Source organism: Blautia stercoris, from assembly GCF_054657695.1.
The window spans coordinates 57,672-115,342 of the sequence record NZ_BAAHYF010000003.1; the positions used below are offsets into that span (position 1 = coordinate 57,672).

46 protein-coding genes and 1 pseudogene (1 of these 47 only partly in view) are annotated in these 57,671 nt (G+C 38.3%); 39 read left to right on the plus strand and 8 right to left on the minus strand.

Going from position 1 to position 57,671, the window contains the following annotated elements; translation table 11 throughout:
• From ACYQ2D_RS16270 to ACYQ2D_RS16315, 10 genes and pseudogenes are all read left to right on the plus strand, one after another.
• A protein-coding gene (locus tag ACYQ2D_RS16270; protein ID WP_117456054.1) for an efflux RND transporter permease subunit crosses the window boundary here: on the plus strand, positions 1 to 2,998 show its 3' portion. The gene continues 1,013 nt to the left of window position 1, outside the view; only the last 2,998 of its 4,011 coding nucleotides appear in the window; its start codon lies off the left edge, out of view; its stop codon occupies positions 2,996 to 2,998.
• A complete protein-coding gene (locus ACYQ2D_RS16275; protein ID WP_117456052.1) occupies positions 2,976 to 3,599 on the plus strand; it encodes a TetR/AcrR family transcriptional regulator in 624 nt (207 codons plus the stop codon). The genes ACYQ2D_RS16270 and ACYQ2D_RS16275 overlap by 23 nt, the downstream gene beginning before the upstream one ends.
• A gap of 52 nt (positions 3,600 to 3,651) precedes the next feature.
• On the plus strand, positions 3,652 to 4,884 hold the full coding sequence (locus ACYQ2D_RS16280) for a 6-phosphofructokinase (protein ID WP_117456050.1): 1,233 nt from the start codon (positions 3,652 to 3,654) through the stop codon (positions 4,882 to 4,884).
• Positions 4,885 to 5,010: 126 nt separating this feature from the next.
• Positions 5,011 to 5,880, plus strand: a complete 870-nt coding sequence (gene fba, locus ACYQ2D_RS16285; protein ID WP_117456048.1) for a class II fructose-1,6-bisphosphate aldolase — start codon at positions 5,011 to 5,013, stop codon at positions 5,878 to 5,880.
• 136 nt (positions 5,881 to 6,016) lie between these two features.
• Positions 6,017 to 7,375, plus strand: a complete 1,359-nt coding sequence (locus tag ACYQ2D_RS16290; RefSeq protein ID WP_459786246.1) for an alanine/glycine:cation symporter family protein — start codon at positions 6,017 to 6,019, stop codon at positions 7,373 to 7,375.
• Positions 7,376 to 7,596: 221 nt separating this feature from the next.
• Positions 7,597 to 8,331: a tRNA pseudouridine(38-40) synthase TruA gene (gene truA, locus ACYQ2D_RS16295; RefSeq protein ID WP_459786248.1), complete on the plus strand. Its 735-nt coding sequence runs from the start codon at positions 7,597 to 7,599 to the stop codon at positions 8,329 to 8,331.
• A gap of 40 nt (positions 8,332 to 8,371) precedes the next feature.
• The gene (locus ACYQ2D_RS16300) at positions 8,372 to 8,830 is read left to right on the plus strand and encodes a PaaI family thioesterase (protein WP_187558361.1); all 459 of its coding nucleotides are present in this window, start codon (positions 8,372 to 8,374) and stop codon (positions 8,828 to 8,830) included.
• 80 nt (positions 8,831 to 8,910) lie between these two features.
• The gene (locus tag ACYQ2D_RS16305; RefSeq protein WP_459786249.1) at positions 8,911 to 10,608 is read left to right on the plus strand and encodes a glutamine--tRNA ligase/YqeY domain fusion protein; all 1,698 of its coding nucleotides are present in this window, start codon (positions 8,911 to 8,913) and stop codon (positions 10,606 to 10,608) included.
• An 11-nt stretch (positions 10,609 to 10,619) separates the two neighbouring features.
• Positions 10,620 to 12,041 carry a MocR-like pyridoxine biosynthesis transcription factor PdxR gene (gene pdxR / locus ACYQ2D_RS16310; RefSeq protein WP_117456042.1) on the plus strand — a complete coding sequence of 474 codons (1,422 nt, stop codon included), beginning with the start codon at positions 10,620 to 10,622 and terminating at the stop codon, positions 12,039 to 12,041.
• A gap of 160 nt (positions 12,042 to 12,201) precedes the next feature.
• Positions 12,202 to 12,291 (plus strand): annotated as a pseudogene (locus tag ACYQ2D_RS16315) (ABC transporter substrate-binding protein); the annotation flags it as partial.
• A gap of 34 nt (positions 12,292 to 12,325) precedes the next feature.
• Here the strand turns inward: ACYQ2D_RS16315 and ACYQ2D_RS16320 are convergent.
• The 3 genes from ACYQ2D_RS16320 to ACYQ2D_RS16330 all read right to left on the minus strand — a co-directional run bounded on the left by ACYQ2D_RS16320 (position 12,326) and on the right by ACYQ2D_RS16330 (position 15,308).
• Positions 12,326 to 13,600, minus strand: coding sequence for a dicarboxylate/amino acid:cation symporter (locus ACYQ2D_RS16320; protein ID WP_117456040.1), 1,275 nt, complete (start codon positions 13,598 to 13,600; stop codon positions 12,326 to 12,328).
• Complete coding sequence (rfbD, locus tag ACYQ2D_RS16325; RefSeq protein WP_459786251.1) at positions 13,600 to 14,445, minus strand: dTDP-4-dehydrorhamnose reductase; 846 nt, start codon at positions 14,443 to 14,445, stop codon at positions 13,600 to 13,602. The genes ACYQ2D_RS16320 and rfbD overlap by 1 nt, the downstream gene beginning before the upstream one ends.
• A 350-nt stretch (positions 14,446 to 14,795) precedes the next feature.
• Entirely contained in the window at positions 14,796 to 15,308 is a 513-nt protein-coding gene (locus ACYQ2D_RS16330) for a hypothetical protein (protein ID WP_187558365.1), read from the minus strand.
• Positions 15,309 to 15,498: 190 nt separating this feature from the next.
• On the opposite strand from ACYQ2D_RS16330, the gene ACYQ2D_RS16335 reads away from it, so the two are divergent.
• The 5 genes from ACYQ2D_RS16335 (at position 15,499) to htpG (ending at position 20,891) form a co-directional block, all read left to right on the plus strand.
• Positions 15,499 to 16,095: a Maf family protein gene (locus ACYQ2D_RS16335; RefSeq protein ID WP_187558366.1), complete on the plus strand. Its 597-nt coding sequence runs from the start codon at positions 15,499 to 15,501 to the stop codon at positions 16,093 to 16,095.
• Positions 16,092 to 16,760 carry an HAD family hydrolase gene (locus ACYQ2D_RS16340; protein WP_459786253.1) on the plus strand — a complete coding sequence of 223 codons (669 nt, stop codon included), beginning with the start codon at positions 16,092 to 16,094 and terminating at the stop codon, positions 16,758 to 16,760. The genes ACYQ2D_RS16335 and ACYQ2D_RS16340 overlap by 4 nt, the downstream gene beginning before the upstream one ends.
• 111 nt (positions 16,761 to 16,871) lie before the next feature.
• Positions 16,872 to 17,135: a hypothetical protein gene (locus ACYQ2D_RS16345; protein ID WP_022303005.1), complete on the plus strand. Its 264-nt coding sequence runs from the start codon at positions 16,872 to 16,874 to the stop codon at positions 17,133 to 17,135.
• A 66-nt stretch (positions 17,136 to 17,201) separates the two neighbouring features.
• Positions 17,202 to 18,599 (plus strand): aldehyde dehydrogenase, encoded by a 1,398-nt coding sequence (locus tag ACYQ2D_RS16350; RefSeq protein WP_459786340.1) that lies wholly within the window; start codon positions 17,202 to 17,204, stop codon positions 18,597 to 18,599.
• 207 nt (positions 18,600 to 18,806) lie between these two features.
• Positions 18,807 to 20,891 carry a molecular chaperone HtpG gene (htpG, locus tag ACYQ2D_RS16355; protein WP_117456032.1) on the plus strand — a complete coding sequence of 695 codons (2,085 nt, stop codon included), beginning with the start codon at positions 18,807 to 18,809 and terminating at the stop codon, positions 20,889 to 20,891.
• A 71-nt stretch (positions 20,892 to 20,962) separates the two neighbouring features.
• Here the strand turns inward: htpG and nudC are convergent, their stop codons facing one another.
• Positions 20,963 to 21,811 carry an NAD(+) diphosphatase gene (nudC, locus tag ACYQ2D_RS16360; protein WP_459786255.1) on the minus strand — a complete coding sequence of 283 codons (849 nt, stop codon included), beginning with the start codon at positions 21,809 to 21,811 and terminating at the stop codon, positions 20,963 to 20,965.
• Positions 21,812 to 21,896: 85 nt separating this feature from the next.
• Positions 21,897 to 22,400, minus strand: coding sequence for a DUF5721 family protein (locus ACYQ2D_RS16365; RefSeq protein WP_459786257.1), 504 nt, complete (start codon positions 22,398 to 22,400; stop codon positions 21,897 to 21,899).
• 152 nt (positions 22,401 to 22,552) lie between these two features.
• Here ACYQ2D_RS16365 and ACYQ2D_RS16370 point away from each other — a divergent pair, with 152 nt between their 5' ends.
• Both ACYQ2D_RS16370 and ACYQ2D_RS16375 read left to right on the plus strand, forming a co-directional pair.
• Positions 22,553 to 23,392, plus strand: coding sequence for a DegV family protein (locus ACYQ2D_RS16370; RefSeq protein WP_022303000.1), 840 nt, complete (start codon positions 22,553 to 22,555; stop codon positions 23,390 to 23,392).
• A gap of 97 nt (positions 23,393 to 23,489) precedes the next feature.
• Positions 23,490 to 24,101, plus strand: coding sequence for a YdcF family protein (locus ACYQ2D_RS16375; RefSeq protein WP_187558372.1), 612 nt, complete (start codon positions 23,490 to 23,492; stop codon positions 24,099 to 24,101).
• A 53-nt stretch (positions 24,102 to 24,154) separates the two neighbouring features.
• Here the strand turns inward: ACYQ2D_RS16375 and ACYQ2D_RS16380 are convergent, their stop codons facing one another.
• Both ACYQ2D_RS16380 and ACYQ2D_RS16385 read right to left on the minus strand, forming a co-directional pair.
• Positions 24,155 to 24,844 (minus strand): YesL family protein, encoded by a 690-nt coding sequence (locus ACYQ2D_RS16380; protein WP_459786259.1) that lies wholly within the window; start codon positions 24,842 to 24,844, stop codon positions 24,155 to 24,157.
• Between the two features lie 27 nt (positions 24,845 to 24,871).
• Positions 24,872 to 26,185, minus strand: a complete 1,314-nt coding sequence (locus ACYQ2D_RS16385; RefSeq protein WP_459786260.1) for an HlyC/CorC family transporter — start codon at positions 26,183 to 26,185, stop codon at positions 24,872 to 24,874.
• A 182-nt stretch (positions 26,186 to 26,367) separates the two neighbouring features.
• Between ACYQ2D_RS16385 and ACYQ2D_RS16390 the strand changes: the two genes are divergently transcribed.
• From ACYQ2D_RS16390 to aspS, 13 genes are all read left to right on the plus strand, one after another.
• Entirely contained in the window at positions 26,368 to 28,530 is a 2,163-nt protein-coding gene (locus tag ACYQ2D_RS16390) for a hypothetical protein (protein WP_459786261.1), read from the plus strand.
• Between the two features lie 76 nt (positions 28,531 to 28,606).
• Positions 28,607 to 28,981, plus strand: coding sequence for a TIGR04086 family membrane protein (locus ACYQ2D_RS16395; protein WP_022302995.1), 375 nt, complete (start codon positions 28,607 to 28,609; stop codon positions 28,979 to 28,981).
• A 91-nt stretch (positions 28,982 to 29,072) separates the two neighbouring features.
• Complete coding sequence (gene scfA / locus ACYQ2D_RS16400; RefSeq protein ID WP_022302994.1) at positions 29,073 to 29,213, plus strand: six-cysteine ranthipeptide SCIFF; 141 nt, start codon at positions 29,073 to 29,075, stop codon at positions 29,211 to 29,213.
• 93 nt (positions 29,214 to 29,306) lie between these two features.
• Positions 29,307 to 30,668, plus strand: a complete 1,362-nt coding sequence (scfB, locus tag ACYQ2D_RS16405; RefSeq protein WP_117456018.1) for a thioether cross-link-forming SCIFF peptide maturase — start codon at positions 29,307 to 29,309, stop codon at positions 30,666 to 30,668.
• A gap of 46 nt (positions 30,669 to 30,714) precedes the next feature.
• A complete protein-coding gene (gene secD / locus ACYQ2D_RS16410) occupies positions 30,715 to 32,946 on the plus strand; it encodes a protein translocase subunit SecD (protein WP_459786264.1) in 2,232 nt (743 codons plus the stop codon).
• A gap of 271 nt (positions 32,947 to 33,217) precedes the next feature.
• Positions 33,218 to 34,933, plus strand: coding sequence for a single-stranded-DNA-specific exonuclease RecJ (recJ, locus tag ACYQ2D_RS16415; RefSeq protein ID WP_459786265.1), 1,716 nt, complete (start codon positions 33,218 to 33,220; stop codon positions 34,931 to 34,933).
• A gap of 100 nt (positions 34,934 to 35,033) precedes the next feature.
• Complete coding sequence (locus ACYQ2D_RS16420) at positions 35,034 to 35,558, plus strand: adenine phosphoribosyltransferase (RefSeq protein ID WP_022302990.1); 525 nt, start codon at positions 35,034 to 35,036, stop codon at positions 35,556 to 35,558.
• A gap of 19 nt (positions 35,559 to 35,577) precedes the next feature.
• The gene (locus tag ACYQ2D_RS16425; protein ID WP_187558378.1) at positions 35,578 to 37,896 is read left to right on the plus strand and encodes a RelA/SpoT family protein; all 2,319 of its coding nucleotides are present in this window, start codon (positions 35,578 to 35,580) and stop codon (positions 37,894 to 37,896) included.
• 90 nt (positions 37,897 to 37,986) lie between these two features.
• The gene (locus tag ACYQ2D_RS16430) at positions 37,987 to 38,619 is read left to right on the plus strand and encodes an MBL fold metallo-hydrolase (RefSeq protein WP_117456012.1); all 633 of its coding nucleotides are present in this window, start codon (positions 37,987 to 37,989) and stop codon (positions 38,617 to 38,619) included.
• A 23-nt stretch (positions 38,620 to 38,642) separates the two neighbouring features.
• Entirely contained in the window at positions 38,643 to 40,145 is a 1,503-nt protein-coding gene (hemZ, locus tag ACYQ2D_RS16435) for a coproporphyrinogen dehydrogenase HemZ (RefSeq protein ID WP_459786267.1), read from the plus strand.
• The gene (locus tag ACYQ2D_RS16440; protein WP_022302986.1) at positions 40,138 to 40,731 is read left to right on the plus strand and encodes an HD-GYP domain-containing protein; all 594 of its coding nucleotides are present in this window, start codon (positions 40,138 to 40,140) and stop codon (positions 40,729 to 40,731) included. The genes hemZ and ACYQ2D_RS16440 overlap by 8 nt, the downstream gene beginning before the upstream one ends.
• Entirely contained in the window at positions 40,722 to 41,972 is a 1,251-nt protein-coding gene (gene hisS, locus ACYQ2D_RS16445; protein WP_022302985.1) for a histidine--tRNA ligase, read from the plus strand. The genes ACYQ2D_RS16440 and hisS overlap by 10 nt, the downstream gene beginning before the upstream one ends.
• Positions 41,973 to 42,040: 68 nt before the next feature.
• Entirely contained in the window at positions 42,041 to 43,846 is a 1,806-nt protein-coding gene (gene aspS, locus ACYQ2D_RS16450) for an aspartate--tRNA ligase (protein ID WP_117456006.1), read from the plus strand.
• A gap of 52 nt (positions 43,847 to 43,898) precedes the next feature.
• Here aspS and ACYQ2D_RS16455 read toward each other — a convergent pair whose 3' ends face one another.
• Positions 43,899 to 45,011, minus strand: a complete 1,113-nt coding sequence (locus tag ACYQ2D_RS16455) for a hypothetical protein (RefSeq protein WP_118700969.1) — start codon at positions 45,009 to 45,011, stop codon at positions 43,899 to 43,901.
• Between the two features lie 178 nt (positions 45,012 to 45,189).
• Between ACYQ2D_RS16455 and ACYQ2D_RS16460 the strand changes: the two genes are divergently transcribed.
• The 9 genes from ACYQ2D_RS16460 to tsf all read left to right on the plus strand — a co-directional run bounded on the left by ACYQ2D_RS16460 (position 45,190) and on the right by tsf (position 57,415).
• A complete protein-coding gene (locus tag ACYQ2D_RS16460; protein ID WP_117456002.1) occupies positions 45,190 to 46,431 on the plus strand; it encodes an efflux RND transporter periplasmic adaptor subunit in 1,242 nt (413 codons plus the stop codon).
• A gap of 12 nt (positions 46,432 to 46,443) precedes the next feature.
• On the plus strand, positions 46,444 to 48,405 hold the full coding sequence (locus tag ACYQ2D_RS16465; protein WP_187558381.1) for a hypothetical protein: 1,962 nt from the start codon (positions 46,444 to 46,446) through the stop codon (positions 48,403 to 48,405).
• Positions 48,402 to 49,658 (plus strand): ABC transporter permease, encoded by a 1,257-nt coding sequence (locus ACYQ2D_RS16470; protein WP_117456000.1) that lies wholly within the window; start codon positions 48,402 to 48,404, stop codon positions 49,656 to 49,658. The genes ACYQ2D_RS16465 and ACYQ2D_RS16470 overlap by 4 nt, the downstream gene beginning before the upstream one ends.
• A 147-nt stretch (positions 49,659 to 49,805) precedes the next feature.
• Positions 49,806 to 50,684, plus strand: coding sequence for a DegV family protein (locus tag ACYQ2D_RS16475; RefSeq protein ID WP_117455998.1), 879 nt, complete (start codon positions 49,806 to 49,808; stop codon positions 50,682 to 50,684).
• A gap of 6 nt (positions 50,685 to 50,690) precedes the next feature.
• Positions 50,691 to 52,457, plus strand: a complete 1,767-nt coding sequence (gene argS / locus ACYQ2D_RS16480) for an arginine--tRNA ligase (RefSeq protein WP_117455995.1) — start codon at positions 50,691 to 50,693, stop codon at positions 52,455 to 52,457.
• Positions 52,458 to 52,585: 128 nt separating this feature from the next.
• A complete protein-coding gene (locus ACYQ2D_RS16485) occupies positions 52,586 to 54,538 on the plus strand; it encodes a fructose-1,6-bisphosphatase (RefSeq protein ID WP_459786269.1) in 1,953 nt (650 codons plus the stop codon).
• A 100-nt stretch (positions 54,539 to 54,638) separates the two neighbouring features.
• The gene (locus ACYQ2D_RS16490) at positions 54,639 to 55,478 is read left to right on the plus strand and encodes an alpha/beta hydrolase (RefSeq protein ID WP_459786271.1); all 840 of its coding nucleotides are present in this window, start codon (positions 54,639 to 54,641) and stop codon (positions 55,476 to 55,478) included.
• A 143-nt stretch (positions 55,479 to 55,621) separates the two neighbouring features.
• Entirely contained in the window at positions 55,622 to 56,356 is a 735-nt protein-coding gene (rpsB, locus tag ACYQ2D_RS16495) for a 30S ribosomal protein S2 (RefSeq protein ID WP_117455989.1), read from the plus strand.
• Positions 56,357 to 56,476: 120 nt separating this feature from the next.
• Positions 56,477 to 57,415: a translation elongation factor Ts gene (gene tsf / locus ACYQ2D_RS16500; RefSeq protein ID WP_459786273.1), complete on the plus strand. Its 939-nt coding sequence runs from the start codon at positions 56,477 to 56,479 to the stop codon at positions 57,413 to 57,415.
• The last annotated feature ends 256 nt before the right edge of the window (positions 57,416 to 57,671 follow it).

Sequence of the window (57,671 nt, forward strand, 5' to 3'; positions counted from 1 at the left end):
TGCACTAGAAAAAAAGCCGGATGGAATGACCGAAGAACAGTGGAAGAAGTCTATTGAAACCGTGCAGAATGGCTTAGAAACCGCACAGGCACAAAAAGAGCAGCTGACTGCTCAGTTAGAACAGTTAAATGCACAGATGGAAAACCTTCAACCGGAAAGTATTGATACTGGAATTGAGGCGGCAAATCAGGGATTAAAAGAAATTGCCGAAGCAAAGGTACAGTTGGCTTCTGGTCAGGAACAGTTAGATGCCGGAAAAGAAATGCTAACAAGTGCGAAGGAACAGATTGAAGCGGGAAAATCTCAGATGACTTCTGCGCAGATTGAACTTGAGGCACAGAAAATTTTAGGTTCGGTACAGTTAAGTACTGCTGCAAATAAAATTGAGATGGGTTCTGTTCAACTTGAAACAGCGCAGGCTCAGCTTGATTCTGGAAAAGAACAACTTTCTGAAGCGAAAGAACAGGCGCAGGAAAAATCCGATTTGAATCAGATTTTAACCTCTGATATGATAAAAGGAATCTTAACAGCAGAGAATTTTTCGATGCCGGCAGGTTATGTGACAGAAGATGGAAGTGATTATCTGATACGTGTAGGCGACAAACTTCAGGACGTAGATTCTCTTGGAGATTTGGTTATCATGGATTTGGGGATTGATGGTCTGAAATCCATTACACTTTCTGATGTGGCAGATATTAATGTGGAAGATGATTCTTCTGAAGTGTATGCAAAAATCAATGGCAATCCAGGTGTCATGCTTTCGATTGAAAAACAGACGGGATATTCCACTGGAGATGTCACAGATAAAATTTTAAATCGAATGGAAGAATTAGAAGCTTCCAATGATGGTCTGCATTTTACGACATTGATGAATCAGGGAATTTATATTGATTTAGTTGTAAATTCCGTAATGGAAAACATGATTTACGGCGGAATTTTGGCAATCTTAATTCTGTTTTTATTTCTTCGTGATATCAAGCCGACTTTTGTAATTGCATGTTCCATTCCGATTAGTGTTGTAGCTGCAATTGTTATGATGTATTTTTCGGGAGTGACATTAAATATTATTTCCTTGTCGGGGCTTGCGCTTGGAGTTGGTATGCTTGTGGATAACTCGATTGTAGTGATTGAAAATATTTACCGAATGAGAGCACTTGGAGTACCCGCAAGAAAAGCAGCCATCGAAGGGGCTTCTCAAGTAGCAGGAGCGATTGCAGCGTCTACTTTGACAACGGTATGTGTTTTTGCACCAATTGTATTTACCGAAGGAATTACAAGACAGTTATTTGTAGATATGGGACTGACAATTGCGTATTCCCTGCTTGCAAGTTTGATTGTAGCATTGACGTTAGTTCCAATGATGTCAGCCGGAATTTTGAGAAAGGGAGAGGCAAAACAGGTCAAATCCATTGGAAAGATTCAGGATTTATATGAAAAACTGGTTTTAAAAGCATTAAAACATAAAGTTTGGGTGTTAATTGCTGCACTTGTATTATTTTTTGGAAGCATGTACTTATCGATTCAGAAAGGAACTGAATTTTTCCCTGACATGGAAAGTACACAGGCAACACTGACCGTAACAACAGATAGTGGAACTCCGCTTGAAGAAACTGCTGAAAAATCAGATGAAGTGATTCAGAAGATTGAAGATATCGAAGATATTGAAACCATTGGAGCTATGGCAGGTGGTTCTTCAATATCATTATCTGGAAGTTCCTCGACCAATCAGGTGACGATGTATCTGGTATTAAAAGAAGATAGAAAACTATCCAGTGCCGGACTTGAAAAAGAGATTAAGAAGCGCACGAAGGGAATCGAAGACTGCGAGATTAACATTTCCACTTCCTCTATGGATATGAGTGCGCTTGGAAGCAGTGGAATTAATATCCGAATTAAAGGAAAAGAGTTGGATACTTTACAGGAAATCTCAGCAGACCTTGCAAGACAGGTAGAAAAAGTAAAGGGAACACAGAATGTTTCTGATGGGCTTCAGGATTCTGATCCGCAGTATAAAATTATCGTAGATAAAGCAAAAGCAATGCGCAATAATCTGACCGTTGCACAGGTATTCCAGAAGATTAATGCACGCCTTGCAGAAGCAAGTTCTGCTACCACAATTTCAACAGCGACGAAAGATTATGATGTGTATGTGACAAGTGAAGCAGATGAGGATTTGACAAGAGAAGCACTTTCGGAGATTACAATTGAGACAACAGATGCGTCAGGAGAAACAAAAGAAATAAAAGTTGGAGATATTGCAACGTTTGAAGATGCCCAGAGCCCACAGACAATTACACGAGATGCCCAAAGCCGTTATATGTCTGTGAGTGCGGAAATTGCGACCGGTTATAACATTGGGCTTGTCAGTCAGGATGTCCAGAGAGTATTAGACAAATACGAGCTTCCAGATGGATATACTGTGGAAATGACAGGTGAAGATGAGACAATTAATAATGCGATGAGTCAGTTAATGTTAATGCTTGCACTTGCGCTGGTATTTATGTATTTAATCATGGTGGCGCAGTTTCAGTCTGTCTTATCTCCGTTTATTATCATGTTTACGATTCCGCTTGCATTTACCGGTGGATTTATCGGATTGATTTTGACCAATAAGCCGATTAGTGTGGTTGCAATGATTGGATTTGTCATGCTTTCTGGTATTATTGTTAATAACGGTATCGTATTGGTTGATTATATTAATCAGCTTCGAAAAGAAGGAATGGAAAAACAAAAAGCAATTGCAGAGGCAGGGCGTTCCAGACTGCGTCCGATTATCATGACAGCTCTTACAACGATTCTTGGTCTTGTTACAATGGCAATGGGTGTTGGTATGGGCTCTGATATGATGCAGCCGATGGCAATTGTTACGATTGGCGGATTGATTTATGGAACACTGCTTACACTGTTTGTTGTGCCTTGTGTGTATGATATTTTAAACCGTCGCAATTATAAGAAAGATGAGGAGAGATTAGCAGATGGAGAAGCGAACTTTGAGTGAAAAAGAACTTCTTCTATATCAGGCGGTAATAGAACTGTTAGATGAGGGAATGGAAGTTCATCAGATAAAAGTTTCAGATATTACAAACCGTGCAGGTGTTGGAAAAGGAACTGCTTATGAATATTTTTCGAGTAAAGAAGAAATGATTGCAAAGGCAATATACTGGCATGGAAATCAGAGATTTTTAGAACTGGTAGAAAACTTAAAGAGACAAAAAAGTTTAAAAGACCAGCTGATGGAGGTATTTAATTTTATTGAAAACGTGGTATATAAAGACAATGGTTGCCGGCAGTTATTTAAACTGCCCCAGTCAGAAGAAAAGGCACAAAAAGAAATTGAGGAAAAAATGAAATCTGCGAGAGAATACGCACAGACGGTGCTTGAATTAATTGCAAAACAGGGGCGAGAAGAAAACAGTATTCATCCAGAGTTTTCAGATTTTCAGATTCAGGCAGTTGCATTTCCAGCATTATTTGGTTACTTTGTGTATCTGGCCCAGTTTGAACATGTCTCAGAAAAATCAAAAGAAAGTATGCGGGAATTTACTTGTGCAAACCTGCTTTCCATTCTTGGAAAAAAACCTGCTGTAACGCTTGTGTGAAAATTGCTTGTATGATATTCTGATAAAGTAGGTATCAGAAAGGAGTATTTTTATGAGCCAGACAAGAAAAAATCTGATTGTAGGACAGTCAGGAGGACCAACTGCGGCAATTAACAGTAGTCTTTATGGAGTGGTAAAAGAGGGACTTCGCCAGAAAGAAAAAATTGCACACGTATATGGAATGGTAAATGGAATTGAAGGATTTTTAAATGGAACTGTACTGGATTTTGAAGAAGCACTTCCGGGAGAAGAGTTAGAATATCTAAAGACAACACCCGGAGCATATCTGGGTTCTTGCAGATATAAGCTTCCGGAAGATTTGGAAGATGCGGTATATCCGAAATTATTTCAAAAATTTGAAGAGTTAGAAATCGGTTATTTCTTCTACATCGGTGGAAATGATTCTATGGATACAGTAAGTAAACTTTCTCGATATGCAAAAAAAGTGGGAAGTGATATCCGTGTGATTGGTGAGCCAAAAACAATTGATAATGATTTAGTGCTGACAGACCATACTCCGGGATTTGGAAGTGCTGCAAAATATGTGGCAACTACCGTTCGTGAAATTGTGTTGGATGCAAATGTCTATGAAAAGAAATCCGTTACCATTATCGAAATTATGGGACGACATGCAGGATGGCTGACTGCAGCTTCTGTGCTTGCAAGAAAGAGTGTCGGAGATAATCCGCTTTTGATTTATCTTCCGGAAACTGCGTTTGACGAAGAAGCTTTCTTAAAAAAAGTAGAAGCTTGTTTTGAAAAAAATCTCAATGTAGTTGTTTGTGTTTCAGAAGGAATTCATGATAAAGATGGCGTCTTTATCTGTGAGTATGATAATGCAGTTGGAACAGATACCTTTGGACATAAGATGCTTGCAGGCTGTGGAAAATATCTGGAAAATTTAGTCAGAAACCGCCTTGGCGTAAAAGCACGTTCGGTTGAGTTAAATGTTTCACAGAGATGTTCTTCTTCTATGATGTCAAAGACAGACCAGCAGGAAGCCGTATCTGCTGGAGAGTTTGGTGTGCGTTTGGCATTAAAAGGTGAAACCGGAAAAATGGTTTCTTATATCAGAATCAGTAATCTGCCTTATGCCATGAAACTTGGATTAGAAGATGTCAATGAAATTTGTAATAAAGAAAAAACAGTTCCGCTTTCCTGGATTACGAATGAGGGCTCTGATATTGGAGAAGAGTTTATTTTCTATGCACTTCCGCTGGTTCAGGGACAGGTAGAAGTGCCGGTAGGAACAGACGGGCTTGCAAAATTTGTGTCCAGAAAATAGGAAATCTTTTAACTTTATTTAAAAATACTTGCCAGAAAAGGGAAATGTGTTATAATAATAACAAACGTTGTTTTGCATTTTTCTTAGAACAAAACGACGGTAATTTACCAAATGGAGGTCAGAAATATGTTAGTATCAGCAGCAGAAATGTTAAAAAAAGCAAAAGCAGGACATTATGCAGTAGGACAGTTCAACATCAATAACCTGGAGTGGACAAAAGCAGCTCTGTTAACAGCAGAAGAATGCAAATCCCCAATCATCTTAGGTGTTTCCGAAGGTGCAGGTAAATACATGACAGGATTTAAGACTGTTGCAGCTATGGTAAAAGCAATGATGGAAGAACTCAATATAACAGTTCCTGTAGCTCTGCATCTGGATCATGGTACTTATGAAGGATGCTACAAATGTATCAAAGCTGGTTTCTCATCTATTATGTTCGATGGTTCTCATTATCCAATCGAAGAAAATGTTGAAAAAACAAGAGAATTAGCAGGTGTTTGCAAAGGATTAGGATTATCCCTTGAAGCAGAAGTTGGTTCTATCGGTGGAGAAGAAGACGGTGTAATCGGACAGGGTGAATGTGCAGACCCGAAAGAATGTAAAATGATTGCAGACCTGGGTGTAGATATGTTAGCAGCAGGTATCGGTAACATTCACGGAAAATATCCGGCAAACTGGGAAGGCCTTCGTTTTGATGTCCTGGATGACATTCAGAAACTCACAGGTGAAATGCCATTAGTACTTCACGGTGGTACAGGAATTCCGGCTGACATGATTAAAAAAGCAATTGATTTAGGTGTATCTAAAATCAATGTAAATACAGAATGCCAGTTATCATTCGCAGCAGCTACACGTGAATACATCGAAGCAGGAAAAGACAACGAAGGAAAAGGATATGACCCTCGTAAACTCTTAAAACCAGGCTTTGAAGCAATCTGTGATACAATCAAAGAAAAAATGGAACTGTTTGGTTCTGTTGGAAAAGCTTTTGAATAAGTTTTAGCTTAGTTTTTGATTTGAACGAAAATAAAATAGAAAATCAATCCAGTAACAAAATGGACTGCCTTGGGATAACCAAGGCAGTTTTTTCATATACTGCTTTAAATAGAGCAAAATAAGAGAGCAGTAAGAGATGGAACAAATCTTACATACCCTTCATGAGTTTGTCTGGAGTCCGGGAATGTTGGCATTTTTTTTATTGACTGGCATTTATTTTACTGTTCAGTCAAAATTTTATTCGATTTTAAGGATAAAACAATGGTTTGGACAGACTCTGGGTTCACTTTTTAAAAATCCACAAATAAGAAATACAAAAGAAACACAGGCGGTTTCGCAGTTTCAGTCTTTTTGTACGGCACTGGCAGCAACGCTTGGTACAGGAAATATCACAGGGGTTGCAACTGCGATAATGGCAGGAGGTCCAGGCTCTATCTTTTGGATGTGGATTTCTGCAGTTTTGGGAATGATGACCAATTATGCGGAAAACTATCTGGGAATCACCTATCGTTATAAAGATGAAAAGGGTCAGTGGGTCGGAGGTGCGATGGTCTATATAGAAAAGGGACTTGGCTGTAAATGGCTTGCAGTAGTCTTTTCTTTTTGCTGCATTGGAGCATCTTTTGGAATGGGAAATATGGTGCAGGGAAATTCCATGGCAAATGGCTTGAAAAACGTATTTCAGATTCCTGTGTTTTTTACAGCGGTTGCATCAGCAGTAGCGGTTGCTTATATTTTAAATGGAGGAATGAAGCGGATTGCAGTCTGTACAGAAAAATTAGTTCCTTTTATGGCAGGAATTTATCTGATAACAGCGTGTGGCATTTTGATTGCCTGTCGGCACAGAGTTGGATGGGCATTTTGGGAAATTATAAAAAATGCATTTACTCCAAGAGCAGCGTGTGCAGGGGTTGGCGGATATCAGTTAAAAACAATCATTCAAACAGGAATTTCAAGAGGGGTATTTTCCAATGAGGCAGGGCTGGGTTCTTCGGTGATTGCCCATGCGCAGTCTGATGTAGAGAAGCCGGAAATTCAGGGAATGTGGGGAATTGCAGAAATATTTGTCGATACGATTCTGGTCTGTACGGTGACAGCACTTGTGCTTTTAGTCAGTGGTGTGTATCGTCCGGAAATCTGCATTCAAAACTTTTCAACTGGAATTGAAAATATAGATGGAACGACTTTAATGGCGAGGGCATTTGGAAGTGTGATTCCGTTTGGAGAGGAACTGCTTGTATTATCTACGGTACTTTTTGCCCTTGCAACGATGATTGGATGGTCGTGTCTTGGAGAGCGGACTGCGGTTTATCTTGCAAAAGAAAAAGGAACAAAAATTTATAAATGGCTCTATGTAGCAGTGGCATTTCTTGGGTGTATGCTTGCACCTGCCATGATTTGGGAATTGTCGGATACCTTAAATGGTCTTATGGCAATTCCCAATCTGCTGGCGTTGTTTTTACTTAGAAGAGAAGTACAGTATCCAAAAAAATAAGAAAAGAAATCAGACAGGGTTTAAGAAGAAAAATCAGGTTTGTATTTGTCAGAAGAATAAATCACAAGCAAATCTTTATCCAAAATATATGAAACAGATCTATACTGGTATAGGCATCATCAACCGTCGCCATGATTGCGAATATTTGCAGATTTGACCCGCATATCAGAACTTGATATAATGATATGAAGAAAAACAGAGAAAGGGCAGAATCAAAAAGTATGAATTACAGGCTGGATATAGAATATGACGGAAGTCGTTATGAGGGCTGGCAGAGGCAGAATCGGACAACTAACACTATACAAGGGAAAATAGAAGAAGTGCTCTCGAAAATGTGTGAAACCCCAATCGAAATTGATGGTGCTGGTCGTACCGACGCAGGAGTTCATGCAAAGGGGCAGGTAGCAAATGTCCATCTGGAAACAGAAAAAAGCTGCGAGGAAATCTGTGAGTACTTAAATCATTATTTGCCGGAAGATATTGCAGTTCAGTGTGTCAGTGAGGCAGAACCACGGTTTCACAGCCGACTTTTAGCAAAAGAAAAGATTTATCAGTACCGAATTTTAACAGGTGGGCACAAAAATGTATTTGAGCGGAAATACGTCTATCCATTGCAGGAAACGCTGGATATAAAAGCAATGAAAAAAGCAGCAGAAAAACTTGTCGGAACGCATGATTTTAAGAGCTTTTGTTCGAATAAAAAAATGAAAAAATCAACTGTCCGTACAATTTATGAAATTAAATTAGAAGAGGAAAATGGAGAAATCCGGATTACTTATCGGGGAAATGGATTTCTTTATAATATGGTAAGAATTTTAACCGGTACATTGATTGAAGTTGGGAGAGGCGAGAAAATGGCAGAATCAATTGATGGGATTTTAGAAGCTAAGGAGCGCAGTGGTGCAGGATTTACCGTACCGGCAAGAGGTCTTACTTTATCAGAAGTTCGTTATTGAAAATAAATCGGAAAAAGAAAGAACAGAAAAGAGGAAAACAATGTCAAATACCTTGCAGGAACAAATAGAAATGGAAGAGGAAGTAAGAGAAAGCATCAAAAAAATGTATCCAAGTGATCCGGATCATTTGTACCGAAAAATGGCACTGGAGTTTTATTCGTGTGATTTTGAAAAAAAAGAACTGACTTTTCGCTGGCCGATACAGGATTGGGAATTAAACCACATGTTTACGATGCATGGAGGTTTGATTGCAGCAGCAATTGATACGACAAGTGGTGCACTGGTACGCAGTTTAAGTAAATGTCGTATTACACCGACTACGAATATGAATATTAATTATCTGCGCCCAGGAGAAAAAGCAGATGCACTTTTAGTGAGGGCGAAAGCAGACAGGGTTGGAAAGCATCTGGCAAATATTCATACAGAGTGTTATTCAGAAAAAAGCGGAAAGCTTTTGGCAACTGCGATGGTAAACTTTATGCTGATACCGGAAAAATAAAAAATATACAGAAAACCTTTGAAAAATACCGTTTTTATGGTAGTATAATTCATAGACCAAAGAGACTGGAGGAATAAAGAGTGGAAAAAGAAATCGAAAGCAGAGAAGAAAACAAAGAAGAAACAGTTGGAAAAAACTTTATTGAACAGATTATAGAAAAAGATTTAGCAGAAGGTGTATACGATGAAATTTGTACCCGTTTCCCACCGGAACCAAACGGATACCTTCACATCGGACATGCAAAGTCAATTCTTCTAAACTATGGACTGGCTCAGAAATACCATGGAAAATTTAACATGCGTTTTGACGATACCAATCCGACAAAAGAAAAAGTAGAATTTGTTGAGTCTATTAAAAAAGATATTGAATGGTTAGGAGCAGACTGGGAAGACCGTTTATACTTTGCTTCTGATTATTTTGACCAGATGTATGAAGCCGCAATTAAATTAATTAAAAAAGGAAAGGCCTTTGTCTGTGATTTATCTGCTGAAGAAATCCGTGAATACAGAGGAACCTTAACAGAACCGGGAAAAGAAAGTCCATACAGAAATCGTAGTGTGGAAGAAAACTTAGATTTATTTGAACGCATGAAAAATGGAGAATTTGAAGACGGTTCTAAAGTACTGCGTGCGAAAATTGATATGGCATCTCCGAATATTAACATGAGAGACCCGGTCATCTATCGTGTTGCACACATGAATCATCACAGAACAGGAGATAAATGGTGCATTTATCCAATGTATGATTTTGCACATCCGATTGAAGATGCCATTGAAGGGGTGACACATTCTATCTGTACACTGGAGTTTGAAGACCATAGACCGCTTTATGACTGGGTAGTTACAGAATTAGAATATCCACATCCGCCAAAACAGATTGAATTTGCAAAATTATATTTAACAAATGTTGTAACCGGAAAACGTTACATTAAAAAATTAGTAGAAGATGGAATTGTAGATGGATGGGATGACCCGCGTCTGGTTTCTATTGCAGCACTTAGAAGACGTGGATTTACACCGGAATCTATTAAAAAATTTGTAGAACTCTGTGGCGTTTCAAAAGCAAACAGTTCTGTAGATTATGCAATGTTAGAATACTGTATCCGTGAGGATTTGAAAATGAAACGTCCACGTGTGATGGCTGTTTTAAATCCATTAAAACTTGTAATTGACAATTACCCGGAAGAGCAGATTGAATACTTAGAAGCTCCAAATAACATGGAAAATCCAGAACTTGGAAGCAGAAGCGTACCATTTGGAAAAGAATTATACATCGAGCAGGAAGATTTCATGGAAGTACCGGTTAAAAAATACAAACGTCTGTATCCGGGAAATGAAGTACGTCTGATGAATGCTTATTTTGTAACCTGCACAGATGTTGAAAAAGATGAAAATGGGAATGTGACAGTCGTTCATTGTACTTATGACCCTGCTTCTAAGGGTGGAAACTCTCCGGACGGAAGAAAAGTAAAAGGAACCATTCACTGGGTTGCGGCAAAGACCGCAGTGGAAACAGAATGTCGTCTGTATGAAAATATTGTAGACGAAGAAAAAGGCGTTTATAATAAAGAAGACGGAAGTTTGAATGTAAATCCAAATTCCCTGACCGTTGTAAAGGCTTATGTAGAGCCGGAACTTAAAAAGTCTCAGGCATTTGACAGCTATCAGTTTGTAAGAAATGGTTTCTTCTGTACAGACTGCCATGACAGCAGACCGGATGCGTTAGTATTTAACCGTATTGTTTCACTTAAGAGTTCTTTCAAATTAGAAAAGAAATAAGAAAAACTGCTATGAATGAATTAATGATTCCGCTTGATACAAAAAGCCTCACTCCTTTGTATCAGCAAATCGAAGAATATTTGAAACAGGAAATTCAGGAAGGACGGCTTGTCGCAGGGATGCGGTTGCCGTCCTCCCGTGCGCTTTCAGCAAATCTTCTAGTCAGCCGAAGTACCATTGAAACTGCTTATGATCAGTTAGTTGCGGAAGGTTATATTGAACCGGTTGCTTATAAGGGATATTATGTTTGCGAAATAGAAGGGATTTATTTTCAAAAAGCAGAGTATACGAAACAAAACAATCCAGAAAAGACAGAGATAAAACAGAGAAGAAAATTACAGAAATATCGTTACGATTTTGCACTAAATGGAATTGCACCGGAAAGTTTTCCGACTCATACCTGGAAACAGCTGGCAAAACAGGTGTTAAGTGATTCTACAGAAGAAATTTTTGCACAGGGAAATCCCTATGGAGAAGATTCTTTCAGAGAAGCTATTGCAGAGTACCTGTATCATGCCAGAGGAGTAAAGTGTGAAAAGAGTCAGATTTTAGTTGGAGCAGGAAATGATTATCTGCTTATGGTTTTGGCTACCCTTTTTGAATGTAATAAAAAAGTAGCAATGGAAAATCCAACGTATTTAAGTGCCTGGTATGATTTGAAACATACAGGCTGTTCAGTGTGTACAGTAAAGAGCGATGAGATGGGAATCTGTATCGAAGAACTTGAAAAGACAGGTGCTGACGTGGTTTATGTGATGCCTTCACATCAATTCCCAATGGGGACAGTAATGCCCCTGAAACGTCGGATGGAACTGCTTCGCTGGGCAGATGAGAATCAGACTTATATTATCGAAGATGATTATGACAGTGAATTTCGATATAAAGGCAAACCAATACCGGCATTGCAGGGATTTGATAAAAACGAAAGAGTCATTTATATTGGAACATTTTCAAAATCCATTGCACCATCGATACGAATCAGTTATATGGCACTTCCAAAAAAATTGATGCGATACTATCAGAGCAGATATCCGTTTGCAGTAACCATTTCAAAAGTAGATCAGAAAATAGTAGAGCTGTTTTTAAGAAACGGACATTACGAACGGCATTTAAATCGGATGAGACGTCTTTATAAAAGTAAACATGACTGGATTCTTCGCTGGGTGAAAGAAGAGATGAGCGAAATCTGCAGTTGTTTTGGAGAACATGCAGGAATACATCTGTTGCTGCGCTTTCATAATGGGATTTCGGAAGATGAGGCAGTGGAGCGCGCAAAATCAGCAGGCATTCGTGTCTATGGTTTATCTGAATTTTTTGTACAGGAAAAAAAAGAAACAGAAGCAGTTGTGTTAATTGGATATGCAACGCTTACAGAAGAAGAAATCAAAGAAGCTTTGCAGATTCTTAGCAGGATATGGAAAAAAGAGTATTGACTGTAGGTATAGAGTAGATTAGGCTTGAAAAGGAATAACAGGGGAATTGGTGGAATCCGGTTGAGAATAGAACAGGGAAGTCATTTTAGACCCTTAGACCTGAACCGGATAATACCGGCGGAGGGAGCATAAAGATTCAGGCGTCGATTAACAGGAAAAAGGCTATTTTGCAGATGAAGGTCTTGATGTGGAAATCGTTCAGCAAAATACAGGATTTTCAGATATTAGAAAAATACAGGCTGACCGCTGATGCGGAGCCTGTATTTTTGTTTGAGCTGGAATATTTAATTTTCGTTAAAGACAGTACGGTCAAGAGCTTTTTCCTGATGTGCAACAATTGTAGTGCAGACCGCATCACCTGTAATATTAACAGCAGTACGGAGCATATCAAGAATACGGTCGATACCCATAATCAAGGCAATTCCCTCGGTTGGAAGTCCAACGCTTTGTAAGACCATAGCCAGAGTGACAAGTCCGACAGACGGAACACCTGCAGTTCCAATTGAAGCAAGTGTAGCTGTTGCAACAACGGTCAGTAAATCAGAAGGAGTTAAAGAAATTCCATAAACCTGTGCAATAAAAATAACAGCAACTCCTTGCATGATAGAAGTTCCATCCATGTTTACGGTAGCACCCAGTGGAATCGTGAAAGAAGAGATTTTCTTGCTGACACCGATTTTTTTGTGCAGAGTGTCAATGGAAAGAGGAATCGTTGCATTTGAAGTAGCAGTGGTAAATGCAAAGCTCATAACAGGGAAAAACTTTTTAATAAAGCGCATCGGATTAAGTCGTGTAAATAAGAACAATAAAATCTGATAAACACCAAAACACTGAATAGCAAGTGCAAGAATAACAGCGCCCATGTATTTTAACATTGGAACAAAGGCACTGAATCCGATATTTGCAAACGTACGTGCAATCAGGCAGAAAACACCGATAGGAGCAACACTCATAACAACCATAGTCATTTCCATCATAATGTCATTGAACTGGCTGAAAAAATTGGCTACGGTAGATGTTTTAGAACCAAGTTTTGCTAACATGATACCGACAAATAAAGCAAAGACGATAATTGGAAGCATATCGGCAGTTGCTAAGGATTCAATTGGATTTTTTGGAATAATATTTAAAAGAATCTCTGTCAGTGGTTTACTTTCGGAAAGGGAAACTTCAGAAGTAGAGATGTTGTCTACTTTGACGCCAAGTCCCGGATTAATGAGAGAAGCAACACTCAGTGCAACGGTAACGGCCATTGCGGTGGTAAATAAGTAAAACAGTACGGTTTTGATCCCCACTTTTCCAAGTGTTTTTGTATCTCCAATCGCCATACTTCCACATACTAGAGAACAAAAAACAAGTGGAACAACGAGCATCTGCATCAGACGGATAAATCCCTGACCGACAACATAAAGCATGCCTTCGATTATGATATCATCACGGATATGTCCGGCAGGAATGAGATAATGAAGTCCGACTCCGAAAAGAGCACCCAAAAGCAGAGCTGTAAAAATCAGAGTGGACAGGCTGAGTTTCTTTTTGGTGTTTTTGGTTTTTGGCATTAGTTATTTCCTCCTGTAGTTCTTATGTAGTCTTTTAATGCCTGCTGCCAGGATATCGGCTGAGTAAAATTTTCAAGCCGAAGCATCATATTATCAAGAACAGAATAATTGATAGTTTCTGAATCAGAAATCGGTTTTAAAGTCAGCTTATCCTTTGCGTGAATAGCCTTTAAAATCGCCTGTGCAAATTCAAATCGGCTGCAAAATCCGCCGCAGACTGCATGATAAATACCAAGACAGTCATTATCAATCAGTTGTTCAATCACTTTTGCAAGTTCGGTTGCACTTGTAGGGCTTGCAAATTCGTTTTCTGCAACTTCCATAGAAGTGACAGAAGGATTATTTGCGGCTTCTAGAATCGTATTTACAAAATCTTTTCCAATACCGTAGACCCAGCTGCTTCTTACGATAACATGGCGGGTACAGAGATTTTGTACAAAACGCTCTCCTGCAAGTTTACTTTTTCCATAAATGGTGGAAGGGGTTGGAATTTCAAATTCATTATAAGGCTGTCTGGCATGATGAGAGAAAACGTCATCGGTAGACAGATGAATCAGCTTTGCACCGATAGCCTGCGCCTGTACGGCAAGATTTCGTGCACCCACGGTATTAACCTGATATGCCTTATCCGGCTGGGCTTCACAAGAAGCAATATCACCAAAACCAACACAGTTAATCAAAACATCGGGACGGCTGACACGAACATAATTGCTGACTGATTCACGGTCCGTGATATCAACTTCCTCTAAATCCGTTGGCAGAATTTCATAATGTCTACAGTCAAGTAAATCGCACAAGGCAGAGCCAACGTGTCCTTTTGCACCGGCAATCCATATTTTTTCCATGAAAAAATCCTCCTTTGAGTAAAATTTAGTGTACTGTATCATTGACTTTTAAACAAATAACGCAGGGTAAATTTTCAATCTGCAAGACAGAGGAATGAGCCGTAGTGGCTACGGCGATTGACGACAACGTAGCAGATGGAAATTTACACAAGTTATTTAATGAAATATCATTGATACAGGACTAGGCTGTCTGATGAATAAAAACGGGAAAATCGGACGTTTTTGCCAATAGTCCTATCATAGCATAGTTTTATCGGATTAGCAAAATAAATCAACGAAATTTGACGATTTTTGGACAAAAAAGAAGAGTATTGAATTTGAGACAATACTCTTCTTTGAGTGAATTCATATTAAAGTTCGATTTCTTTGGAAGCATCGGTATCAGAATCTTTTTCATCCGCTGCGGCTTCACTGCTTTCTTCTTTTTCGATTTCGTTTTCTTTATCTGCTTCGTTATCTGTTTCTGTTTCTTTTGGTTCTTCTTTGCTTTCTTCGACTGGTTTGAAGTCCTCTTCTTCTTTGGAAGATTCAAACTCTTCTGAGGTGTCAGACGGAGAATCAAAAAATTCGTCATCCTCAAAGATAGTTTCATCATCGAGTTTATCTAAATCATCGAGGATATCATCCGTATGTTCTCTTACTTTCTGAACGGTTTCTTCTACGGTTTGTTCCACTTTTTCTTTTAAGCGGGAAGCAACGTTTGCGGCAGAGGAAGCGGTTTCTTTGATATTATCATGAAAATCTGCAAAATCCTCTTCAAGCTGAGGGTCTTTTTCTTTTTGTTTTTTGAGATAATATGCAACGGCTCCAGCTGCAGCTCCAAGTGCTCCAAATCCTAAAGCTTTCTTATAAAAACTACCCATATACATACGTCCTTTCTAACTGTCTGTTTTTATTATTACCATTATAATACATTTTAACAAGAATGTGAAATGAATTTTTTACAAATAAAAGATATTGCATGTAGGACGAAGAAATATTATACTAAAAAAGAGTTAAGAATGTAGAAGCAATGATTTACATTCAAAAGAATAACAACGGAGAACTTAAGATATGAAAAGAATCTTATTAGCCAGTGGCTCACCGAGACGAAAAGAACTGCTTACTCAGATGGGATGTGTATTTGAAGTCTGTAAAAGTGAAGCAGAAGAGGTCATTACAAGCACGAATCCAGAAGAAGTCGTGATGGAGCTTTCGAGCCAAAAAGGAGAGGACGTATTTTCAAAAACAACAGGAGATGTCTGCGTTATTGGAGCGGACACCGTAGTTGCTGTGGATGGAAACATTCTTGGAAAACCGGCAGATGAAGAAGACGCGGTGTCGATGTTAAAAAAGCTTCAGGGAAATTCTCACTTTGTTTATACAGGAGTGAGTCTGTTTGTGAGAGAAAATCAGGCAGAGACAAAACAGACTTTTTTTGAAAAGACAGAAGTTGTATTTTATCCGATGAGTGAAGAAGAAATTAAAACTTATGTACAGAGCAAAGAACCGATGGATAAGGCGGGAGCTTATGCAATTCAGGGACTCTGTGCAAAATTTATAAAAGAGATAAGAGGCGATTATTATAATGTGGTAGGTATGCCGATTTCAAGATTATATCAGGAAGTAAAAAATATGGGAATGAGCTGGAAGGACTGGGAGAACAAATGATAAAAGCATGTATTTTTGATTTAGACGGAACAATTGCAGATACGGTAGAATCGATTGCGGTAGTGGGAAACCGTCTGCTGAGCCATTATGGACTTAAAGAACAGCCGGTAGAAGGATATAATTTTTTTGCCGGAGATGGGGCAGATGAGCTGGTAAGAAGAATTTTAGAGGCATCCGGCGGAATAGATAAAGTTGATTATGAAGAAGCAAAACAGATTTACCGTAAATGGTTTGAAGAGGACCCGTTTTATCATGTAAAGCCGTTTGACGGCATTGTGGAGATGTTAAATGGATTAAAAAAAGAAGGCATTAAGATAGGTGTCTGCTCAAATAAACCACATCATGCAGCAGTAGATGTGGTAAATAAAATATTTGGAGAAGAATTGTTTGATAAAGTGCAGGGTCAGACTGCCGAAATTCCAAGAAAACCTTCTCCACTTGGACCACTTGCGATTGCGAAAGAGTTCAATGCCAAACCTTCAGAGTGTCTTTATATGGGAGATACCAATACAGATATGGATACCGGAAATGCCGCAGGAATGTTTACAATTGGTGTGACCTGGGGATTTCGTCCAAGAAAAGAACTGGAAGAACATCATGCAGATAAAATTGTAGACAAACCGGAAGAAATTCTGGCTTATGCAAAAGCGCATAAAAATGTGTGATAGCATAAACCATTAAGGTTTCAAAGGGAGTATCTCGATTTGAGATAAGAGCACAAAACACGTGAAAACGGTTTTTGGAAAAAAGATGATAGGATTAAGGAGGAAAAACGAATGAATGAATTTAGTGAGGAGTGCTTGATTACGTTTTTAAGAAATCAGGAACAACTGTTTCCAGAGCCAGTTGCAGAAACTGTGGAAGAAGCAGAAGCATTTTTGGAAGATTGCATGGCAGTTGTTGTGGACACTTTAGAAGAAGTAAAAGAATATTTTGAAGAAAATGGTATGGATGTCGATGAAATGTCCATGAATGAACTTGAAGAAGCCAGTGAAGTATTTGCCCTTCCAAATGGTCAGTATTTGATTGTAGAGGGCTAAGAGGCAAAAGAAGGCAGGTAGTTTTTTCGTTAGGAAAGACTGCCTGTTTTTTAAATATTTTGGGTGATTAAAAAAGAAAGTGAGGCAGACCGCATGGAAATAGAAAAAGTCTTAAAAGAGCAAAGAAACTTTTTTGAGACGGGAGCGACAAAATCAATCCAATTTCGTCAGAACGCATTAAACAGGCTTGAAATCATAATTAAAAAACATGAAAGAGAAATTGCAGATGCCTTAAAAAAAGATTTGCATAAAAGTGCGTTTGAAAGTTATATGACAGAAACAGGCCTTCTTTTAAATGAGATTCGTTATGTAAAAAAACATCTGGCCGGCTGGATGAAAGAAAAGCGGGTGCCGACACCCCTTGCTCAGTTTCCGGCAAAAAGTAGGGTAATTGCAGAGCCTTATGGTGTGGTCTTAATTATTGCACCGTGGAATTATCCGTTTTTGCTTTGTCTTCAGCCACTTATTGATGCAATTTCAGGAGGAAACTGTTGCGTGATAAAACCATCTGGAGCATCGACAGTGTCTTTTAAAATGATAAAAAAGATAATCGAAGAAGCATTTCCTTTAGAGTTTGTAGCTGTAATCAAAGACGGGGAAAAGGAAAATAAAAAGCTGTTAGAGCAGAAATTTGATTTTATTTTTTATACAGGCGGACCAAGAGTTGGAAAACTGATTATGGAACAGGCAGCAAAACAGCTGACACCGGTTGTACTTGAATTGGGAGGAAAGAGTCCTTGTATTGTAGAAGAAAGTGCGGACTTAAATCTTGCGGCTAAAAGAATTGTGTTTGGAAAATTTTTAAATAGTGGTCAGACCTGTGTTGCGCCGGATTATGTGTTGGTTCAGGAATCCGTAAAAGAAGAATTGATTTTAAAAATGTGTAAATGGATTCACAGAATGTACGGAAAAGAACCGTTAAAGTGCAAAGATTATCCTAAAATAATTTCAAGTTATCACTATGAAAGGCTGATGAAGCTGTTAAAAGAAGAACTGGTTGTAAGCGGAGGATATGGACGAAAAGAAACCTTGCAGATTGCACCGACTATTTTAAATGAAACTGACTTTGATGCGCCGGTGATGCAGGAGGAAATTTTTGGTCCCATTCTGCCGGTGATTGGATTTGAAACCATAGAGAGAGCCGTAAATCTGGTAAAACAAAAGGAAAAACCGCTTGCACTCTATTTATTTACAAAAGAGCAGTCTGTCAAAAAACAGGTGCTCTCACAGCTTTCCTTTGGGGGCGGATGTGTCAATGATACCATAGTACATCTGGCAACTTCCTATATGGGATTTGGAGGAGTCGGTGCAAGTGGAATGGGAAGTTATCATGGAAAAGCGGGATTTGATACGTTTAGTCATAAAAAGAGTCTGCTTGTAAGAAAAAGTAAAATAGATATTCCGATTCGCTATCTTCCTTATCGAAAGTATAAGAATTTATTCCTGCATTTGTTTTTGAGATAACTATTTTTTGACGTTCCAATCGAACACCTGTGAAATTGCATAGATTTTATTCTTTGTTTAGAAAATTTATAAAAATTTGTTAGCACTCAACTAAAATGAGTGCTAATTTTTTCTTGACTTTTTACTCTTTAAGTATTAATATTGATTTTAGCAGCAGAAAAGAGAAGTTTTCTGCAAAAAGAGAAAGTAAAAGGAGATGTTTATATCATGGCTAGTAAGCGTGGTAGTTTATCAATTAACAGTGACAATATTTTTCCAATTATTAAAAAGTGGTTATATTCCGACCATGACATTTTCTTCCGTGAATTAATTTCCAACGGATGTGATGCAATTACAAAATTAAAAAAATTAGAGGTAATGGGAGAATATACATTTCCTGAAAATCATAAAAATCAGATTCAGGTAATTGTAAATCCAGAAGAAAAAACCCTGAAATTCATTGATACCGGTCTTGGTATGACTGCAGATGAAGTAGAAGAATACATTACTCAGATTGCTTTTTCAGGAGCAACCCAGTTCCTTGAAAAATATAAAGATAAAACAAATGAAGACCAGATTATCGGACACTTTGGTCTGGGATTCTACTCTGCATTTATGGTTGCCGATGTAGTTGAAATTGATACTCTTTCTTACAGAGAGGGAGCACAGGCAGTTCACTGGTCTTGTGATGGTGGTACAGAGTATGAACTTGAAGACAGTAATCGTACAGAAGTCGGTACTGAAATCACCCTGCATTTAAATGAAGAAAGTCTTGAGTTTGCAAATGAATACCGTGCAAGAGAAGTTATCGAAAAATATTGCTCATTCATGCCGGTAGAGATTTATCTTTCCAAGGCAAATGCTCCGCAGGAATATGAAACAATTGATGAAGCTGACTTAAGAGAAGATGATGTTGTTGTAGAGCATATTCATGAAGATGCCAAAACAGAAGAAAAAGAAAATGAAAATGGAGAAAAAGAAGTTGTAGAAGTTTCTCCTGCAAAAGACCAGGTTAAGATTAACAAAAGACCGGTTTCTTTGAGCGATACACAGCCTCTGTGGATGAAACATCCAAATGAGTGTACCGAAGAGGAATATAAAGAATTTTATCGTAAAGTATTTATGGATTATAAGGAGCCGTTATTCTGGATTCATTTAAATATGGATTATCCGTTTAACTTAAAAGGTATCTTATATTTCCCGAAAATTAATACGGAATATGAATCCATTGAAGGAACCATTAAGTTATACAACAATCAGGTATTTATTGCAGACAACATTAAAGAAGTTATTCCGGAATTTTTAATGTTGTTAAAAGGCGTGATTGACTGCCCTGATTTACCACTGAATGTATCAAGAAGTGCTCTTCAGAATGATGGATTTGTTAAGAAAATTTCTGAATATATCAGTAAGAAGGTGGCAGATAAACTTTCCGGAATGTGCAAGACAGACCGTGAAACTTATGAAAAATACTGGGATGATATCAATCCGTTTATCAAATTTGGCTGTTTGAAAGACACTAAATTTTCAGACAGAATGATGGATTATATCCTGTATAAGAATCTGGATGGAAAATACCTGACTCTGGAAGATTACTTAAAGGAAAATGAGACAGAAGAAGAGGCAAAAGAGGAAGCTGAAACAGTAATCGAAGAGAATAAAGAAGAAACAGCAGAAGAAATTAAAAAAGATGCTGAAGAAGGAAAAGAACCGGAAAAAACAACGGTTTATTATGTAACAGACGAAGTACAGCAGAGCCAGTACATCAATATGTTTAAAGAAGAGGGACAGGATGCGCTCATCTTAAAGCATAACATTGATTCTGCATTTATTTCTCATGTAGAGCAGAAAAAAGAAACTGTAAAATTCATGCGTATTGATGCAGACATCAATGAATCTGTAAAAGCAGACGGCGAAGAAAACTTAGAAGAGCAGACCAAAGAGTTAGGCGAAATCTTTAAGAAAGCATTAGGAAAAGAAAATCTGACAGTAAAAGCCGAAAAGCTGAAAAACGAAAGTGTTTCTTCTATGATGACAGTGACAGAAGAAAGCCGTCGTATGCAGGAAATGATGAAGATGTACAATATGTACGGCATGGATTCCTCTATGTTTGGCGGACAGGAAACACTGGTATTAAACTTAAATAATAAACTGGTGCAGTATGTGCTGGCAAACAAAGAAGGAGATTTAACCAAACTGGTATGCGAGCAGTTATATGATTTAGCTGTGATTACGCATAGACAGCTGACTCCGGAAGAGATGACAAAATTTGTTGCAAGAAGCAATGAAATTATGATGGAAATGACAAAATAATAAGGTGAACCATAAAAAAGTGTCCCTGAGTTTGTAGAAAAATTCAGGGGCACTTTTGTTTCATTTAAGAGTTAACAGTATTTTTTATCTTCTCCGTTTTTAAAGACGGTCATCATTTCACGGGTCAGGCTGATTTGTTCCGGGTCATCCGGAATATTTTCACGTTCCATCCAGACTGCCATGGAAAGTTCTTCTTCATCAAGAGAAATCGTATCTTCTCCATCCAAATCACAGAAAAATCCAAATAACAGTGTTCCGGAAAAAGACCAAGGCTGGCTTTTATAGAAATGCAGATTCTTAACCTTTAATCCAACTTCTTCCATTACTTCACGTTTTACGGTTTCTTCAATGGTTTCCCCAATTTCGGTAAAACCGGCAATCAGTGCGTAGTGAACGTATTCACGACCCGCATATTTAGATAAAAGCAGTTTGTTTCCATTTCGTACTGCTGTGATAACTGCCGGACAAATTTTTGGATATTCGATTGTGTTGCAGTTCGGACAGTGAAGCATACGTTCTTTTGTATCTGATTTCATTGGAGAACCGCATTTTCCACAGAATTTGTGTTCATTGTACCATGTAAATAACTGCCATCCGGTGATTCCGGCAAAGGCGAGGTCTTTTGGTCGTGCAGTACGGAAAAGACGATTATTTTCAAAGTGATAGTTTGAAAAAAGAGCTTCTGGAAGTTCAGGGATAAGATAATAAGAAACCTTATCAATAGAAAACAGATAGATAAATGTTTCTTTTGCTTTTGGATAAACGGAAACAACTTCAGAGAATTTTAAAAACGAAATAGTTTGTTCTTCTTTTTTTACAAAAACAGTGTTGTCTTTATAATGAAGAACAATATCTTCAGGATTTGGTTCGTGAGGGGTATATTCGTTGTGATAAATATGTGGGTAAATATCTTGTATCATAAGTAAAATTCCTCCTGTAAAGTTATGTTAGATATTTATGAAGGCTTTTTAACCTTCACTTTGTGGTACATTTATATGCCATGTTTTAGACAGAAAGCATGGCAATCTGGTGTTTTTTAAAAAATGTGATGACAGCTTCATCCCAGAGAAGATCCAGTGATTTATCCATAGAAAATAGTTTCATGGAAGTGCCGGTGGTACAGATTAGGGAAGTACCATCATACTGCAGATTTAAATAAAGCCCATAAATATCGTTGATGCTCCAGCTTGAAGCATTTTTCAAGAGAAGCTGTTCGGAAGCCTGTCTGGATAATTGAAATACAATTTTAAAGGAAAGCGGTGTTTTTTTTCCTTTGATAATAGAAAAACAGTAGGGCTTTACTTCCTGCCACAGGCAATGGGTGCGACCGCTTTTTGTAAGGGCTTCGGCTTCTTCAGTGTCAAAAAATTCAGGGCGCAGGGTTCCATCAATTTGAAAGGTTGAAAATGTGGTAATTGAAGCCTCACAGAGCCAGAATGAGTCAAATTCTTCTGAAATTAAGAGCCGTGCCATAAAATCTTTGACATCTTGTACGTTTAATGCAATCATTGAAAAACCTCATCTTTTTTGTGTTTACTTTTTTAAGTATAAACGATTCGGTAAAAAAATCAAAGTCTTTTTAAGGAAAAAGCCTTTTCAAGTATAGTGTTTTATGGTATTATAAAACATAGTATTAGAAACTACATATAAGAGGGTGCAATATGAGATATAAAATTGTGATAGACAGTTGTGGAGAATTAGTAGAAAAATGGAAAGACAGTCCGGCTGTGGAAAGAGCATCGTTGACACTGACCGTGGATGATGAAGATATTATAGATGATGATACTTTTGACCAGGCATATTTTTTAAAACGAGTTGCAGAGAGTCCAAATTGCCCGAAATCATCCTGCCCGTCACCAGAACGTTATATGTCAGCGTATGATTGTGAGGCAGAACACGTATATGCAGTAACACTTTCTTCTGAATTGAGCGGTTCTTATAACAGCGCAGTTCTGGGAATGAATTTATTAAAGGAAACACATCCGGATAAAAAAATTCATGTGTTTAATTCTCACTCTGCGTCGGTTGGACAGACCTTAATTGCTTTAAAAATTGAAGAGTGTGAAGAACAGGGGATGGAATTTGAAGAAGTAATAAAAAAAGTAGATGCCTATATCAGTGAACAGAATACGTATTTTGTGCTTGAAACGCTCGAAACACTTCGTAAAAATGGAAGATTGAGCAATTTAAAAGCATTTGTGGCAACTGCTTTAAAAATCAAACCAGTGATGGGTTCTACACCGGAAGGTACGATTGTTCAGCTTGACCAGGCAAGAGGAATGAATAAAGCAGTGATGAAAATGGTTGATTATGTGGTAGAACGCACACCAAATCCGGCAGAAAAGGTGCTGGGAATTAGTCATTGTAACTGTCCGGCACGTGCACAGGCAGTAAAAGAGGCAATTTTAGAGCGGATTCCGGTAAAAGATGTGGTTTTGTTAGATACTGCGGGTGTCAGCAGTATGTACGCAAATGATGGCGGAATTATTATCGCAATGTAATTTTTGCAGATGAATGAAAATGAAATAGAAGCCTTAAGAAGTCGGAGAAACCGGCTTCTTTTTCTATGTGATAAGAAATCAGAAGAGGATAAGACAGATGTATGAAAAATTTTTAAAGCAGATAACAGATTTTATTTTTATAGACCAAGAGCCTCAAAAAGCAGATATTATTTTTATTCCGGGAAATGGATTTCCAAATCCATCTGAGCGTGCAGCAGAGCTATATCGAGAAGAGTTTGCGAAGAAGCTTCTGCCATCTGGTCATTATAGTGTAGTGCTTGGTCATTTTGCAGGAGTTTTGCAAAAACAAGAACTGTATCAGGGAAAGTTTGAAACTGAATGGGAATTTTTACAGCAGGTATTAGTTCAAAACGGAGTGGATAAAAAAGACATCTTAAAAGAAGATAATGCAACGTATACTTATGAAAATGCAATTTATTCTAAGAAAGTGACGGATAAAGAAGGGATGGAAGTAAAAAAAGCGATTCTCTGCTGTATGCCGTATCATGCAAGAAGAGCGTTATTGTATTATCAACTCTTATATCCGGAAACTGAATTTTTCGTGTGTCCGGCAAAAGAAAGCCCGATAACAGCCGAGAACTGGTATTTATCAAAAGAGGGGATTGAGACTGTGCTTGGAGAAGTAGAACGCTGTGGAAGTCAGTTTCATGAAATTTTAAATGAGATAAAAAAAGAAGTCAGGTCATAGATTCAAGTTGAACATTCGTGAGATTTGAATCTATGACCTGACCTGTAAAAAATTTATTTTTCTTCGTTTGCTGTTTCGTTTACTTCTTCAGAATCAAATGAGGGTTCTTCCTCGTCTTCACTTGGTTCATATTTTGCAAATACGATCCGGAAGGAAATGGAATTTACATAAGCAACAAAGGAAACTCCCATTAAAAACCATAACAGGCTTCCATAAGCTAAGGTTGTCTTGGTTAAGAATGTAAAGACAACCAGACCAATTGGTAAAAGTACGATTAAAAGAGTACGCGGCAGGTTTAAGATACTGATTAAAACTGAATTTTTTATGGTATCTTTGATTCCGTTTTCAAATCTTGCAATGTATGGAAAGATATAGGAAAACAGCAAAATATAAAATGTAATAAATGCACCGACTAAAACACGGAAAACGTTCTGTAAAGCAGCCGGAAGCATATTTGCCGCACGAAAGTCAAAGGCAAGCAGAGCACCGATAACAAGCAGAATCAGCCAGATAATCGTAGAGATTTTGAAGTTTTGGCGGAATCCTTTAAAAAAGCCTTTTGCAATATAGGAATCTTCTCCTTTTACCATCTTTAAAGTTACCGAATAAAGTGCGGTAATGGATGCACCAATTGTAACAATCGGAATACAGCAAATCAGGCATAAAATATTTAAAATCATCAAATCACATAAACGGGACAAGAACCTCATAACCGGACTGTCCATATTAAAAAAACTACTCATCGTTGTTTCAATCCTTCTTTCTGTGTGTTAATGTTCAGTTTTGTCAGTTTTGTCATTTTTGTCAGAGAAAGTCTGGCTGTGCAAAGACTCCGGAAGATAAATATGAACGGTTTCAATTCGGTTCTTTTTGATTTTGTCAACCACCAGACGTATCTGGTCAGGGGTTGTGACAGATTCCCCGGTTTCTGGAAGTCGATCGAGCTGTTCAATAATATAACCGCCAATCGAATCATAATCTTCTGAGTCCATGTTAACATGGAGAAAATCACTTAAATCATCAAGTCGTGCAGAGCCTTTTGCTATGTATTCTCTGTCTGGAATGATTTCTGTTATATCATCCTCTTCTGAATCATCATATTCATCATGAATATCGCCTACAATTTCTTCTAACAGATTTTCCAGAGTAATAATTCCGGCAGTTGCACCGTATTCATCCAAAACAACGGCAAACGAAACTGATTCTTCTTTCATTTCCATAAGCAGTTCAGAAGTTTTTTTGTATTCAAAGGTAAAATACGGTTCTCTCATAATGCTGGATAAACAAAATTCTTCCTGCTTGTCTAAGAGCAGTAAATCCTTGACGTTGACAATTCCAACGATATGATCGGTTGTCTCTTTGTAGATTGGGAAACGTGTGTGTTTTTGTGCACGGAATAACTCAATTAAATCTTCGTAAGAACTGTCCTCATCAATAAAAGTGACGTCAATACGAGGAATCATAATATCACGTGCTAAAGAATCACCGAAATCGAATACATTATTAATCATTTCATGTTCTTCATTTTCAAGCACGCCCTCTTGATGACTGACATTTACAATGGTACGCAGTTCATGTTCTGTAATGGTGCTTCCCTTTTTACTGGAATCCACCCGAAGAATGGTAAGGATTCCCTGTGCAAGCTGATTGACGATAAAAATAACCGGAGTTAAAACCGTCATAAGCGCATAAATCGGTTTTGCATAAACCAGTGCAATTTTTTCAGCATGAATTGTAGCAAGTGTCTTTGGGGTGATTTCACCAAAAAGTAAAACCAGCAGGGTAAGAAGTCCGGTGCAGACTCCGACGGCTGCATTTCCAAAAAAGCGGATAGCCATAGAGGTTGCAAGGGAAGAGGCTCCAATATTGACGATATTGTTACCGATTAAGATTGTGCTTAAAAGTTTTCCGGAATTATCGGTTATTTTAAGCAGGATTTTGGCATTGTTATCACCAAGTTCAGCAAGACTTTGAATACGAATTCGGTTTGCAGTTGTCATAGATGTCTCTGCAGATGAAAAAAATGCAGATAAAGCCAGTAGGATAATCAAAATGAGAAACTGTATGGCATCGCTGGAATCCAATGAATCTTCACTCCTTTTTGTTTAAATTCGCCGGAAAAAAACTTTAACCAGCATGGTATTTAATCTATGATACATGATTTTTGATGGGATTGCAAGGAAAATGGCTTTTTCAAAAAATATAAATTTGGGGACTGTTGAAAAAAGCAAAAGTATGCTATAATATGTCGGATATAAAGTGGAAGATGAAAGACCACAGAAATTGCTTTGATTTACGAAAGGATTTTAATCTGATTATTATGAATAGAAATAAAAAAATATATAAAACTTTAATGGGAGTAACATTGGCTTCTTCATTGGTACTTAGCGGAGCTGTTCCACAAAACGGATTACATATCACACAAGTATCTGCTGCATCAGAACAGAATCAGGAAAAAAGAATGATTTATGTAGATGGTACCAAATCAGACAGCGGTGACGGTACTTCAAAGGCAAATGCGGTTAATTCGCTGGAAAAAGCAAAAGAATTATCTACAGAAGGAGCAAAAATTCTGGTTTGTGGAACGATTACCATTTCAGAGGAGACAACGCTTCGGATGCCGACGCAGTTTGAAGTGAGCCGTGCAGAGGGCTTTACAGGACCAATTCTTTCAGTTACAGGCAAGGGAAAAGTAACCTTAACTTATGCATGGCTAAATGAATCTGATGTAGATACTACAAAGGCAGACCTTGGAAAGTCTGCCTTTGTAGTGGGTCAGAAGGAAGAACAAAAAGCAGAGCAGGGTGAAACCAAAGACCAGGATACCAAAAAAGAGAACACAAAAGAAGAAAGTTCTGAAAAAACAGATACGAAAGAAGATGCTTCGAAAGACGCAGAGGAATCGAATCAGAAAGAGACAGAGCAGAAAAAGAAAACAGCACCGGAAGTTGTCTTTCCGGGTTCTTTGACTATGAGTGAACCAGGTGCGTTAAATACACTTTCTTTAACGGAAAATTTTTCCGGAGATGGAACATTTCGCTTTGCAGAGCCGGATAAAGTGATGGATACCTATCAGAGCCAGCAGCAGATTATTTTTACACCAAATGATATTGAGACGTATGATTATTCCGGTGTGGAAGGCTGGAGTGAACAGGGCGAGGAAGTAGTCCGTTACATTACTGTGTTTGTAGATTCTTTAAAATCGCAGGAGGCACAAGGCGAGCAGGAAGGTTCAAAAGAAGAAGCTAAGGATGAGAATTCACAGGAAAATACGAATGAGACTGTAACAGAAAACCCGGCAGAAGATACCGTACAGGAAGAGAATAAAAATACTTCGGAACAAACCCCAAGTGATTCCGAAAATGAATCGGAAACGACAGAGGAGACGAAAGAAACAGTTGGTTCTGAAGAAGGCGCACAGGAAAATGCAGGGGAACAGCAAATTCAGGAGACAGAAAATACTGGAAAAGAGAAAGATGCTTCTGGTGAAACTTCAAACAAAATAACTGGTGAACAGACTGTCAGGAACACTCAGAATCAGGAAACAGCAGAATCAGACCAGACCGAAGAGAAAGCTCCAATTGGAAACCTGGAAGACAGTGCAACAGGAATTAAAGTAGACGGAGATTTTCTTCCACCTTATGTGGATTTACGAGTGTCAAAGATTACAGATAGCGATATAGAAGAGGTGGATATCGAGGCAATTTTAAAAAGCTATGAGATTACGCTTTGGAATTTAAAAACCGATGAAGAATACGAAGTTCCGGAAGGAAAGAAAGTTACGGTGAGGATTCCGGTTCCGGAAGGGGCGCAGCTTTATGAATCCTTGATTATTGCTCATTACATGGAAGAAAAGGGAGAGTATGAATACTTTGTCGCCGGACAGAATCTGAATCTTGCAGATGGATATCTGGTGTTTGAGACAGCGTCTTTCAGCCCATTTAATATAGGCGGAAATCAGTTGGTCGGAATTGGAACAAAGAGTCCAAATCATAAGCCAAGTGTTTCTTATTATAGTGATGCGACAGCAGGAAGTCTGACAATGGTTCCGGCAGCAGGAAATACGATGGCATCCTCAAAGACAGCCTCTAATTCCGGTACGAAGAAAAACAGTACAGATTCTTCGGTGAAATCCGGTATAGTGGTTGCATCGAGCGGAATTGGAACAAATTTAAATAGAAGTAGTTCCGGTCAGAGTGATTCTTCTGTAACACCGATTGAAAAGCCAATACTTTTGACATCACAGGGTAGTGGAGCAGTGTCAGAAAGTACAACTGCTTCCACAAGTGCCTCTTCCAATGCGAAAACAGGAGACAGTATGAATCTCTTTGCGTGGATGGGTACAGCGGTTGCATCATTTGCGATTATGGTAAAAGCAGACCTGACCAGAAAGAGAAGAAGAAAAAGCAGAAAATACATGAAAAAATAAGTGATAGAATAAAAGTCCTTTCCATATTATAGATTATATGATGAAAAGTACATCTATAAATATGGGAGGGATTTTTTTGGAACAAAGCGTAAAAACACAATCTAAATTGACACAGATGATAAAAATGTTACTTGTCGCATATCTTGTAACAGGTTTGCTGCTGTTAATTCTGGCATTTTTACTTTGTAAATTTCAGTTAAACGAAAACCAGATTCATCTTGGAATTTTAGTTACATACATTTTGTCCTGTTTTGTGGGAAGCTTTGCACTTGGAAAAAGCATCAGACAGCGTTGCTTTTTGTGGGGAATGGGACTGGGGGCTTCTTACGCTCTGCTTTTAACCGTAGTGACATGGATAACCGAGCGCAAGATACAAGGTGATCTGAAAGAGTTTCTTATTACCTATGGACTATGCATTATGGCAGGGGCACTTGGGGGAATGTTGTCTTAAATAAAAATACTTGCCTATCTATAAGGTCCTATGCTATAATAAACGAAAGCGCATAGGCGTAAAAATTGTATCAATACAGGAGGAATATGTGATGAAACATATCAAAACATTAAATACAAAAAGTTTACAGAACACAGTAAAAAAAGGTGGATGTGGCGAATGCCAGACTTCATGTCAGTCAGCTTGTAAAACATCCTGTACAGTAGGAAACCAGAGCTGCGAAAACAAATAATAGTATTTTTTAGAAACAATAAAAACAGGAAAAAGAATCCTGCCTGCAGGATTCTTTTTCCTGTTTTAGAGAAGAGTAGAAAGGGATAAAGTTGTGATTCATCGTTATAAAAATAATGGTTATAACATCGTACTTGATGTAAATAGTGGCTCTGTCCATGTGGTAGATGATATTGTTTATGATATTGTAGGATGTCTGGAAGAAAAAATGTCAGAAGCAGCCATTTTGGAAAAATTTAAAAATCAATATAAAGAAGAAGATATTCGCACAGCAATTGAAGAATGTCGGGAATTAGAAGAAGCGCAGATGCTGTTTACAAATGATATTTATGAAAATGCGATTGAGAGCTTTAAAGACCGTCCAACCGTAGTAAAAGCACTGTGCTTACATATTGCGCATGACTGTAATCTTGCATGTAGATATTGTTTTGCGGAAGAGGGAGAGTATCATGGAAGAAGAGCCCTGATGACTTATGAAGTCGGAAAACAGGCACTTGATTTTCTGATTGCAAATTCCGGAAACCGCAAAAACCTTGAGGTTGACTTCTTTGGAGGAGAACCTCTTATGAACTGGAATGTTGTTAAGGAATTAGTTGCTTATGGACGTTCACAGGAAAAGATTCATAATAAACATTTTCGTTTTACTTTGACAACAAACGGTGTGCTCTTAGATGATGACATCATGGAGTTTGCCAATGAAGAAATGGACAACGTTGTGCTTAGTATTGACGGAAGAAAAGAAGTTCATGATTTTATGCGTCCGTTCCGTAAGGGAAAAGGAAGTTATGATTTGGTTGTTCCGAAATTCCAGAAGTTTGCAGACAGCAGAGGGCAGCAGAAATATTATGCAAGAGGAACATTTACCCATCATAATCTGGATTTCTCAGAAGATGTACTGCATCTGGCTGACCTTGGTTTTGAACAGATTTCTGTAGAACCGGTTGTAGCAGATGAAAAAGAAGAGTATGCAATCAAAAAAGAAGATATTCCAAAAATCTGTGAAGAGTATGATAAGCTTGCAAAAGAAATGATTCGACGCAATAAAGAGGGAAAAGGATTTAACTTCTTCCACTTTATGATAGATTTGACAGGAGGTCCTTGTGTATACAAGAGGCTGTCCGGATGCGGTTCAGGAACAGAATATCTGGCTGTCACTCCTTGGGGAGATTTATATCCATGCCATCAGTTTGTTGGTGAGGAAGAATTCCTTATGGGAAATGTCTGGGACGGGGTTAAGAAACCGGAAATTTCCTGTCAATTCAAAAACTGTAATGTCTACGCAAAGGAAAAATGTAAAAACTGTTTTGCCAGATTTTATTGTAGTGGCGGATGTGCTGCAAACTCTTATAATTTTACAGGCAGAATTGATGATGTTTATGAAATCGGCTGTGAACTGCAAAGAAAAAGAGTAGAATGTGCGATTATGATAAAAGCGGCTATGGCAGAAGAAGAGTAAGACAGGACAGAGAATTAAGAGGCAATCAGCAAAGAAAGGAAAAATCATGAAGAAAAGCAGAGGAATTCTCGTGCTGATACTGACGGTGTTTATGACTGCATTTTTAGTCTTTACATCAGCAGTTGGTTTAGGACCAACAGGAACAGGAGCCGCAAAGAATATTAAACGCGGTCTTGACCTTTCCGGTGGTGTCAGTATCACTTATGAGGCATCAAAAAAGAATCCTACAGATGATGAGATGTCAGATACCATTTATAAGCTTCAGAAACGTGTAGAAAACTACAGTAGTGAAGCTCAGGTATACAAAGAAGGAGACAATCGTATTAACGTGGAAATTCCGGATGTAACAGACGCAAATGCGATTCTGGAAGAACTCGGAACACCAGGTTCTCTTTACTTTATTGCACATAAAGGTTCTGACGGAACAGAAAATTATTCAACAACAGATGGTGTTACTTATACCTTAAATAAGACCATCGAAGAACTTGAAGAAGACGGTTCGATTGTGCTGACCGGAACAGATGTAAAAACGGCAAGCGCACAGGTCGTGCAGGATGACTTGAAAAATAATACAAATGTTGTTGATTTAACACTGACAAAAGACGGAACAGATAAATTTGCGGAAGCAACAAAGGCGGCTTATGAGGACAGCCATGATTCCATCGGTATTTATTATGATGGTGAGTTCGTAAGTGTACCTAGTGTAAATGCGGAAATTAAAGACGGAAAAGCTCAGATTTCCGGAATGAAAAATGCGGAAGAAGCAGAAAGTCTGGCATCTACCATCCGTATCGGTGGTCTGAAACTGGAATTAAAAGAACTTCGCTCCAATGTAGTAGCAGCACAGCTTGGAGAAGAAGCAATCGCAACCAGTTTAAAAGCAGCCGCAATTGGTCTGATTTTAGTTATCTTATTTATGATTCTGGTTTATCGTGTACCTGGTGTCGTAGCCGGTGTAGCTCTGATTATCTATACCTGCCTTGACTTAATTTGTTTAAATGCGTTTGATTTGACGCTGACTCTTCCAGGTGTAGCCGGTATTATTCTTTCAATCGGTATGGCAGTGGATGCAAATGTTATTATCTATGCACGTATTCAGGAGGAAATCAGCGCCGGTAAAAGCGTTCAGACTGCAATTAAGAGCGGATTTCAGAAGGCTTTTTCTGCAATCTTAGATGGTAATGTTACAACCTTGATTGCAGCATTTGTATTAAACTGGCTCGGAACAGGTTCTGTGAAAGGATTTGCACAGACATTGGCACTTGGTATTGTATTATCCATGTTTACTGCACTTGTTGTATCACGCTTTGTTATGTATGCAGTTTACGCAGTCGGAGTCAGAGATAAAAAATTCTATGGTGTAAAAAAAGAAAGAGAACCGATTCGTTTTCTTGCAAAAAAGAAAATTTTCTTTACAATTTCTCTGATCTTAGTGCTTTCTGCACCGGTAGCTATGATAATCTTTGGTAAGACAACAGGAAGTGCGTTAAAATACAGCCTGGAATTTCAGGGTGGTACTTCTACGAATGTAACCTTTAAGGAAGATATGACCATTCAGGAAATTGATTCTAAGGTAACACCGGTTGTAGAAGAAGTAACTGGTGATAAGAATATTCAGGCGACAAAAGTAGTGGGAAGTAATCAGGTGATTATCAAGACCATTACTTTAGACGTGGCAACCAGGGAGAAATTAGACAATGCACTGGTAGAAAACTTTGATGTAGACCCTGATTTAATTACAAGTGAAAGTATTTCTTCTACAGTAAGTAAAGAAATGCGTTCCGATGCAGTAAAAGCAGTCATCATTGCAACAATTTTGATGCTGTTATATATCTGGTTCCGCTTTAAAGATATCCGTTTTGCAGGAAGCGCTGTACTTGCACTGATTCATGATGTACTGGTTGTACTGGCGTTCTATGCGATTGCACGAGTATCCGTAGGAACTACCTTTATTGCGTGTATGCTGACCATTGTTGGTTACTCCATTAATGCGACTATCGTTATTTTCGACCGTATCCGTGAAAACTTAAAGACAGCCGGAAAGAAGAAAGATTTGGAACTGGTTGTAAATACCAGTATTACCCAGACCTTAACAAGAAGTATTTATACTTCTCTGACTACCTTTATCATGGTATTCTTCCTGTTTGTGCTTGGAGTTTCTTCTGTACGTGAATTTGCAATGCCGCTTATGGTAGGTATTGTATGCGGTGGATATTCTTCTGTATGCATTACCGGAGCGCTTTGGTATGTGATGAGAACAAAACTGAAAAAGAAATAAAGCTTGAACGCAGATAAGCATTCCCCCCGCTTCAAGTGCGCAGAGCACTAAGCGGCGGGTGGGGGGAATGCTTCTGTCAGTGAGAGTTGAAAGCTCTCACTGACAAATTGCGAAGCGACTGCGTTCATGAGCAAGTAGCGAAGCGGATTGCGAATGTCCGCTTTACAAAGAGACTGTGTAAAAGCAGTCTCTTTTTTATTTGTATCATTGTATAAGTGTGGTATAGTATATATAATAGAAGAAAAAACAGGAAGATAAGGACAGAAATGACATGCAAAAATGGATGGTTTTGGCAAAAAAGGCAGATTTTTATGGAATCGGCAGGAAATTTGGAGTCGACCCAGTGATTGCAAGGGTGATTAGAAACAGGGAACGGATAAGTGAAGAAGAAATTGAACAGTATCTGCATGGAGGGATGAATCAGATTTATTCGTTTCAGTTGATGAAAGGAATGGAGAAGGCACTGGAGCTTTTACTGGAAAAAATCGGGGAAAAGAAAAAAATACGAATTATTGGAGATTATGATATTGACGGCGTATGCTCGACTTATATTCTATTAATTGGCTTAAAAAAAGCAGGAGCAATCGTAGATATTGATATTCCGGATCGAATCAAGGACGGGTATGGAATCAGCAAAGAATTGATTGACCTTGCCTATCAGGCTGGAACGGATACGATTATTACCTGTGATAATGGGATTAGCGCCATGGAACAGGTTGCCTATGCAAAAAGTCTTGGAATGACAGTGATTGTGACCGACCATCATGAGATTCCGTATGAGGAACAGGAAGATGGCAGTATCAAAACAATTCTTCCGCCTGCGGATGCGATTGTAAATCCAAAGCAGGAAGGGTGCCGGTATCCGTTTAAGGGAATTTGCGGGGCAATGGTAGCATACAAGCTGATTTGTGGTTTGTATGAGAAAAACGGATTTCCAAAAGAAGCGCAGGAAGAGTTTATTGAATTTGCAGCGATTGCAACGGTTGGTGACGTGATGGATTTGCAGGATGAAAACCGCATTGTTGTAAAAGAAGGACTTAGAAGAATGAAAAATACAAAAAATTATGGTTTAAGAGCCTTAATTCGTGTCAATCATTTAGAAGAGGCAGAACTGACCGGTTATCATATCGGGTTTGTCTTAGGTCCTTGTATTAATGCAAGCGGACGGTTAAGTACAGCAAAAAAAGCGTTGAATCTCTTACTTTGTAAGGATGAAAAAAAAGCGCAGGAACTGGCAGAAGAATTAAAAGCGCTAAATGACAGCAGAAAAGAAATGACGCAAAAAGGTGTGGAACAGGCCGAAAAGCTGGTAGAGACAACAGAGTTAAAAGAGGACAGGGTGCTGGTAATCTATCTACCGGACTGCCATGAAAGTCTGGCCGGAATTATTGCCGGACGGATTCGAGAAACATATAACAAACCGGTCATTGTATTGACAAAAGGAAAAGATGGAGTAAAAGGTTCTGGACGCTCGATTGAAACTTATCATATGTTTAAAGAACTGGTAAAATGTAAGGATTTGCTTTCTAAGTTTGGAGGTCATCCGATGGCAGCAGGACTTTCCCTGCCGGAAGAAAATATTGAGGCATTTCGTAGAGCGTTAAATAAAAAATGCACATTAACACAGGAAGATATGATGGAAAAAGTTTTAATTGATGTACCGATGCCGATTTCTTATGTGACACTTCCACTCATCCGTCAGCTTTCTTTGTTAGAGCCATTTGGAAAGGGAAACAATAAGCCGGTTTTTGCAGAGAAAAATATAAAAATTACACAGTGCAGAATTTTTGGAAAAAATAAGAACGTAGTAAAAATGAAGCTTTACGATAAAAACGGAATCTGCATGGATGGAGTCTGGTTTGGAGATGGAGAAGCGTTTGTAAATGAAATTCAGGAGAAAGAACGTTGGTCAATTGCCTACTATCCGTCTATTAATACATACAATGGACGGGAATCTATCGAAATTATCGTGCAAAATTATATTTGATCCCGAAATGAAAAGATGTTATACTAAATATCACATTTAAAAATTCGATTTAAATTGACAAATTCGAAAATATAAAAGAGGAAGCGGGGAAGAACGAATTATGAAAAAGCTGGAAGAATATGTAAGAAGTATTCCGGATTTTCCGGAGCCTGGAATTATTTTCAGAGATGTAACAAGCATTTTGCAGGATGCGGATGGATTAAAGTTAGCAGTAGATTCCATGCAGGCACTTTTGGAAGATACGGATGCAGATGTTATTGTAGGAACAGAATCAAGAGGATTTATTTTTGGAGCTCCAATCGCGTATAACTTACATAAACCGTTGGTTCTGGTAAGAAAAAAAGGAAAGCTTCCTTGCGAGACAGTAGAAAAAAGTTATGATCTGGAATATGGAAGTGCAACTATTGAAATGCATAAAGATTCTATTAAGCCAGGTCAGAAAGTAGTAATTGTAGATGATTTGATTGCAACAGGGGGAACCATTGAAGCAGCTGCCAAATTGGTAGAAGAATTAGGTGGAACAGTTGTAAAAGTTATCTTTTTAATGGAACTGGAAGGATTAAAAGGAAGAGAACGTCTGAAAGGATATGACGTGGAATCTGTTATCAAATATCAGGGAAAATAGAAATCAGGTGAACGAAGATATGGAAAAAAATCATACATCATCGCTTCAGGACGACGAAATTGCTAAAATTAAAAAAGCAGATGCAAGCGTCAAAACCATGGAAGATTTTACCAGTCCGGAGGTTTTATATAAGGAACTGATTTCAAGTGTAAAGAAGTACCATCCGTCTACTGATATTTCCATGATAGAAAAGGCGTACCAGATTGCAAATAATGCGCATAAGGGGCAGCTGAGAAAATCAGGAGAACCCTATATTATTCATCCGCTTTGCGTTGCGATTATTCTGGCAGATTTAGAGCTGGATAAAGAGACGATTGTTGCAGGGCTTTTGCATGACGTTGTCGAAGATACGGTTATGACAACCGAAGAAATTACCGAAGAGTTCAGCGCAGAGGTTTCTCTTTTGGTAGACGGAGTAACCAAACTGGGACAGTTGAGTTACTCGGCGGACAAGATAGAAGTGCAGGCGGAAAATTTAAGAAAAATGTTTCTTGCCATGGCAAAAGATATTCGTGTTATTTTGATTAAATTGGCGGATCGTCTGCATAATATGAGAACATTGAAATATATGCCGCCTCATAAGCAGAAAGAAAAAGCCAGAGAAACCATGGATATCTATGCACCGATTGCACAGCGTCTTGGTATTTCAAAAGTAAAAATAGAATTAGATGACCTGTCATTAAAATATCTGAAACCAGATGTGTATTATGATTTGGTAGAAAAAATCAATCTCAGAAAAAGTGAAAGAGAACTTTTTGTGGGAGAGATTGTAAAAGAGGTAAGACAGCATATTGAGAATGCTGGAATTCATGCACAGATTGACGGACGTGTCAAACATTTTTTCAGCATCTATAAAAAGATGGTCAATCAGGATAAAACACTCGATCAGATTTATGATTTATTTGCAGTGCGTATTATCGTAGATACCGTGAGAGACTGTTATGCCTGTCTTGGAATTATTCATGAAATGTATAAACCGGTTCCGGGGCGTTTTAAAGATTATATTGCAATGCCAAAACCAAATATGTATCAGTCGCTTCATACAACCTTGATTGGACCGAAAGGACAGCCGTTTGAAATCCAGATTCGTACGTTTGAAATGCACAGAACAGCAGAATATGGTATTGCTGCCCACTGGAAATATAAAGAGGTTTCCAATAATGGCGGAAAGGAAAATACAACTCGTCAGGAAGAAGAAAAGATGAGTTGGCTGCGTCAGATTCTGGAATGGCAGAGAGATATGTCTGACAATAAAGAATTTTTGAGTCTGTTAAAAAATGACCTTGATTTATTTTCAGAAAGTGTATACTGCTTTACACCGGCAGGAGATGTTAAGACTCTTCCAAATGGCTCAACTCCGATTGATTTTGCGTACAATGTACATAGTGCAGTTGGAAATAAAATGGTTGGAGCGCGTGTCAATGGAAAATTGGTTCCGATTGAGTATGTGATTAAAAATGGAGACAGAATTGAGATTATCACTTCACAGAACTCAAAAGGTCCAAGTCGTGACTGGTTAAAAGTAGTAAAAAGTACACAGGCTAAAAATAAGATTAATCAGTGGTTTAAACAGGAGAGAAAAGAGGACAATATCTTAAAAGGAAAAGAGATGTTGAACCAGTATGCAAAAGTAAAAGGTTTTTCTCTTGGAAATCTGACAAAGCAGAAATATCTGGAAGCCGTTATGAAAAAATATGGTTTCCGTGACTGGGACTCCGTACTTGCTGCCGTTGGACATGGCGGTTTAAAAGAAGGTCAGGTTTTAAATAAGCTGTTAGAGCTGTATAATAAAGACCATAAGGCAGAACTGACTGATGAGAAAGTATTAGAGGCAGCATCAGAGAACAATAAAGAAAAGATTCGTCCACATAAAGGAAAAAGCGGGATTATTATAAAAGGAATGAATGATTTAAATGCCCGTTATCCAAAATGCTGCAATCCGCTTCCGGGAGATGAAATTGTAGCTTATGTTACACGTGGACGCGGTGTTACGATTCATCGTACGGATTGTGTCAATGTCTTAAATATGTCAGCAGAAGAACGCCAGCGTCTGATGGAAGCAGAATGGGAGAGTACAACAGGCGGTGGAGAAAATGAACAGTATACGGCAGAGATTACGATTTATGCGTATAACCGTACCGGCTTGATTGTAGACGTTTCAAAAATTTTTACAGAACGAAAAATTGATATTTCATCGATTAATACCAGAACAAGCAAACAGGGAATTGCAACCATCAGTCTGGCATTTGATGTAAAGAGTAAGGAAGAGCTCCAGAGTCTGATTACAAAAATCAGACAGATAGAGAGCGTAAAAGATATTGAACGAACAACCGGTTGATAGGATGTACTCTCGGAATTTTCCATGTTTTTTTGCGAAATTAACATAGAAAGATTCCAAGAGTACGTTAGATAGAGAAGGAGCAAAGCGATGAAGAACTTAAATCTCAGGTCACTTGTGGTAGGACCGGTTATGACGAACTGCTATTTTCTGCAAAACAAAGAGACGACAGAGTTGATTTTAGTAGACCCGGGTGCAGAAGCAGAACGCATTAGCAAAATGATTGAGAAACTGGGAAAAAAACCAGTTGCAATTTTACTGACTCATGGACATTATGACCATATGATGGCAGTAAATGAATTAAGACAGGAATGGAAAATTCCAATTTTTGCATCAAAAGCAGAAAAAGAGACACTTTCCAATCCTGAAATTAATCTTTCTCTTGAATGGGAAGGAAGAGGATATACGGTAGAAGCAGATGAATATTTGGAAGATGGACAGGAGATAGAACTTGCAGGATCTAAAATTCGCATGTATCTGACTCCTGGACACACAGAAGGTTCTTGTTGTTATTACTTTGAAGAGGAAGAACTTCTCATGAGCGGGGATACTATTTTTGAAGGAAACTGTGGAAGATGCGATTTGCCAGGAGGAAGTTTTGCGCAGATGCAGATTAGTCTTCATAAAATCATTGATCATCTTCCGCAGGAAGTACAAATTTATCCGGGACACGGAAATGAAACCAGTATTCGTCATGAAAAATCATATAATCCTTATCTATAAAAAGTATCAAAAGAGGAATCTATATGATAGACATAGTATTTAATAAAAAAGAATTTGAGTATGATGCGTATACTCTGATTAAAGCGTTTTATCCTCAGGAAGAGGTTTCAATTCTTTATGAGGGAGAGGAAAAAACAGAAACTTTTCAAGAAAAAGAAGAAGCTTTTCTTGTGGTGAAAATCACCTATAACAAGGAAGATACCAGACTGGAAATTTTGAAAAATAAAGAAACGGTGTTTGAGGAAACGATTTTTTTGGCTTCGGATGATGAGCGAAAAGAGAGAAAAAATAAGTTAAAGCAGGCATTGTATCGTGGACTTTCAAAAGAAACAAAAAAAGTGCTTCCATGGGGAGATTTAACCGGAATCCGTCCGACAAAGATTGCAATGGGACTGATTGAAAGTGGAATGAGCAATGTGGAAACCGCTGAGTTTATGAGAAATACTTATTATACGAGTAATGAAAAGACAGCACTGGCGATTACAATTGCAAATCGGGAACGAGCACTCTTAGCAGACATTGATTATAAAAATGGCTATAGTCTTTATGTGGGAATTCCGTTTTGCCCAAGTATTTGCCTCTATTGTTCGTTTAGCTCTTATCCTTTAGTGAAGTGGAGAGATAAAGTAGACGCCTATCTGGATGCACTTTGTAAGGAGCTGACTTACATTGGAGAGACCATGAAAGTGCGGACACTTGATACAATTTATATCGGAGGTGGAACACCTACGACTTTAGAGCCGGAACAGTTAGAGAGGTTGCTTTCTCATATTGAATGTTGTTTCCCGACCCGTGAAGTGAAAGAATACACCATAGAGGCAGGACGTCCGGATAGTATTACCAGAGAAAAACTCGAAGTGATTCGAAAATATCCGGTTACAAGAATTTCTGTGAATCCTCAGACGATGAATCAGGCAACGCTGGATTTAATCGGACGCAGACATACGGTGGAGGATACACGACACGCCTTCGCGTTAGCGAGGGAATGTGGATTTGATAATATAAATATGGATTTAATTGTAGGTCTGCCGGGTGAGTGCGCCAAAGATGTACAAAAAACATTAGAAGAAGTAAAGAAGATGGAGCCGGACAGTCTTACCGTTCATTCACTGGCAATCAAGCGTGCAACCAGACTCCATCTGTTTCAAGACCGATATCAGGAGATGTCCTTTGAAAATAATCAGGAGATTATGGATATGGCAATGAATTGTGCCAGAGAGTGTGGCATGGGTCCATATTATTTATACCGCCAGAAAAATATGTCCGGTAATCTTGAAAATGTCGGGTATGCCAAAGAGGATAAGGCAGGAATTTATAATATTCTGATTATGGAGGAAAAACAGTCGATTATTGCGGCAGGTGCAGGTGCATCGACAAAATTTGTTTTTGAAGACGGAGCGCGGATTGAGCGTGCAGAAAATGTAAAAGATGTAACGAATTATATTTCCAGAATTGACGAAATGATTGAGCGTAAAAGAAGTGGATTAAAGAAATATCTGGAGATAGGAAGTGCACAGGATGAGTGAAGCAATACAAGAGGCTTCATCTGAACCATTGATGCATTTGATTACGTTTGATCTGGAAAAAGAAATCAAACATGGAATACAGGTAAGTAATCTGGCATATCGAACCGGAAAAATGCTTGGTCTGGAAGAGACAATGTGTCATGAGCTTGCGGTTGCAGGGATTCTGCATGATATTGGAAAATTAAAGCTTAGAAATTATATTACGGCTGAAGAAAAACCTCTTATTGTAGAGGAAATCAAGTATGTCAGAAAGCATCCCAAGTTAGGGTATGAGAGTTTAAAAGAAAGAGGATATTCTGATTTTATACTCGAAAGTATTTATTATCATCATGAAAACTATGACGGCAGTGGATATCCGAAAAATTTATCAGGAGAGGAAATTCCGCTTGGCGCAAGAATTTTAAGAATTTGTGATGTATATGCAGCATTGACGTCAAAAAGAAGCTATCGAGATGCATTTTCGCCGGAAGTGGCAATGGAAATGCTCATTGATGAAGTGAAAAATTTTGATATGAAAATATTTCTTGCATTTCAAAGAACAATGCATGAGGAAGAGAAAGAAAAGGAGAAAGTGATATGCAGTTAAAGAAAAAACCAGTAACAGGAATGAAAGACATTTTACCAAGAGAGATGGAAATCCGTGATTACTTAATCGGATTAATCAAAGAGACTTACAAACAGTTTGGTTTTACTTCTATGGAAACTCCTTGTGTAGAACACATTGAAAACTTAACCAGCAAACAGGGTGGAGATAATGAAAAACTGATTTTCCGTATCTTAAAACGTGGAGAAAAATTAAAAATCAGTGAAGCAAAAGAAGAAAATGATTTAGTAGACAGCGGTCTTCGTTATGACCTGACTGTACCGCTTTGCCGTTTCTATTCAAATAATGCAAATGAGCTGCCATCTCCGTTTAAAGCACTTCAGATTGGAAATGTATTCCGTGCAGACAGACCGCAGAGAGGACGTTTCCGTCAGTTTATGCAGTGTGATATCGACATTTTAGGTGAGCCGACCAATCTTGCTGAAATTGATGTTATCCTTGCAACTTCTACTCTGGTAGGAAAACTGGACTTCGACAGCTTTACTATCCGTATCAATGACAGACGTTTCTTAAAAGCAATGGCTGCTTACAGTGGATTTGCAGAAGAATCTTATGATCAGGTATTTATTATCTTAGATAAAATGGATAAAATTGGTTTAGACGGTGTTGCAGCAGAACTTGAAGAATCCGGATTTGCAAAAGAAAGCATTGAAAAATACATTGATTTATTTGATAAAATCAGTGATGGAATCGATGGAGTACTTTACTGCAAAGAGAAATTGGAAGGCTTCCTTGCACCGGAAATTGCAGACAATATGACAACAATTATCGAAAGTGTATTAGAAGCAAAAACAGCAAACTTTGAAATTAAATTTGATCCGACACTGGTTCGTGGAATGTCTTACTATACAGGACCAATCTTTGAAATCAGTATTGATGGATTTGCAGGAAGTGTAGGCGGTGGCGGACGCTATGATGAAATGATTGGAAAATTCACAGGAACACCGACACCGGCAACCGGATTTTCGATTGGATTTGAGAGAATCGTTATGCTGTTAATGGAAAAAGGATTTAAAGTTCCGGGAAGCGCAGATAAAAAAGCATATCTGCTTGACAAAAAACTCTCATCTGCTAAACTGGTAGAGGTTGTTAAAAAAGCCGGTGAAGAAAGAAAAGCAGGTAAAAATATTAATATCGTATATATGAAGAAAAATAAAAAATTCCAGAAAGAGCAGCTTCTTTCCGAAGGCTATGAAATCATCGAAGAAATTTATAACGATTAATTTCGGCAACTAATACATCATTTACGATGTACGAAAGCTCTAAGTGAATTTAAGGGAGAAGAATTACAATGGCAGAATCAATGAAAGGGTTAAAGAGAACCCACAGATGTGCGGAAGTTACAAAAGCAGAAATCGGAAGCACGGTAACCCTTATGGGCTGGGTGCAGAAGAGTCGTAATAAAGGCGGTATTGTCTTTGTAGACCTTCGTGACCGTTCCGGTATTATGCAGATTATCTTTGAAAATGGAGATATTGATGCAGAGGGATTTGAAAAAGCCGGAAAATTAAGAAGTGAATTTGTCATTGCAGTAACCGGACATGTAGAAGCACGTTCCGGTTCTGTCAATGAAAATCTGGCAACAGGAGAAATTGAAATCCGTGCCAATTCTCTTCGTGTACTTTCTGAATCCGAGACACCGCCGTTCCCAATTGAAGAGAACAGCAAGACAAGAGAAGAAGTACGTTTAAAATACCGTTATCTTGATTTAAGAAGACCAGACCTTCAAAAAAATCTGATACTGCGTTCTAAAGTAGCAGTACTGGTTCGTCAGTTCTTAGCGGATGAGGGATTTTTAGAGATTGAAACTCCGATTTTAAATAAGAGTACACCGGAAGGTGCAAGAGATTATCTGGTACCGAGCCGTATTCATCCGGGAAGTTTCTATGCATTACCGCAGTCTCCTCAGATTTTTAAACAGCTTTTAATGTGCTCTGGTTATGACCGTTATTTCCAGATTGCAAAATGTTTCCGTGATGAAGACTTACGTGCAGACCGTCAGCCGGAATTTACTCAGATTGATATGGAATTATCTTTCGTGGATGTAGATGATGTTATCGATGTAAATGAACGTATGCTGGCTCATCTGTTTAAAGAAGTACTTGGAGTAGAAGTACAGCTTCCAATTCAGAGAATGACCTGGAAAGAAGCAATGAACCGTTTTGGTTCGGATAAACCGGATTTACGTTTTGGAATGGAACTGACAGATGTCTCTGATGTTGTAAAAGACTGTGAGTTTGTTGTATTTAAGAGCGCTCTGGAAATGGGTGGAAGTGTCCGTGGAATCAATGCAAAAGGACAGGGCAGTATGCCTCGTAAGAAAATTGACAAACTGGTTGAATTTGCAAAAGGATACGGTGCAAAAGGTCTTGCTTATATCGCAATTCATGAAGACGGCACTTTAAAATCTTCTTTCAGTAAATTCATGAAAGAGGAAGAAATGAAAGCACTTGTTGAAAAGATGCAGGGTGAAGCAGGAGACTTACTGTTATTCGCAGCCGATAAAACCAAACTGGTATGGGATATATTAGGTGCACTTCGTCTTGAAATGGCACGCCAGATGGATTTACTTGACAAGAACGAATACCGTTTTGTATGGATCACAGAGTTCCCATTATTAGAGTGGTCTGAAGAAGAAAACCGCTTTACAGCAATGCATCATCCATTTACAATGCCGATGGAAGAAGACTTACATTTGATTGACAGTGATCCGGGTGCAGTTCGTGCAAAGGCTTACGATATTGTCCTGAACGGAAATGAAATCGGTGGAGGAAGCGTCAGAATTCACCAGAATGACATTCAGGAAAAAATGTTTGAAGTACTTGGATTTACCAAAGAACAGGCCTACAATCAGTTTGGCTTCCTGTTAAATGCATTCAAATATGGGGTGCCTCCGCACGCAGGACTGGCTTATGGGTTAGACCGTATGGTTATGTTGATGGCAAAAGAAGATTCTATCCGTGAGGTTATTGCCTTCCCGAAAGTAAAAGATGCTTCCTGTCTGATGTCAGAAGCTCCGAATGTGGTAGATGAAAAACAGTTGAAAGAACTGTGTATCAAAGTAGATTTACCGGAAGAAACAACGGAAGAAAAATAAAAACATAAAAAAATACCGGAGATTGTCGTAAAAGACAGTCTTCGGTATTTTTTTACTCTACATCTTCCTGTACATCTGCAAGAGTACTGCTGACCCCGCCTAAAATCGCCTGTGCAAGATTCTGATCCATCTGCATCTTCCAGCTTGTTCCGTCGTTTGTAAGCGAAATTTCAACCGTTTCGCTTGTAGTTGCAGTATTGTCCTGTATTGCTTTTAACAAGAACTCTCTGCCTTTTTCATGGCGTCCAAGCAGTCCGGCTTCAAGGGCATCGGAAGACTGTACCCATTCAGAAATCTGTTTCTGGTAAGTCTCAAGGATGCTTGTAAAATCTGTACTGGTAATTTTTACCACTACTTTTGCAGAATTATTTTCTACAGAGTCACTTTTAATCTTATAGTCGAAAGATTTATGAATCTGTTCAGCTAGTGCGTGTGCGATGGAGCTGGTATAAGTATTGTCTGTATTAAGCAGACTGTCTAATGAGAGATAACGGTTGAGCTGTTCTGCATCAAATTTCTTGATGGTATCAAAGTGAATTTTGACAACCTGTTTTGGAGAGAGCAGGTTGGAATCAGACATATAAGTAAGAAAATTTCCGGATAGCTCATTATCAAAGTCGGTATCTTCCACAATTTCCCATACATTGTTTTTCTTTTTTAGTTGGACTTTAATATCAGATTCTACCTGCTTATAATCATGATTTTTGAGCGTCTTGTCAAGCAGCAGATAAGAGTCACTTAAGGAAAAGTCCACCTGGGATGGATTTGCGTCACCCTCGATTCTCTTTTTTAAGGCAGCAATTGCGTAGTCTTTTGCAAGGGCATGCGTATCCAAATTGTGAATGATAACATCTGCAGAGGCAGATTTGTCGTCGTATGAAACTTCCGAAATTTTGTAAGAAAAGTTTTTATAGAATTCTGTAAAAATTTCTGTGATAGAAGGGTCTAAATCAGACGAGTCATCCTGCTGTGCATCTGGAAACAGAAGCTGGAACGATAAATAAGTATTTATCTGAGTTGCATCCGGTGATACCAGATGGTCAAGTTCTGAGCTGATGGTCTGTCTGATGGCTTTTTCTTCTTTGCTGGCGCATCCGGTAAGCAGAACAGAAAAGAAAAGAAGAAAAGCTGCAAAAAAAAGTCGCTTATTCTGGAATTGAATCATAAAATTGTCTCCTTTAGTAAGTTTGCGATATGCTTTAAGTTTACCAGAAATTGTGAAAATGTCAAACAATTCAATCTCTTAAGGCATCTTAAGATTAAACTTTTTTGGAATAAAAGACAGATGTTTTAAAATCTGGTATACTCATGGCATACCAGATGAATGGAAAAAGGAGGTTTCTATGGCAAGAAAAAAGAAAATTCTAACAATAGCAGGTGGGCTGATTTTAATAGCAGTAATTGGAACAGGTGTGTATTTTGGAACAAGAAAGACAGAAACAAACAATACAGAGCTGGCTTATGTCTATCGGGTTTCCCTTATGAATCCGGCTTCTCAGGTTCAAAGGATGGCAGGGACGGTAGAACCGCAGGAAACATGGGAAGTACAGAAGAGTTCTGATAGAGAAGTGGAACAGATTCTGGTAAAAGCCGGGGATGAAGTAAAAGTTGGAACAGCATTGTTTGTTTATAATACAGAACAGACGCAGACAGAACTTGAAGAAGCTCAGCTTGAAATAGAACGTCTTGACGGAGAGATGGAAAATTTAAAAACGCAGATTGCCCAGCTTGAAAAGGAAAAGAAAAAAGCGGCAGAGGACGAAAAATTTTCTTATACAACGCAGATTCAGACCGCACAGACAGATTTGAAAAAATCAGAGTATGAAAAGAAAGCAAAACAGGTAGAAATTTCTCAAAAGCAGGATAAAATTGCAAATGCAACAGTGGTAAGTGAAATTGATGGAATTGTAAAGAGCATTAATGACGGAAGTGAAACAGATATGTATAGTTCAGATTCCAATGCGTTTATAACGATTCTGGCAACTGGAGATTACCGGATTAAAGGAAAGGTAAATGAACAGAATTTATCTGAGATTCAGGAGGGGGAAAAGGCAATTGTTCGTTCCAGAGTGGATGAAAACCAGACCTGGAGTGGAACATTTACGGCAGTGAATACAGATGAAGCAGAAAATAATAACAATAACATGTACTATGGAGCAACATCCACAGAGACTACGTCGAGTTCGTATTCTTTTTATGTAATGCTGGACAGTTCAGACGGACTGCTGTTAGGACAGCATGTTTACATTGAAAAGGATCTTGGAGAAGAACAAAGTGGAATCTGGCTGGATGAGGGGTACATTGTAAATGCGGATAGTAAACCTTATGTTTGGACGGAAGATAATAAAGGAAAACTGGAAAAGCGAGATGTAACACTGGGAGAATATAATGAAGAAACCTATCAATATGAGATTCAGTCCGGATTAGAAGAAAGTGATTATATTGCATTTCCGCAGGATTTCTTAGAAGAGGGTATGAAAGCAACTCATGAGGAAAGTGAGACGATATCTGATGAAGAAAGTACAGATGATACAGGGAAAATGGAAGAATCAGAAGAAATTTCAGAAATAGAGAGTGAGGAGTAAAGGGGAGACTTTATGCATAAAAAAATCAAACTTGCGCTGATTATAGTGGCATCTGTCACAGTCATTGGTACGGGCATCTGGTTTGGGGTTCAAAAATTTAACCGGACAAAGGTAGAAGTTTATCGAGTAGAAGAACTCAAGCAGATGATTTGGGGAGAGAGCAGTTCTTTAGAAGGAATTATTACTTCAAATGTCTCACAGAAAGTCCAGCTTTCAGAAAATCAGATTGTACAGGAGGTTTTCGTACAGGAGGGACAGGAAGTGAAAGAGGGAACACCGCTTCTTTCTTACGATATGACACTGGTTCATATTAACTTGGAGACTGAAAAACTAAACAACCAGCAGCTTCAAATTAAGAAAAAAGGGCTGGAAGATACACTGGCAAAAATCAAGAAAAAGAAAGTGACCAATACGGCATTAAATACAGAGTATCAGCTGACTTTTTTGAGTCATTCAGATAATTCAGAGTGGGCAGAAGAACCATCAAATCAGCCGGAGAATCCGGAACAGTCAGGAAATTTGGGAGAAGTAGAAAATCCAGATCAGTCGGAGAATCCGGATAACCCAGACAAACCAGAAAATCCAGAGACACCGGAAAATCCGGACAAACCGGAGAATCCAGAAAAACCTGAAACGCCAGAGAAACCTGACACTCCAGAACCATCGGAAACAGAAGCAGAAGTTTACGAAAAGCTCTATGGTGATATTACGTTAGAGAGTCGTCCGAATGGAAAAACAGAAAATGCAAAACCATATAAAGGTGATGGGACAAAAGAAGAACCATATCGTTATCTCTGTAAAGAGGGAGTTCTGGTACAGGGAGCTTTTTTGAACCAATTGGCAGGTTTTACAACAAAGGATGAGACAGAAGAAAAAGCAGCGAAGCATTGTATTTTGGAAGTCAGAACAGGAGATAAGCCAGATGGAGTGCTTTTGGCAGCGATTTACTTAAATGGAGAAAAAATCAAAGAGCCATTAGAAGCTGGAAAATGGTATAAAACAAGTCTTGGAAAATATGATGTGGTTTTAGATGATAACAAGAATCAGGGAGAAGATAAACCGGATAATAACAAAGCCGACAATAAAGCCGATAATTCCGAAGAACAAGATCCATCCAATGAATGGAATCCGGATGAAAATCCGGATGAAGAAATACAAAATCCATCGGATGAATTTTTAGAGGATATGGAATTTACCGAGGCAGTTCCGCAGGAAGCTATAATTGATGGCTATACAAAAGAAGAAAAAGAAAAAGCAATTACAGAGACAAATGCAGAAATCCGAACCGTAAAATTAGATATTAAAAGCAGTGATTTGAAAATTGCACAGATTGAAAAGGAATTGGAAAATCAGGAGGTAAAAAGTACCATTAATGGTGTGGTGAAAAAAGTTGGGGACAAAGACAAAGGGCAGACAGACGGAGAGGCATTTCTTGAAATCCAAAGCACGCAGGGTATTTATGTAAAAGGAATGGTGGATGAATATCAAAGAGAAAAATTAAAAGTGGGCAGTCAAATAAGCGGAACTGCCTATGAGTCCGGTGTTTCATTTGAAGCAGAAGTAAAAGAGATTTCAACTTATCCTGTTTCCTCAAAGTATAGCAACAGTAATAACAGCGCTCTTTCGTATTATTCTTTTACTGCTTATATTCAGGATGTCCAGGGGTTGAAAAATCAGGAATCAGTCAGTATGGAACTTCCGGCAGAAGAAATGGATGCATCGGGAATCTATTTGAACAGAGAATATGTGCGGGAAAAAGACGGGGAAGATTTTGTTTACAAAGAAGAAAATGGAAGATTGGTAAAACAGCCGGTAAAAACCGGAAAAATCTTTTATGGAATGGTAGAAATCAAATCAGGAATTACAGAGGAAGACTTTATCGCTTTTCCTTATGGCAAAAAAGTAAAAGAGGGGGCATCTGTAAAAGAAATTTCAGCAGAAGATGCATATAACATGTATGGAGGTTTGGGATGATTGAAAATATACGTTTAGCTTTTCAGGGAATCTGGGCACATAAGATGCGTTCCTTTCTGACCATGCTTGGTATTATTATTGGAATTGCTTCAATTATTTCGATTGTCTCCACAATTAAAGGAACGAATGAACAGATTAAAAAGAATTTAATCGGTGAGGGAGACAATGTAGTTGAAATTAAGTTAAAAGAAGGGGGAGGTGATTATCAAATTGAGTATGAAGGACTTCCACAAGGTGTGCCGGTACTAAATGAGAGCCAGAAAGAGGAAATTTTAGAAATTCCGGAAGTAGTTAGTGCCAGCTTTTATAGAATGAGAGATTATGCGGATGGCATTTATTATCAAGATAAAAGCATGGACGGCGGAAAAGTGCTTGGAATTGATTCGGATTATCTGGATACCTGTGGGTATCAGTTAGTTCGAGGCAGAGGTTTTAATCAAAAAGAGTATGTGAACTTCAAAAAAGTAGCTCTGCTTGATGAAACAGCAGCAAATAGTTTTTTTGAAAAAGGGGAAGAACTGGGGAAGACGATTGAAATTAAAGGTGAGCCATTTGTTGTTGTCGGAGTTGTAAAGAAATCAGATGAATATGAGCCGGTCATTAACAGCATTGAAGAATATTATACTTATTACAATGATGAAAGTGGAATTGTAATGATTACAGACAGTGTCTGGCCAGTGGTATATCAATACGATGAACCTCAGCAGGCGGTCATTCAGACAAAAACACCGGAAGATATGAGTCAGGCAGGAAAAGCTGTTCAGCAGATCTTAAATGAGCAGATTCAAAATACCGAAACTTCGGTTTCCTATAAAGCAGAAGATATTATGGAAAAGGCAAAAGGATTACAGCAAATCAGCGAAAATACAAACCGACAGTTAATCTGGATTGCAAGCATTTCACTTTTGGTAGGAGGCATTGGCGTTATGAATATTATGCTGGTGTCTGTGACAGAAAGAACGGGTGAGATTGGGCTGAAAAAAGCAATCGGTGCAAATAAGCGGAGAATTTTAGCACAGTTTTTGACAGAAGCGGCGGTATTGACGAGTATTGGGGGAATTTTAGGAGTGTTTGCAGGAATGATTCTGGCAAAGATTATTTCCACGATTTCACAGACCCCTCTTGTTATCAGTGTGCCGGCAGTTTTAATATCCGTATTGTTTTCTATGGCAATCGGACTGATATTTGGACTGCTTCCGTCAATTAAAGCGGCAAATTTAAGTCCAATTGAAGCACTAAGAAGAATGAATTAAATTTGAGTGATTAGAGTTAATTTGATAAAAAATCCGGCTGGCTGAGGATGCAGTCAACCGGTTTTTTAAAACTCTGCATTGTATTTAATCAAAGTCTATGATATCATAAAAAGAAGTAACCTTATTTGGCAAAGGAGTTTAGAAAAAATGGAAAATACAAAAATCGCAGTTGTAACCGATAGCAACAGCGGTATTACCCAGCAACAGGCCAAGGAATTAGGCGTCACTGTTCTTCCTATGCCGTTTTATATTAATGAACAGTTATTCTTAGAGGGGATTACCCTGACACAGGAAGAGTTTTATAAAAAGCTGGAAGAAGATGCAAATATTTCAACATCACAGCCGTCACCGGCAGATGTAATGGAAACTTGGGAAAGATTGCTTGCAGACCATGAGGAAGTGGTACATATTCCAATGTCCAGTGGTTTAAGTAATTCCTGCCAGACTGCATTTGTGCTGTCGCGCGAGTTTAATGGTCGTGTTCATGTAGTGGACAATCAAAGAATCTCAGTAACACAGCGCCAGTCCGTTTTAGATGCATTGACATTGATTCAAGCAGGAAAGACAGGAGCACAAGTAAAAGAAATCTTGGAGGCAGAAAAATCAGAATCCAGTATCTATATTACACTTGAGACTTTAAAATATTTAAAAAAGGGTGGAAGAATTACACCGGCCGCTGCTGCACTTGGAACGGTATTAAAATTAAAACCGGTGCTTCAGATTCAGGGTGAAAAACTGGATGCATTTGCGAAAGCAAGAGGGAAAAAACAGGCGAAGAAAATTATGATAAAAGCGATGGAGGAAGACCTCAAAAAACGCTTTAAAGAATATAATAAAAAAGGTCTGATGTGTCTGGAGGCTGCTTATACAGGAAATCTGGAAGAAGCAGAAGAATGGAAAAAAGAACTGGAAAAAGAATTTCCGGGAATGGAAATACACATGGACCCGCTTTCTTTAAGTGTTGCCTGCCATATCGGACAGGGTGCGCTTGCGGTAGCAGTCTCAAAAAAGGTAGAAGTGGAGTAAAAAACGATGAAAAGAATAATGGAATTAATGGAAGATGCAGTAAAAGAAGCATTTACCAAAGCAGGTTATGAGGAGAAGTTTGCAAGAGTAAATGTTTCCAATCGTCCAGACTTATGTGAGTATCAGTGTAATGGAGCGATGGCAGCTGCAAAAACTTATAAAAAAGCACCGATTATGATTGCAAATGATGTGGTTGCATTTTTAAAAGAGAATGAACTGTTTTCTATGGCAGAAGCAGTCAATCCTGGATTTATCAATTTAAAGATTGCGCCGGCATTTTTAACAAAGTTCTTAAATGAAATGCAGGCAGATGAAAATTTATCTATTGAAAAAGAAAAAGCACCAAAGACGATTATTATCGATTATGGCGGACCAAATGTAGCAAAACCTCTGCATGTTGGACATCTTCGTTCCGCAATTATCGGTGAGAGTATTAAGAGAATGGGTCGTTTTTTAGGTCATAAAGTAATCGGAGATGTTCATTTAGGAGACTGGGGACTTCAGATGGGATTGATCATCACAGAACTTAAGAAGCGTTCTCCGGAATTGGTTTATTTTGATGACAGCTTTGAAGGAGACTATCCAGAAGAAGCACCGTTTACAGTAAGTGAATTAGAAGAGATTTATCCGGCAGCCAGTGCAAAATCAAAAGAAGACGAAGCATACAAAAATGAAGCGTTAGAGGCAACATTACAGCTTCAGCAGGGAAAACGCGGATACCGTGCATTATGGAACCATATTATGAAAGTGTCCGTAGAAGACTTGAAGAAAAATTATTCCAAACTGCATGTGGATTTTGACTTATGGATGGGTGAATCCGATGCAGACAGATATATTCCGGATATGGTAGACTACTTAAAGAAAAATAATTATGCTTATGTAGACCAGGGCGCTTTGGTTGTAGATGTAAAAGAAGAGAGTGATACAAAAGAAATTCCTCCATGCATGATTTTAAAATCAGACGGAGCTTCCCTTTATAATACAACGGACCTTGCAACCATCGTACAGCGTGAAGAAGATTATCATCCGGATGAAATTATTTATGTTGTAGATAAACGTCAGGAACTTCATTTTGTACAGGTATTCCGTTGTGCAAAGAAAGCAAAAATGGTAGAAGAAAAAACAGCTCTTTCGTTTGTCGGATTTGGTACGATGAACGGAAAGGACGGAAAACCATTTAAGACAAGAGAAGGCGGAGTCATGCGTCTGGAACGTCTGATTGCAGAAATTAACGATGAAATGTATAAAAAAATCGTAGAAAACCGCAGTGTGAAAGATGAAAATGCGCAGAAAACTGCTGAGATGGTAGGACTTGCAGCAATTAAATACGGAGATTTATCCAATCAAGCATCTAAAGATTATATCTTTGATGTAGAGAGATTTACTTCTTTTGAAGGAAATACCGGTCCATATATCTTGTATACAATCGTAAGAATTAAATCTATTTTGGAAAAATATATGCAGGAAGGCAAAAATCCGAACGAAGGAACAATCTTAGAAGCAGTAAATGACAGTGAAAAGAATCTGATGTTAGAACTTAGTAAATTTAACTCTGTCATTGCACCGGCATTTGAAGAGAAAGCACCACATAAGATTTGTTCTTATATTTATGATTTGGCAAATGCATTTAACAGCTTTTATCATGAAACTAAAATTCTTAGCGAATCTAATGAAGAACAGAAGAAATCCTGGATTCGTCTGTTAGTATTATGCCGTGATGTATTAGAAACCTGTATTGATTTACTTGGTTTTGAAGCACCGGAAAGAATGTAATAAAAGAGATATCCGAGTCGTTTTATAACGATGATTCGGATATCTTTTTTGATTTCGGCGGTTTCCATAAAAAAGAAAGTATGTTACAATGAAAACATGGTGAAAAAGACAAAAATCAGGAGGAATTTATGGAAAAGTTGGAATTAAAGTATCTGGAAAGACTGTCACAGCTTTACCCGACAATTGCAAAGGCATCCACGGAGATTATTAATCTGCAGGCGATTTTAAATCTCCCAAAAGGAACGGAACATTTTCTTACCGATATACATGGGGAGTATGAGGCATTTTCACATGTATTAAAAAATGGTTCGGGTTCGGTACGAAGAAAAATTAATGACGTGTTCGGGCATACATTAAATGAACAGGACAAGCGCTCCCTTGCTACTTTGATTTATTATCCAAAAGAAAAAATGGAATTAATCAAAAAGACCGAAGAAGATATTATGGACTGGTATAAAATTACATTGTATCGTTTGATTGAAGTCTGTAAGGAGGCCGCATCGAAATATACGCGGTCAAAAGTACGAAAAGCGTTACCACCTGACTTTGCTTATGTGATTGAGGAACTGATTACGGAAAAATCAGATCTAACGGATAAAGAGGCTTATTATGAGCAGATTATAGAGACAATTATTACAATAGGAAGAGCGGAAGTTTTTATTATTGCACTTTCAGAAGTGATTCAGCGTCTGGTTGTAGACCACATGCACATTCTTGGTGATATTTATGACAGAGGACCGGGACCGCATGAAATTATGAACAAACTTGAGCGGTACCATTCGCTTGATATTCAGTGGGGAAATCATGACATTGTATGGATGGGAGCAGCAGCCGGACAGACAACCTGTATTGCAAATGTAATCCGAATCTGTGCAAGATATGCAAATCTTGATATTTTGGAAGACGGATATGGAATTAATCTGCTTCCGCTTGCGACATTTTCTCTGATTCATTATAAAGATGACCCTTGCAGTTGTTTTAAAATTAAAGGCGGAAATGATTTAAACCCGGCAGAGATTTCTCTGCAGATGAAGATGCATAAAGCCATTTCGGTTATTCAATTTAAGCTTGAGGGACAGCTTTTGATGAGAAGAAAAGAATTTCATATGGCGAATCGTGCATTGCTTGACAGTATTGATTATGCAAATGGAACCATTCGGTTGGATGGAAAAGAGTATAAATTACTGGACTCTAATTTCCCTACAATTGACCCGGATAATCCGTATGAATTGTCAAGTGAAGAAACGTTGGTTGTGGAACGATTGACTTCTGCATTTACAAACTGTGAAAAATTACAGCGCCACATGAATTTACTCTTAAAGAAGGGAAGCCTTTATAAAGTTCATAATAATAATCTGCTGTATCACGGCTGCATTCCGTTAAATGAGGACGGAAGCTTTAAAGCAGTAGACATTTATGGGAAAAAATACAAGGGAAAAGCACTCTATGAAGTATTAGAGGCTTATGTCAGAAAAGCATTTGTTGCAATTGATGAGAATGAGAAAGAAAAAGGAAAAGATATTCTGTGGTTTATCTGGAGTAGTCCTGGTTCCCCACTTTTTGGCAAACAGAAGATGGCAACTTTTGAACGGTATTTTCTTGCGGAAAAAGAAACTCATGAAGAAAAGAAAAATCCATATTACAGATTGTTAGAAGATGAAACGGTAATCAATCGAATTATGCGGGAGTTTGGGTTAGAAGAAGGCTGTGCGCATATTGTAAATGGACATGTACCGGTGCATCATGCAGCAGGCGAAAGCCCAATCAAATGTAATGGAAAAGTGCTTGTTATTGATGGAGGCTTTTCCAAAGCATATCAAAAAGAAACTGGAATTGCAGGTTATACGCTGATTTATAATTCCTGGGGAATGATTCTGGCTGCACATGAACCATTTACGTCAGCAGAAGATGCAATTACCAGAGAGACAGACATTTTATCGGACAGTATTTTGGTAAAGCGTTCCATGATACGAAAAACGGTGGAAGATACAGACAATGGTCGGAAATTAAAAGAAAATATTGAAGAATTGAAAGCATTATTGGCAGCGTATCGAAGTGGTACGATTATTGAGAAAGAATAACAAGAAAAAGTAACAAGAAAAAAGGATTCTTAAGGAATTTTTAGCATTTGCACAGAGAATGATTCCGAGAGTACATAAAACAGAGAAAGAGGACAGAATTATGATACATAAAAATATTTCCATAAAGGCAGAAGGTTCTTTAAAAGATTCTCATTTGACGACTTATATTTTAGATTCTTATGAAGAATTAGAACCGAATTTAAAGCGACCGCTGGTTTTAATCTGCCCGGGAGGAGCTTATCGGTTTACAGCAGACAGAGAAGCAGAAATGATTGCGCTGCATTTAAACAGTGCTGGATACCATGCTGCTGTGCTACGTTATTCCTGCGCACCGGCAATTTTTCCAACAGCATTGTTAGAAGTAGCTGAATCAATCAAACTTTTAAAAGAAAAGGCAGAAGAGTGGCATATTGACACGGAAAAAGTGTTTGTGATGGGATTTTCAGCGGGTGGACATCTTGCGGCAAGTTATGGAGTATTCTGGAATCGTCCGTTTGTGGCAGAGAAAACAGGAGTCAAGACAGAAGAGTTAAAAGTGTCAGGATTAATTTTATGCTATCCGGTAATTACGTCAAAAGAAGAGTATACCCACCTGGAGAGTATACATAATCTGTTGGGGGATACTTACGAGGAAAAGAAAGAAGAGATGGCTCTGGAAACTCAGGTAGGAGAACAAGTTCCGCCCGCTTTTTTATGGCATACGTTTGAGGATAAAACCGTTCCGTTTCAAAATTCTCTGCTTTTTGTTGAAGCAATGGGAAAGGCAAAGATTCCGGTAGAGTATCATCTGTATCCAGAAGGAAATCATGGACTTTCGCTTGCAGATGAAACCTTAGTGAGAGTGGATGGAAGCGGAATTCAGAAAGAATGTCAAAGCTGGATGCCTCTTTTAAAGACTTGGTTGCACAGAATGTGCGAAAAAAACAAAAAAATGGCTTGATTACGATATTTATCTATGATATAATGCCAGTGTTGCAAAAAAATAACCACGCTTATGAATTCTGATGGAAGGTGCTTTTTTATATAAAAAAGTTCCAAAAGAGTAGAAATAAGCGGAAGAAAACAACCAAAGGAGATAAGAAAATGAGCGTTATTTCAATGAAACAGTTACTGGAAGCAGGTGTTCATTTCGGACATCAGACCAGAAGATGGAACCCTAAAATGGCTCCATACATCTACACAGAAAGAAATGGTATCTATATCATCGACCTGCAGAAATCTGTAGGAATGGTTGACGATGCTTACAAAGCAGTTGCTGATATCGCTGCTGAAGGCGGCACAATCCTCTTCGTAGGAACTAAAAAACAGGCTCAGGATGCTATCAAAACAGAAGCTGAACGTTGCGGAATGTACTACGTAAACGAAAGATGGTTAGGTGGTATGCTCACAAACTTCAAAACAATCCAGAGCAGAATTGCAAAATTAAAAGAAATCGAAGCTATGGAAGCTGATGGAACATTTGATGTACTTCCGAAAAAAGAAGTAATCGAACTGAAAAAAGAAATGGCTAAGTTACAGAAAAACCTTGGCGGTATCAAAGAAATGAAAAAACTTCCAGATGCTATCTTTATCGTAGACCCGAAAAAAGAAAGAATCTGTGTTCAGGAAGCTCATACACTGGGTATTCCGCTTATCGGTATCGCAGATACAAACTGTGACCCAGAAGAACTGGATTATGTAATTCCAGGTAACGATGATGCAATTAGAGCCGTAAAACTGATTGTTTCTAAAATGGCAGACGCTGTAATCGAAGCAAACCAGGGAACAGCAGAAGATGTAGAATTCGTTGAAGAAGCAGAAGAAACAGTAGAAGAATAATTTCCCCATCTTTATGGGCAATGATTCATAACGCCCTGGCTTTTTAACCAGGGCGGTTTCTTAATAAAGAATAAAACGGAAAAATTTTAAAATAATTATAAATTCAGGAGGACTATCACGATGGCTATTACAGCAGGAATGGTAAAAGAATTAAGAGAAATGACAGGCGCTGGTATGATGGATTGTAAGAAAGCTCTTACAGCTACAGAAGGCGATATGGATAAAGCAGTAGAATTTTTAAGAGAAAAAGGGCTTGCTACTGCTCAGAAAAAAGCTAGCCGTGTTGCAGCTGAAGGTCTTTGCAAAACTCTCGTATCAGAAGATGGAAAGAAAGCAGTTGTTGTAGAAGTTAATGCAGAAACAGACTTCGTTGCTAAAAACGACAAATTCCAGGGATATGTTGCACAGGTTGCAGAACAGGTTATGGAAACAGAAGCTGCTGATGTAGAAGCGTTCCTTGCTGAAACATGGAAATTTGATACAACTAAGACTGTAAACGAAGCTTTAGCAGCTCAGATTGCAGTAATCGGTGAAAACATGAACATTAGAAGATTCGCTAAAGTTGAAGAAGCAAACGGATTTGTAGCTTCTTACACACACATGGGCGGAAAAATCGGTGTTCTTGTTGATGTTGAAACAGATGTTGTAAACGACGCTGTTAAAGAAATGGCTAAAAACGTAGCAATGCAGATTGCAGCTTTAAATCCAAAATACACAGATGAAAGCGAAGTAAGTGCAGATTTCATCGCTCATGAAAAAGAAATTCTTATGGCTCAGATTCAGAATGACCCGAAAGAATCTCAGAAACCAGAAAAAGTAATCCAGGGAATGATTGCCGGACGTATCAAAAAAGAAATGAAAGAAATCTGTCTGTTAGATCAGGTATACGTAAAAGCAGAAGATGGAAAACAGTCTGTAGCTAAATACGTAGAACAGGTTGCTAAAGAAAACGGCGCTAAAATTGCTGTGAAAGGATTCGTTCGTTTCGAAACTGGAGAAGGTATCGAAAAGAAAGAAGAAAACTTTGCAGAAGAAGTTGCAAAACAGATGAACGCTTAAGCGAAGTTTTGATTGTAAACTGAACCAGAATTTATAGAGGCTCTGAAAGCCTCATAAACACTTTATTTTCTAGTGATTATGAGGTTTTCGGAGCCTTTTTCTATGGAAAAAAGGAAATGGCGAAAGTATCGCCAGGAACCGTTAAAAACCGTCTAAAATCACTTCAAATTGAGTATTACTCAAGTCATAGATTGAGTAAAATGAGTATTCACAATCTTCAGCGAAGTTTACTCAAATCATCAGAGTTCTTAAAATC

Coding starts and splice junctions, on each gene's coding strand:
- ACYQ2D_RS16275 (WP_117456052.1), top strand. CDS start 2,976: ATGGAGAAGCGAACTTTGAGTGAAAAAGAACTTCTTCTATATCAGGCG.
- ACYQ2D_RS16280 (WP_117456050.1), top strand. CDS start 3,652: ATGAGCCAGACAAGAAAAAATCTGATTGTAGGACAGTCAGGAGGACCA.
- fba (WP_117456048.1), top strand. CDS start 5,011: ATGTTAGTATCAGCAGCAGAAATGTTAAAAAAAGCAAAAGCAGGACAT.
- ACYQ2D_RS16290 (WP_459786246.1), top strand. CDS start 6,017: ATGGAACAAATCTTACATACCCTTCATGAGTTTGTCTGGAGTCCGGGA.
- truA (WP_459786248.1), top strand. CDS start 7,597: ATGAATTACAGGCTGGATATAGAATATGACGGAAGTCGTTATGAGGGC.
- ACYQ2D_RS16300 (WP_187558361.1), top strand. CDS start 8,372: ATGTCAAATACCTTGCAGGAACAAATAGAAATGGAAGAGGAAGTAAGA.
- pdxR (WP_117456042.1), top strand. CDS start 10,620: ATGAATGAATTAATGATTCCGCTTGATACAAAAAGCCTCACTCCTTTG.
- ACYQ2D_RS16320 (WP_117456040.1), bottom strand. CDS start 13,600: ATGCCAAAAACCAAAAACACCAAAAAGAAACTCAGCCTGTCCACTCTG.
- rfbD (WP_459786251.1), bottom strand. CDS start 14,445: ATGGAAAAAATATGGATTGCCGGTGCAAAAGGACACGTTGGCTCTGCC.
- ACYQ2D_RS16330 (WP_187558365.1), bottom strand. CDS start 15,308: ATGGGTAGTTTTTATAAGAAAGCTTTAGGATTTGGAGCACTTGGAGCT.
- ACYQ2D_RS16335 (WP_187558366.1), top strand. CDS start 15,499: ATGAAAAGAATCTTATTAGCCAGTGGCTCACCGAGACGAAAAGAACTG.
- ACYQ2D_RS16340 (WP_459786253.1), top strand. CDS start 16,092: ATGATAAAAGCATGTATTTTTGATTTAGACGGAACAATTGCAGATACG.
- ACYQ2D_RS16345 (WP_022303005.1), top strand. CDS start 16,872: ATGAATGAATTTAGTGAGGAGTGCTTGATTACGTTTTTAAGAAATCAG.
- htpG (WP_117456032.1), top strand. CDS start 18,807: ATGGCTAGTAAGCGTGGTAGTTTATCAATTAACAGTGACAATATTTTT.
- nudC (WP_459786255.1), bottom strand. CDS start 21,811: ATGATACAAGATATTTACCCACATATTTATCACAACGAATATACCCCT.
- ACYQ2D_RS16365 (WP_459786257.1), bottom strand. CDS start 22,400: ATGATTGCATTAAACGTACAAGATGTCAAAGATTTTATGGCACGGCTC.
- ACYQ2D_RS16370 (WP_022303000.1), top strand. CDS start 22,553: ATGAGATATAAAATTGTGATAGACAGTTGTGGAGAATTAGTAGAAAAA.
- ACYQ2D_RS16375 (WP_187558372.1), top strand. CDS start 23,490: ATGTATGAAAAATTTTTAAAGCAGATAACAGATTTTATTTTTATAGAC.
- ACYQ2D_RS16380 (WP_459786259.1), bottom strand. CDS start 24,844: ATGAGTAGTTTTTTTAATATGGACAGTCCGGTTATGAGGTTCTTGTCC.
- ACYQ2D_RS16390 (WP_459786261.1), top strand. CDS start 26,368: ATGAAAGACCACAGAAATTGCTTTGATTTACGAAAGGATTTTAATCTG.
- scfA (WP_022302994.1), top strand. CDS start 29,073: ATGAAACATATCAAAACATTAAATACAAAAAGTTTACAGAACACAGTA.
- secD (WP_459786264.1), top strand. CDS start 30,715: ATGAAGAAAAGCAGAGGAATTCTCGTGCTGATACTGACGGTGTTTATG.
- recJ (WP_459786265.1), top strand. CDS start 33,218: ATGCAAAAATGGATGGTTTTGGCAAAAAAGGCAGATTTTTATGGAATC.
- ACYQ2D_RS16420 (WP_022302990.1), top strand. CDS start 35,034: ATGAAAAAGCTGGAAGAATATGTAAGAAGTATTCCGGATTTTCCGGAG.
- ACYQ2D_RS16425 (WP_187558378.1), top strand. CDS start 35,578: ATGGAAAAAAATCATACATCATCGCTTCAGGACGACGAAATTGCTAAA.
- ACYQ2D_RS16430 (WP_117456012.1), top strand. CDS start 37,987: ATGAAGAACTTAAATCTCAGGTCACTTGTGGTAGGACCGGTTATGACG.
- hemZ (WP_459786267.1), top strand. CDS start 38,643: ATGATAGACATAGTATTTAATAAAAAAGAATTTGAGTATGATGCGTAT.
- ACYQ2D_RS16440 (WP_022302986.1), top strand. CDS start 40,138: ATGAGTGAAGCAATACAAGAGGCTTCATCTGAACCATTGATGCATTTG.
- hisS (WP_022302985.1), top strand. CDS start 40,722: ATGCAGTTAAAGAAAAAACCAGTAACAGGAATGAAAGACATTTTACCA.
- aspS (WP_117456006.1), top strand. CDS start 42,041: ATGGCAGAATCAATGAAAGGGTTAAAGAGAACCCACAGATGTGCGGAA.
- ACYQ2D_RS16455 (WP_118700969.1), bottom strand. CDS start 45,011: ATGATTCAATTCCAGAATAAGCGACTTTTTTTTGCAGCTTTTCTTCTT.
- ACYQ2D_RS16460 (WP_117456002.1), top strand. CDS start 45,190: ATGGCAAGAAAAAAGAAAATTCTAACAATAGCAGGTGGGCTGATTTTA.
- ACYQ2D_RS16465 (WP_187558381.1), top strand. CDS start 46,444: ATGCATAAAAAAATCAAACTTGCGCTGATTATAGTGGCATCTGTCACA.
- ACYQ2D_RS16470 (WP_117456000.1), top strand. CDS start 48,402: ATGATTGAAAATATACGTTTAGCTTTTCAGGGAATCTGGGCACATAAG.
- ACYQ2D_RS16475 (WP_117455998.1), top strand. CDS start 49,806: ATGGAAAATACAAAAATCGCAGTTGTAACCGATAGCAACAGCGGTATT.
- argS (WP_117455995.1), top strand. CDS start 50,691: ATGAAAAGAATAATGGAATTAATGGAAGATGCAGTAAAAGAAGCATTT.
- ACYQ2D_RS16485 (WP_459786269.1), top strand. CDS start 52,586: ATGGAAAAGTTGGAATTAAAGTATCTGGAAAGACTGTCACAGCTTTAC.
- ACYQ2D_RS16490 (WP_459786271.1), top strand. CDS start 54,639: ATGATACATAAAAATATTTCCATAAAGGCAGAAGGTTCTTTAAAAGAT.
- rpsB (WP_117455989.1), top strand. CDS start 55,622: ATGAGCGTTATTTCAATGAAACAGTTACTGGAAGCAGGTGTTCATTTC.
- tsf (WP_459786273.1), top strand. CDS start 56,477: ATGGCTATTACAGCAGGAATGGTAAAAGAATTAAGAGAAATGACAGGC.